Annotated in this window: 54 protein-coding genes, 1 tRNA gene and 1 pseudogene (2 of these 56 cut by a window edge); 27 read left to right on the top strand and 29 right to left on the bottom strand. The window is 67.9% G+C overall.

All coding sequences use genetic code 11. The features are described 5' to 3' along the window. Positions 1-389, top strand: partial view of a D-amino acid aminotransferase gene (locus CAL11_RS22470; RefSeq protein ID WP_086094320.1) — the final stretch only. The gene continues 472 nt to the left of window position 1, outside the view; the window shows 389 of its 861 coding nt (coding positions 473-861); its start codon lies beyond the left edge, outside the window; it ends in the stop codon at positions 387-389. A gap of 5 nt (positions 390-394) precedes the next feature. Here CAL11_RS22470 and CAL11_RS22465 read toward each other — a convergent pair whose 3' ends face one another. From CAL11_RS22465 to CAL11_RS22450, 4 genes are all read right to left on the bottom strand, one after another. Beyond that, complete coding sequence (locus CAL11_RS22465) at positions 395-961, bottom strand: hypothetical protein (RefSeq protein WP_033465354.1); 567 nt, start codon at positions 959-961, stop codon at positions 395-397. Between the two features lie 96 nt (positions 962-1,057). Next, on the bottom strand, positions 1,058-2,014 hold the full coding sequence (locus CAL11_RS22460) for a Bug family tripartite tricarboxylate transporter substrate binding protein (RefSeq protein WP_033465352.1): 957 nt from the start codon (positions 2,012-2,014) through the stop codon (positions 1,058-1,060). A gap of 44 nt (positions 2,015-2,058) precedes the next feature. Continuing rightward, positions 2,059-2,811 carry a 3-oxoacyl-ACP reductase gene (locus tag CAL11_RS22455; protein WP_068924628.1) on the bottom strand — a complete coding sequence of 251 codons (753 nt, stop codon included), beginning with the start codon at positions 2,809-2,811 and terminating at the stop codon, positions 2,059-2,061. Continuing rightward, positions 2,808-4,553, bottom strand: coding sequence for an acetolactate synthase catalytic subunit (locus CAL11_RS22450; RefSeq protein WP_033465349.1), 1,746 nt, complete (start codon positions 4,551-4,553; stop codon positions 2,808-2,810). Before CAL11_RS22450 ends, CAL11_RS22455 begins: the two co-directional genes overlap by 4 nt. Before the next feature lie 84 nt (positions 4,554-4,637). Here CAL11_RS22450 and CAL11_RS22445 point away from each other — a divergent pair. Further along, positions 4,638-5,371 (top strand): annotated as a pseudogene (locus CAL11_RS22445) (GntR family transcriptional regulator). 7 nt (positions 5,372-5,378) lie between these two features. On the opposite strand, the gene CAL11_RS22440 reads toward CAL11_RS22445, so the two are convergent. Then, positions 5,379-7,730: a cytochrome P450/oxidoreductase gene (locus CAL11_RS22440; RefSeq protein WP_086094319.1), complete on the bottom strand. Its 2,352-nt coding sequence runs from the start codon at positions 7,728-7,730 to the stop codon at positions 5,379-5,381. Between the two features lie 44 nt (positions 7,731-7,774). Further along, complete coding sequence (locus tag CAL11_RS22435) at positions 7,775-8,761, bottom strand: Bug family tripartite tricarboxylate transporter substrate binding protein (RefSeq protein ID WP_086094670.1); 987 nt, start codon at positions 8,759-8,761, stop codon at positions 7,775-7,777. Between the two features lie 129 nt (positions 8,762-8,890). On the opposite strand from CAL11_RS22435, the gene CAL11_RS22430 reads away from it, so the two are divergent. Next, positions 8,891-9,715 (top strand): IclR family transcriptional regulator, encoded by an 825-nt coding sequence (locus CAL11_RS22430; protein ID WP_033465344.1) that lies wholly within the window; start codon positions 8,891-8,893, stop codon positions 9,713-9,715. A 177-nt stretch (positions 9,716-9,892) separates the two neighbouring features. Then, entirely contained in the window at positions 9,893-10,912 is a 1,020-nt protein-coding gene (locus CAL11_RS22425; RefSeq protein ID WP_086094318.1) for an autotransporter outer membrane beta-barrel domain-containing protein, read from the top strand. 14 nt (positions 10,913-10,926) lie between these two features. On the opposite strand, the gene CAL11_RS22420 is transcribed toward CAL11_RS22425, so the two are convergent. The 11 genes from CAL11_RS22420 to CAL11_RS22370 form a co-directional block, all read right to left on the bottom strand. Continuing rightward, complete coding sequence (locus CAL11_RS22420) at positions 10,927-11,649, bottom strand: GntR family transcriptional regulator (protein WP_033465338.1); 723 nt, start codon at positions 11,647-11,649, stop codon at positions 10,927-10,929. Positions 11,650-11,794: 145 nt separating this feature from the next. Beyond that, positions 11,795-12,802, bottom strand: coding sequence for a zinc-binding dehydrogenase (locus CAL11_RS22415; protein WP_086094317.1), 1,008 nt, complete (start codon positions 12,800-12,802; stop codon positions 11,795-11,797). Positions 12,803-12,872: 70 nt separating this feature from the next. Further along, positions 12,873-14,393, bottom strand: a complete 1,521-nt coding sequence (locus tag CAL11_RS22410; RefSeq protein ID WP_167382564.1) for a class I adenylate-forming enzyme family protein — start codon at positions 14,391-14,393, stop codon at positions 12,873-12,875. Beyond that, positions 14,390-15,508 carry a M14 family metallopeptidase gene (locus CAL11_RS22405; protein ID WP_033465329.1) on the bottom strand — a complete coding sequence of 373 codons (1,119 nt, stop codon included), beginning with the start codon at positions 15,506-15,508 and terminating at the stop codon, positions 14,390-14,392. The genes CAL11_RS22410 and CAL11_RS22405 overlap by 4 nt, the downstream gene beginning before the upstream one ends. Beyond that, positions 15,505-16,287 carry an ABC transporter permease gene (locus CAL11_RS22400; protein ID WP_033465326.1) on the bottom strand — a complete coding sequence of 261 codons (783 nt, stop codon included), beginning with the start codon at positions 16,285-16,287 and terminating at the stop codon, positions 15,505-15,507. The genes CAL11_RS22405 and CAL11_RS22400 overlap by 4 nt, the downstream gene beginning before the upstream one ends. An 11-nt stretch (positions 16,288-16,298) precedes the next feature. Further along, positions 16,299-17,156: an ABC transporter ATP-binding protein gene (locus CAL11_RS22395; RefSeq protein ID WP_033465324.1), complete on the bottom strand. Its 858-nt coding sequence runs from the start codon at positions 17,154-17,156 to the stop codon at positions 16,299-16,301. Positions 17,157-17,174: 18 nt separating this feature from the next. Then, the gene (locus CAL11_RS22390) at positions 17,175-18,272 is read right to left on the bottom strand and encodes an ABC transporter substrate-binding protein (RefSeq protein ID WP_086094669.1); all 1,098 of its coding nucleotides are present in this window, start codon (positions 18,270-18,272) and stop codon (positions 17,175-17,177) included. A gap of 65 nt (positions 18,273-18,337) precedes the next feature. Continuing rightward, a complete protein-coding gene (locus CAL11_RS22385) occupies positions 18,338-19,264 on the bottom strand; it encodes a VOC family protein (RefSeq protein WP_086094316.1) in 927 nt (308 codons plus the stop codon). Between the two features lie 34 nt (positions 19,265-19,298). Further along, positions 19,299-20,993 (bottom strand): thiamine pyrophosphate-binding protein, encoded by a 1,695-nt coding sequence (locus CAL11_RS22380; RefSeq protein ID WP_086094315.1) that lies wholly within the window; start codon positions 20,991-20,993, stop codon positions 19,299-19,301. A gap of 199 nt (positions 20,994-21,192) precedes the next feature. After that, positions 21,193-22,128, bottom strand: coding sequence for a mechanosensitive ion channel family protein (locus tag CAL11_RS22375; protein WP_086094314.1), 936 nt, complete (start codon positions 22,126-22,128; stop codon positions 21,193-21,195). 105 nt (positions 22,129-22,233) lie between these two features. Continuing rightward, positions 22,234-23,145 (bottom strand): LysR substrate-binding domain-containing protein, encoded by a 912-nt coding sequence (locus tag CAL11_RS22370; protein WP_086094313.1) that lies wholly within the window; start codon positions 23,143-23,145, stop codon positions 22,234-22,236. A 117-nt stretch (positions 23,146-23,262) separates the two neighbouring features. Between CAL11_RS22370 and CAL11_RS22365 the strand changes: the two genes are divergently transcribed. Both CAL11_RS22365 and CAL11_RS22360 read left to right on the top strand, forming a co-directional pair. After that, complete coding sequence (locus tag CAL11_RS22365; protein WP_086094312.1) at positions 23,263-24,444, top strand: CaiB/BaiF CoA transferase family protein; 1,182 nt, start codon at positions 23,263-23,265, stop codon at positions 24,442-24,444. Then, positions 24,441-25,271, top strand: coding sequence for an HpcH/HpaI aldolase/citrate lyase family protein (locus CAL11_RS22360; protein WP_086094311.1), 831 nt, complete (start codon positions 24,441-24,443; stop codon positions 25,269-25,271). The genes CAL11_RS22365 and CAL11_RS22360 overlap by 4 nt, the downstream gene beginning before the upstream one ends. A 19-nt stretch (positions 25,272-25,290) precedes the next feature. On the opposite strand, the gene CAL11_RS22355 is transcribed toward CAL11_RS22360, so the two are convergent. The 6 genes from CAL11_RS22355 to CAL11_RS22330 form a co-directional block, all read right to left on the bottom strand. Continuing rightward, positions 25,291-26,016 carry a GntR family transcriptional regulator gene (locus CAL11_RS22355; protein WP_230590400.1) on the bottom strand — a complete coding sequence of 242 codons (726 nt, stop codon included), beginning with the start codon at positions 26,014-26,016 and terminating at the stop codon, positions 25,291-25,293. 67 nt (positions 26,017-26,083) lie between these two features. Next, positions 26,084-26,647 (bottom strand): fumarate hydratase C-terminal domain-containing protein, encoded by a 564-nt coding sequence (locus CAL11_RS22350; RefSeq protein ID WP_033465304.1) that lies wholly within the window; start codon positions 26,645-26,647, stop codon positions 26,084-26,086. A gap of 9 nt (positions 26,648-26,656) precedes the next feature. After that, complete coding sequence (locus CAL11_RS22345; protein ID WP_068924651.1) at positions 26,657-27,499, bottom strand: fumarate hydratase; 843 nt, start codon at positions 27,497-27,499, stop codon at positions 26,657-26,659. A 65-nt stretch (positions 27,500-27,564) separates the two neighbouring features. Further along, positions 27,565-28,539, bottom strand: coding sequence for a Bug family tripartite tricarboxylate transporter substrate binding protein (locus CAL11_RS22340; RefSeq protein ID WP_086094310.1), 975 nt, complete (start codon positions 28,537-28,539; stop codon positions 27,565-27,567). A gap of 162 nt (positions 28,540-28,701) precedes the next feature. Further along, positions 28,702-29,664 (bottom strand): tripartite tricarboxylate transporter substrate binding protein, encoded by a 963-nt coding sequence (locus tag CAL11_RS22335; protein ID WP_086094309.1) that lies wholly within the window; start codon positions 29,662-29,664, stop codon positions 28,702-28,704. Between the two features lie 50 nt (positions 29,665-29,714). Beyond that, complete coding sequence (locus CAL11_RS22330) at positions 29,715-31,604, bottom strand: metallophosphoesterase family protein (protein WP_086094308.1); 1,890 nt, start codon at positions 31,602-31,604, stop codon at positions 29,715-29,717. A gap of 83 nt (positions 31,605-31,687) precedes the next feature. Between CAL11_RS22330 and CAL11_RS22325 the strand changes: the two genes are divergently transcribed. Next, positions 31,688-32,497, top strand: coding sequence for an IclR family transcriptional regulator (locus tag CAL11_RS22325; RefSeq protein WP_086094307.1), 810 nt, complete (start codon positions 31,688-31,690; stop codon positions 32,495-32,497). Positions 32,498-32,534: 37 nt separating this feature from the next. On the opposite strand, the gene CAL11_RS22320 is transcribed toward CAL11_RS22325, so the two are convergent. The 3 genes from CAL11_RS22320 to CAL11_RS22310 form a co-directional block, all read right to left on the bottom strand. Beyond that, positions 32,535-33,173 carry a CoA transferase subunit B gene (locus CAL11_RS22320; RefSeq protein ID WP_086094306.1) on the bottom strand — a complete coding sequence of 213 codons (639 nt, stop codon included), beginning with the start codon at positions 33,171-33,173 and terminating at the stop codon, positions 32,535-32,537. Between the two features lie 13 nt (positions 33,174-33,186). Beyond that, positions 33,187-33,891: a CoA transferase subunit A gene (locus CAL11_RS22315; protein ID WP_033465283.1), complete on the bottom strand. Its 705-nt coding sequence runs from the start codon at positions 33,889-33,891 to the stop codon at positions 33,187-33,189. Between the two features lie 165 nt (positions 33,892-34,056). Continuing rightward, complete coding sequence (locus tag CAL11_RS22310) at positions 34,057-35,001, bottom strand: LysR family transcriptional regulator (protein ID WP_086094305.1); 945 nt, start codon at positions 34,999-35,001, stop codon at positions 34,057-34,059. A 153-nt stretch (positions 35,002-35,154) separates the two neighbouring features. Between CAL11_RS22310 and CAL11_RS22305 the strand changes: the two genes are divergently transcribed. From CAL11_RS22305 to CAL11_RS22245, 13 genes are all read left to right on the top strand, one after another. After that, a complete protein-coding gene (locus CAL11_RS22305; protein ID WP_086094668.1) occupies positions 35,155-35,970 on the top strand; it encodes an enoyl-CoA hydratase/isomerase family protein in 816 nt (271 codons plus the stop codon). A gap of 14 nt (positions 35,971-35,984) precedes the next feature. After that, entirely contained in the window at positions 35,985-36,875 is an 891-nt protein-coding gene (locus tag CAL11_RS22300) for an NAD(P)-dependent oxidoreductase (protein ID WP_086094304.1), read from the top strand. A 93-nt stretch (positions 36,876-36,968) separates the two neighbouring features. Then, positions 36,969-38,177 carry an ABC transporter substrate-binding protein gene (locus CAL11_RS22295; RefSeq protein ID WP_086094303.1) on the top strand — a complete coding sequence of 403 codons (1,209 nt, stop codon included), beginning with the start codon at positions 36,969-36,971 and terminating at the stop codon, positions 38,175-38,177. Positions 38,178-38,224: 47 nt separating this feature from the next. Beyond that, on the top strand, positions 38,225-39,088 hold the full coding sequence (locus tag CAL11_RS22290) for a branched-chain amino acid ABC transporter permease (protein WP_033465415.1): 864 nt from the start codon (positions 38,225-38,227) through the stop codon (positions 39,086-39,088). After that, positions 39,081-40,025: a branched-chain amino acid ABC transporter permease gene (locus tag CAL11_RS22285; protein WP_086094302.1), complete on the top strand. Its 945-nt coding sequence runs from the start codon at positions 39,081-39,083 to the stop codon at positions 40,023-40,025. Before CAL11_RS22290 ends, CAL11_RS22285 begins: the two co-directional genes overlap by 8 nt. Before the next feature lie 8 nt (positions 40,026-40,033). Beyond that, positions 40,034-40,768, top strand: a complete 735-nt coding sequence (locus CAL11_RS22280; RefSeq protein ID WP_086094301.1) for an ABC transporter ATP-binding protein — start codon at positions 40,034-40,036, stop codon at positions 40,766-40,768. Further along, entirely contained in the window at positions 40,758-41,480 is a 723-nt protein-coding gene (locus tag CAL11_RS22275) for an ABC transporter ATP-binding protein (RefSeq protein ID WP_086094300.1), read from the top strand. The genes CAL11_RS22280 and CAL11_RS22275 overlap by 11 nt, the downstream gene beginning before the upstream one ends. 48 nt (positions 41,481-41,528) lie before the next feature. Next, a complete protein-coding gene (locus CAL11_RS22270) occupies positions 41,529-42,290 on the top strand; it encodes an SDR family NAD(P)-dependent oxidoreductase (protein WP_086094667.1) in 762 nt (253 codons plus the stop codon). Positions 42,291-42,307: 17 nt separating this feature from the next. Further along, positions 42,308-42,598, top strand: coding sequence for a Dabb family protein (locus tag CAL11_RS22265; RefSeq protein ID WP_033465263.1), 291 nt, complete (start codon positions 42,308-42,310; stop codon positions 42,596-42,598). A gap of 97 nt (positions 42,599-42,695) precedes the next feature. After that, the gene (locus CAL11_RS22260; RefSeq protein ID WP_086094299.1) at positions 42,696-43,847 is read left to right on the top strand and encodes an NADH:flavin oxidoreductase/NADH oxidase; all 1,152 of its coding nucleotides are present in this window, start codon (positions 42,696-42,698) and stop codon (positions 43,845-43,847) included. 251 nt (positions 43,848-44,098) lie between these two features. Next, the gene (locus tag CAL11_RS22255) at positions 44,099-44,854 is read left to right on the top strand and encodes a YdcF family protein (protein ID WP_086094298.1); all 756 of its coding nucleotides are present in this window, start codon (positions 44,099-44,101) and stop codon (positions 44,852-44,854) included. A 335-nt stretch (positions 44,855-45,189) separates the two neighbouring features. Beyond that, positions 45,190-45,639 (top strand): tripartite tricarboxylate transporter TctB family protein, encoded by a 450-nt coding sequence (locus CAL11_RS22250; protein WP_068924670.1) that lies wholly within the window; start codon positions 45,190-45,192, stop codon positions 45,637-45,639. Between the two features lie 12 nt (positions 45,640-45,651). Next, entirely contained in the window at positions 45,652-47,169 is a 1,518-nt protein-coding gene (locus CAL11_RS22245; RefSeq protein ID WP_068924672.1) for a tripartite tricarboxylate transporter permease, read from the top strand. Between the two features lie 102 nt (positions 47,170-47,271). Here the strand turns inward: CAL11_RS22245 and CAL11_RS22240 are convergent, their stop codons facing one another. Both CAL11_RS22240 and CAL11_RS22235 read right to left on the bottom strand, forming a co-directional pair. Further along, positions 47,272-48,645 carry a sensor histidine kinase gene (locus tag CAL11_RS22240; RefSeq protein ID WP_086094297.1) on the bottom strand — a complete coding sequence of 458 codons (1,374 nt, stop codon included), beginning with the start codon at positions 48,643-48,645 and terminating at the stop codon, positions 47,272-47,274. After that, positions 48,642-49,355 carry a response regulator transcription factor gene (locus CAL11_RS22235; protein WP_068924676.1) on the bottom strand — a complete coding sequence of 238 codons (714 nt, stop codon included), beginning with the start codon at positions 49,353-49,355 and terminating at the stop codon, positions 48,642-48,644. The genes CAL11_RS22240 and CAL11_RS22235 overlap by 4 nt, the downstream gene beginning before the upstream one ends. Before the next feature lie 514 nt (positions 49,356-49,869). Between CAL11_RS22235 and CAL11_RS22230 the strand changes: the two genes are divergently transcribed. Further along, entirely contained in the window at positions 49,870-50,151 is a 282-nt protein-coding gene (locus CAL11_RS22230; protein ID WP_033465243.1) for a DUF1778 domain-containing protein, read from the top strand. Then, complete coding sequence (locus CAL11_RS22225) at positions 50,148-50,669, top strand: GNAT family N-acetyltransferase (protein WP_086094296.1); 522 nt, start codon at positions 50,148-50,150, stop codon at positions 50,667-50,669. The genes CAL11_RS22230 and CAL11_RS22225 overlap by 4 nt, the downstream gene beginning before the upstream one ends. A 101-nt stretch (positions 50,670-50,770) precedes the next feature. Here CAL11_RS22225 and CAL11_RS22220 read toward each other — a convergent pair. Next, positions 50,771-50,846: transfer RNA gene (locus CAL11_RS22220), tRNA-Phe, on the bottom strand. 254 nt (positions 50,847-51,100) lie between these two features. On the opposite strand from CAL11_RS22220, the gene hemA reads away from it, so the two are divergent. The 5 genes from hemA to CAL11_RS22195 form a co-directional block, all read left to right on the top strand. After that, on the top strand, positions 51,101-52,375 hold the full coding sequence (gene hemA / locus CAL11_RS22215; protein WP_086094295.1) for a glutamyl-tRNA reductase: 1,275 nt from the start codon (positions 51,101-51,103) through the stop codon (positions 52,373-52,375). An 86-nt stretch (positions 52,376-52,461) separates the two neighbouring features. Continuing rightward, the gene (prfA, locus tag CAL11_RS22210; protein WP_086094294.1) at positions 52,462-53,544 is read left to right on the top strand and encodes a peptide chain release factor 1; all 1,083 of its coding nucleotides are present in this window, start codon (positions 52,462-52,464) and stop codon (positions 53,542-53,544) included. A 10-nt stretch (positions 53,545-53,554) separates the two neighbouring features. Further along, on the top strand, positions 53,555-54,367 hold the full coding sequence (prmC, locus tag CAL11_RS22205) for a peptide chain release factor N(5)-glutamine methyltransferase (protein WP_086094293.1): 813 nt from the start codon (positions 53,555-53,557) through the stop codon (positions 54,365-54,367). Positions 54,368-54,403: 36 nt separating this feature from the next. Then, positions 54,404-54,730: a Grx4 family monothiol glutaredoxin gene (grxD, locus tag CAL11_RS22200; RefSeq protein ID WP_033465234.1), complete on the top strand. Its 327-nt coding sequence runs from the start codon at positions 54,404-54,406 to the stop codon at positions 54,728-54,730. A gap of 4 nt (positions 54,731-54,734) precedes the next feature. Next, positions 54,735-55,289 carry the 5' portion of a UbiX family flavin prenyltransferase gene (locus CAL11_RS22195; RefSeq protein WP_003807624.1) on the top strand. The gene runs 6 nt beyond the window's last position, so the window shows 555 of its 561 coding nt (coding positions 1-555); its start codon is at positions 54,735-54,737; the stop codon falls past the right edge of the window.

Here is a 55,289-nt window from a genome sequence, read left to right as displayed (position 1 = left end):
CCAAGCAGGCCGCGCAGGAGCGCGGCGCCTTCGAGGCGGTGATGGTGGATGCGCAGGGCGTGGTGACCGAAGGCTCGTCGTCGAGCGTGCTGCTGGTCAACGCGGCCGGCGAGATCGTGGTGCGTCCGCTGTCGCAGGACATCCTGCCCGGCTGTACGCGCGCGGCCGTACTGGAGCTGGCGCGCGAGCGCGACATGGCGATGGTCGAACGCCCGTTCACGCTGGACGAATGCCGCCAGGCGCGCGAAGTCATCCTGACTTCGGCGCTGCACTTCGTGCTGCCGGTCATCGCCGTCGACGGCGAGCCGGTGGCCGACGGACGGCCCGGGCCGGTGTGCGCCGCGCTGCGCGAGCTATACCTGCGCCATACCCTGGCCACGGCGCTCTGAGCGCGCTACGGTTCGCGTTGCACAGGCTTGAGCGGATCGAAATCCTGCCAGCGGTTGTCGCGCCACACGCCTTCGGCGTGCTCGACGTCATGGCCGTTGGCCGCGCGCAGCACCTGGCAGGCCAGGGTTTCGCGCGCGGGGTCGGTATGCAGCGCCAGCAGCAGGCCGGCCGGCCGCACTTCGGGGTGACTCTCGGGGGCGGCCTCGCCGCGCTTGCGCGCCAGGTGTCCGGTGACCCACAGCGCGCCGAACAGCGAGCCGATATAGGCGCCCACGCCGGCTGCCGCCAGCATGGCGATGGTAGATTCGTTCAGGCCGGCGACGATGAAGCCGCCGGCAATCGCGAAGGCCAGGCCGAACAGGGCGGCGCCGAGGATGGCGCCCATGTCGGCCCTGCCGGAGTCGGGGTCGGAGCGTCGGTCTCCGCCATAGGCGTAGCGGCTGTGCTCGCCGGCGCTGTTGACGTAGAAGACATGGACGTCCTGTTTGGTGAAGCCCTCCGAGAACAGCCGCTGGGCGGCGTTTTCGACGTCGGGAAACGTATCGAAGCGGGCGGCGACGATCAGTGACATGGCAATCTCCTTGCGCCCGCGCGCGCGGGCAGATTGACATGCCTTGATCGTAGCGCCGGCGCCCGGCGGGCGCCAGCGCCTGCCGCCGGCGGCCGGTCAGTTGATGCGCGGCAGATTGGCGTCGCGGATCATGCGGCCCATTTCTTCCTGGCCCTTCTTCAGCAGCTCGGCGTACTCGGCGCCCTTGAGCGCGGCGGGGTCCACCCCCAGTTTCTCGAACGAGTCGCGCGTGACGGGATCGGCCACCGCCGCCAGGGCCGCCTGCTGCAGCTTGGCCAGCACGTCGGCGGGCGTGCCGCGCGGCGTGGCCAGGCCGATCCAGGAGTCGATCTGTACCGGCCAGCCGCTTTCCTTGATGGTCGGCACCTCGGGCAGCTCGGGCCAGCGCATCGGGCTGGCCGAGGCGATCATGCGCAGCTTGCCGTCGCGGATGTGCGGGAGCACGTCGGAAGGGTTCTGCACGATCACGTCGACCTGACCGCCCAGCAACGCGGTCACGGTTTCGCTGCCGGACTTGTACGACACCTGCTCGAACTTGCCGCCGGTCAGGCGGCCCAGTTCCAGCAGCGCCAGGTTGTTGGGCGAGGAGGGCGCGCCGAAGAACACGCCGTTGGGTTTCTTCGCGGCCTCGACCAGATCCTGCAGCGTCTTGTACGGCGAGTCGGCGCGTACCGTGATGCCGTAGCGGTAGCGGCCCACGCCGGCGACGAAATCGAAATCGTCCATGGTGTAGGGCAGCTTCATCAGGTGCGGCATGATGGCTTGCGTGGAATACGTGACCACGCCGACCGTGTAGCCGTCGGGCGCCTGGCGGGCGACATAGCCCGGGCCGATGGTGCCCAGTGCGCCGGGCTTGTTCTCGACGATGACCGTCCTGCCCAGCGGCTTTTCCATGCCCTTGGCCAGGGCGCGCGAGGCCACGTCGGTATTGCCGCCGGCGCCGTAGTTCACCACCAGGCGCACTTCGTTCTTCGGGAAATCGGTCGCGGCCGCGCTGGCGGCCAGGCCCAGGCAGGCCAGGGTGCCGGCCAGATACTTGCTTATGTTTTTCATTGCTCCTCCTTGGGAAGTCCGTGTCGTGTTGGCTTGAACATGCCTCAGGGCATGTAGAAGCCGCCGTTGATGTCGATGATGGCGCCGTTGACGAAGCCGGCGTCCGGGCCGCACAGGAAGGCGATCGATGCGCCGACCTCCTCCGGCGTGCCCAGGCGGCGCACCGGGATCTGCTCGGCGTAGCGCTGGTTCACTTCGGGGCCGGCCTGTTGCGCCATTTCGGTGAGGATGCGGCCGGGCGCCACGCAATTGGCGGTGATGCCGTATGGGCCCATTTCCGAGGCGATGGCGCGGGTCAGGCCGATGACGCCCGCCTTGGAGGCCATGTAGCTGGGGCCCGCCACGATGGACCGGGCGCGCCCGGCCAGCGAGGCGACGTTGACGATGCGGCCATAGCCCTGGTCGCGCATGGCCGGCAGGAACAGCTGGCACAGGCGCATCACGCAGGTCAGGTTGATGCCGAGCACCTGCGCCCATTCCTCCTCGGTGACTTCGAGGATGCCCGACGAGCGGCCGTCGGGACGCTTGGGCGAGACGCCGGCATTGTTGACCAGGATGGACACCGGGCCCAGCTCGGCCGCGATGCGCGTCTGCAGCGCCTGCAGGGCGGGCAGATCCTGCACGTCGGCGCTGACGGCGGTCACGCGGTCGTGCCGCGCGCCGAACAGCGCCTGGGTATCGATGGCGCCGCGATCTATGGTGACGACATGGTTGCCCGCGGCCAGCAGGGCGCGCGCGCTGGCCAGGCCGATGCCGCGCCCGGCGCCGGTGACGACGGCGATGCGGGGCGCGCTCATGCCTGCACTCCGGCGTCGGGCGTGAAGAAGGTGATGGGCGGGAAGGCGTTTTCGTCGCAGATGACTTCGATCAGCGCCGAGCCCGAGGCGGCGCGGGCCTGCGCCAGCGCGTCGGCCAGCTGGGCCGGATCCTCGACGCGGATGCCGGTGCAGCCGCAGGCGCGCGCGATGGCGGTGTGGTCCACCGGCGCGAAGGCCACGGCCGAGGTATGGGCGCCGAACTTGACGTTCTCGGCGTGCTTCTGGAAGCCCAGGATGCCGTTGTTGATGACGATGACCGTGACCTTCACGCCCATGCGCGCGGCGGTCTCCAGCTCGGACCAGACGTGGCCGAAGCCGCCGTCGCCCACCAGGGCGTAGACCTCGGCCCGCGGATTGGCCAGCTTGGCGCCCATGGCCATGGGAAAGCCCCAGCCCAGCCCGGCCAGGCCGCGCGGCGTCAGAAAGCGCATGCCCGGGCGCAGCGCCGTCAGGAAATGCGTGATCCAGATCGACGAATAGCTGGCGTCGGCCGCGACGATGGCGTGCTCGTCGAGCTGTTGCTGCAATTCGTGCATGATGCGTTCGGGCCGGATCGGCGAGGCGTCCGACAGGCGCACCGCGGCCGAGTCTTCCAGGTGCTTTTCGCGGCCTTGCGCGATGGCCTGCTCGACGCCGGCACGGGCCTGGCGGCGCGCGCCCAGGTCGTGGCCGGCCAGGGCGGCGGCCAGGGCTTCCAGCGTCAGGCGCGCGTCGCCGACCAGGCGCAGCGCTTCATAGTTGCGGCCTACTTCCAGGCCATCCACGTCGATGTGGATGTACTGGGCATTCTTCGGATAGAGCTGCCAGGAGTCGGTGCCGTTCTGGTTGGTGCGATTGCCCACCAGCAGCACTACGTCGGCCTCGGCGATCAGGCGGCGCTGGAAGCGCGTGGGGCCGTTGGGGCCCATGTTGCTGCCGACCACGCCGATCGACAGCGGATGGCGTTCGTCGACCGCGCCCTTGCCCATGACCGTGGTGGCGACCGGCAGGTGGGCGGTTTCCTGCAGCGCCGCCATGGCGGCGCTGGCGTCGGAGATGTGCACGCCGCCGCCGGCGATGACGACCGGGCGCTGCGCCTGCGCCAGCAGGCTGGCGGCGCGGGCGATGGCCTGCGGCGCGGCCACGCTGCGGTCCAGCGGGAAGCGGCCCAGCGAATCGTTGCGCGGCAGGGCCGGCGCGGGCGCGGCGGCGGCCAGCAGGTCGGCCGGCAGCAGCAGGGCGACCGGGCCGGGGCGGCCGCTGCAGGCCGCGGCGAAGGCCTGGTCGACGTAGTCCTCGATGCGCGAGGCTTCGGTGACGCGGCGCACCCACTTGGTGACCGGCTGGAACAGCGCGATGTGGTCGAGTTCCTGGAACGCGTTGCGGTCGGTCTGGTCGCGGTTGACGTCCTGCACCAGGGCGATCACCGGCACCGACACTTTCATGGCTTCGGCCAGCGGGGCCACCAGCAGGGTGGCGGCCGGGCCGTTCTGGGCGGTCACGATGGCCGGCTTGCCGCTGACGCGCGCGTACGCGTCGGCCATGTAGCCCCCGGCGTTTTCGGTGCGGTAGGCGACCTGGCGCATGCCGGCCTGTTCGGCGGCCAGGTGCAGCATGCTGGGCAGGCTCTGCCCGAACAGGGTGTCCACGCCGTGGCGCGCCAGCGCGCGCACGATTGCGTGGGCCACGGTGCCGTCCAGCGTGAACCCCGGGGCGGAAAGGGGCTTGGGTAGGGTGCTCATGAGGCCTCGTCCTGAATCATGGCCGCACCATCGCGGCTATTTAGTAATTTATATTTTATAAAGTATAGCGGGTTGGCCGGGAATATGGCAACATCGGTCAACCGCCCCCTTTTTGCGCTGATCCACCTTCCATGAACATGCCGCTCGCGCCGATGGCGCGCGAAAACATTGCCGCTGTCATCTATCGCCAGCTCAAGCAGCTGCTGATGATGGGCGAGCTCAAGCCCGGCGAGGTCCTCACGCTGCGCACGCTGACCGAACGCCTGGGCGTGAGCCAGACGCCGGTGCGCGAAGCCTTGCTGCAACTGGTGTCCGAGCGCGCGCTGGCCATGTCGCGCGGCAAGTCCGTCAGCGTGCCCGCGCCCACGCGAGAGAAACTGCAGGAGCTGCGCGATATCCGCCTGACGCTGGAAGTGCTGGCCACCGAACGCGCCACGCCGCGCATTTCGGACGCCGAGATCAAGACGCTGGAGCGTCTGCACCGCGAAATGGTCCGCTACAAGAACAGCGAACAGCGCGAGGGCGTGCTCAAGACCAACTACGAGTTCCACTTCACGCTGTACAACGCGTCGGGCATGCCGGACCTGGTGGCCATCATCGAGGGATTGTGGGCGCAGACCGGCCCTTCGCTGACCTACCTGTACCAGAAGCCGTTCGCCCATCTGTACGACGAGCATCCGCACCTGCCGCTGATCGATGCGTTGCGCCGGCACGACGTGGAGGCGGCCGTCGCGGCGGTGCGCCGCGACGTGGCGGGCTACGGCGCCGCCCTGATGGAGCGCCTGCCCGCCGAAGCCGGCCAGACGGCCGGCGGCTAGGCGCTGCCTACAGCTCCAGCACGATGCGCTTGCCCTTGCCGGCGGCGCGCGAGCAGCAGCTCATCATCTTGCCGTTGGCCTCGCGTTCGGCGCGGGTCAGCACCACGTCGCGGTGATCGATCTCGCCGTCGAGCACGCGCACCTCGCACGAACCGCACAGGCCTTCCTCGCAGTCGCTCTGCACGTCGATGTTGGCCGCCCGCAGGGCGGTCAGCAGCGTCTGGTCGGCCGGCACCGTGATGACCAGGCCGGAGTCCTTCAGCTCGGCCTCGAACGCATGCTCCTTGTCCGGGTCCAGGGTACCCAGCGTCGAATGGAAATGCTCGACCCGCAGCGTGTCTTCGGGCCAGTGCGCGCAAGCCTGCTGCAACGCCTCCAGCATGCGCTCGGGGCCGCAGGCGTAGACCTGGACGCCGGCGGCGGGCCGGGCCAGCAGCGCGGCGAAGTCGTTGCGCCGTCCCTCGTCGCTGGCGTGCACGTGCAGCCGTTCGCCATGCAGCGCGGCCAGCTCGTCGAGCATGGCCATGCAGGCGCGCGAACGCCCGCTGTAGTGCAGTTCGTAATCGATGCCCAGTTCGCGGGCGCGGCGGGCCATGGCGCTGACCGGCGTGATCCCGATGCCGCCGGCGATGAAAATGGCGCGGCCGGCGGCCTCGTCGAGGCGGAAATGGTTGCGGGGCCCGCGGATGCGCAGGCGTTGCCCCGGCCGCGCCTCCTGGTGGATCCAGGCCGAGCCGCCGCGGCCCTCGGCTTCCTTCAGCACCGCGATGCGCAGCCGCGCGGCGTCGGCCGGGTCGCCGCACAGCGAGTACTGGCGCGACAGGCCGGTGTCGCCGCATTCCACGTCGATATGCGCGCCCGGCGCCCAGCGCGGCAGCGCCTTGCCGTCGGGCGAGGCCAGCGTCAGCATGACGATGTCCCGCGCCACCTGCTCGACCCGCTCCACCACCACCGGCCGGCTGATCGCGTGCGTGGACGGCTCGCCGATGCGCACCGGCTGTTGCTGCGCCAGCAGTTGCGGCTGGCGCCGCTCGGGATTGCGGCTCGGATCCCATTCCACCCACAGGTGCTCGGGGCCGCGGAACGAGGTGTTGGGGACGTAGGTGAACTGCTGCTGCGCCAGCTTCATGTGGGGCAGGCGGCGCGTGAATTCCTCGAGGAAAATCTGCATTTCCATGCGCGCCAGGTTCTTGCCCATGCACTGGTGCGAGCCGTAGCCGAAGGTGAGCTGGTCGCTGGCGTTGTCGCGGCGGATGTCGAACAGGTCGGCGTCGGCGAAATGGCGCTCGTCATGGTTGGCCGAGGACGAGACGATCAGCAGCTTGGCGCCGGCCGGGATCGGCACGCCGGCCACTTCGGTGTCGCGCGTGGCCAGGCGGCGCCAGGCGGCCACCGAGCCGTTGTGGCGCAGGCATTCCTCCACCGCGTTGGGGATGAGCGAGGGATCCTCGCAGATCTCGCGCCAGGCGTCGGGGTGCTGCAGCAGCAGCTTGAGCGCATTGGCCGAGGCGTTGGCGGTGGTTTCGTGGGCGGCCACGATGCCGGCCATCATCATTGAATGCAGGTACGAATCCGTCACCACGTCGGGAAACTCGCGCTGCTTGCGGATGCCGTACTGCATCCAGCCTGGCTGGTCCGGGTCCTGGCGCATCTTGTCGAGGATCTTGCCTGCCAGCTGCCAGAAGTTGCCCACCGCGTGGGCCACCGCCACCTGCTCCTCCGGCTTGGGCCGGCCCCAGGTGTTGACCGTGTGCGCGATCGAGTACTGGCGCAGCAGGTCCATGTCTTCTTCCGGCACGCCCAGGAAATGCAGCGCCACGGTCAGGGGCACTTCCCAGAGCATCTGGTCGACCAGGTCGGCGCGGCCGTCGTCGATGAAGCGGTCGACGTACTCGCGCGTCAGGCGCCGCACCATGGGTTCGTGATGCCTGAGCGCCTCCGGGGTGAAAGGCTCCATCAGCGCGCGGCGGCGCGGCATGTGGGCCGGCTCGTCCTCGTTGACCAGCGTGCGGTTCATCGCATAGCCGTACGACTCCAGCACGGCATTGGCCTGCGGCCCCGTGGGCGTGATCTTCTCCAGCGCGATCGACGGGCTGAAGGTGATGTTGTCGCGGAAGATGGCCTTGATGTCGTCGTAGCGGGTCACGACCCAGTAGCCCAGCCGGGGGCTGTAGAACACCGGCTCCTGCTCGCGCGCCCAGCGGACGTATTCGGGCGGATCCTGCTGGTAGCCATCGCCGAATGGATCGAACTCGGCCGCGCGGGCGCTGACGTGCGCAGGACAGCCGCCCGCGCGCGCCAGCGCGGCATGGTCGATCGGACAGCCCGTGGCGGGCGCGGGAGAGGAGGTCTGGGACATGGCGTCGTTCCGAAAAAAGAAAACAGGGACTGCGCGGCGGCGTATCAGTCCAGCTTGATGCCGAGATCGCGGATCAGCTTGTGCCAGCGCGTGCGCTCGGCCTGCAGCAGGTCGCGGTATTGCTCGGGCGTGTTGCCGACCGGCTCGATGCCGAAGTCCACCAGCTTCTGGCGCGTGGCCGGGTCGTTGATGGTGGCCACCAGCTGGCGGTTGAGCGTGTCGATCACGGGTGCGGGCGTGGCGGCCGGCACGACGATGCCCACCAGGGCGGCGGCCTCGACATTCTTGAAGCCCAGTTCGGCGAACGTGGGAACGTCGGGCAATTGCGCCAGGCGCGTGGGGTTGGCCACCGCCAGGGCGCGTACCTTGCCGCCGTGGATGAAGCCGGCGCCGGCGGCCAGGTCCACCATCATGGCCGGGATCTGTCCGCCCGCCACGTCGGCCAGGGCCGGCGCGGCGCCGCGATACGGCACGTGGACCAGGTTGGTGCCGGTCTCGACTTTCAGCAGTTCCATCGCCAGGTGATGCGGGCTGCCGGCGCCGGCCGAGGCGTAGTCCATGCCTTCCTTGCGCGCCCTGACCTCTTCGATGAAGCCCTTGACATCGGTGGCCTTCAGCCCGGGGCCGGCCACCAGGATCATCGGAAAGCGCCCCATCAGCGTGACGGGCGCCAGGTCCTTGACCGCGTCGTACGACAGCTTCTGGTACAGCGCCGGGTTGAACACCAGCGTGCCGTTGTCGGCCGACAGCATGGTGTAGCCGTCGGGCTGGGCCCGCGCCGTTTCCGAGGCGCCGATGGCGGTATTGCCGCCCGGTTTGTTGTCCACCACGACCGGTTGGCCCATGCGCGGCGCCAGGCCCTGGCTGACCGTGCGGGCGAGAAAGTCCGAGCCGCCGCCGGCCGCGTAGGGCACGACCCAGCGCACAGGCTTGGACGGATAGGTGTCGGCGGCCTGGGCGGTGGGCGCGGCCAGCAGCGGCAGGGCCGCAGCGGCCAGCGCCAGCGTCCGCTTGAGGGTGGAAATGGGCATGTTTGTCTCCGTGTCGTGGTATGTGCGGATGAATTGCGCGATGCGCAATTGCGTAAATCATATACGCATTGCGTAATCATGCAATGGGGGTTAACCTGTGCGGGTTCCGCAGCCTCCGAACTGTCTCCGATGCCCCAGGTTTCTCGTTCCGCCGATTCCACTCCCCCCGCGCGCCAGCGCGAGCGGCGCCAGCGCGTGCAGGCGGCCGAGACCGGCATGGCCGTGCTCACGGGGTTGGGCCGGCTGGGCGGGCGCGCCAGCCTGACGGCGCTGGCCGCGCAGGTGGCGGAAAGCCCGGCCAAGGTGCACCGCTACCTGGTCAGCCTGATGGAGGCCGGGCTGGTGGGGCAGGACGCCGCCACCCAGCAGTACTACCTGGGGCTGGAGTCCCTGCTGCTGGGGCTGTCGGCCATGCGCCAGGCCGATCCCATCCGCATGGCCGAGGCCTCGCTGGTGCGGCTGCGCGAAGCGCTGGAAGTCACCTGCTTCGTGGCGGTCATGGGCAACAAGGGGCCGACCATCGTGCGCATCGAGGAGCCGGGCCTGCCGGTCACGGTCAACGTGCGCGCGGGTTCGGTGCTGTCGATGCTGTGGTCGGCCACCGGCCGCGTGCTGCTGGCCACGCTGGACGAAAGCGCCGTGCGCGCCCTGGCGCGGGCCGAGCTGCAGGCCGCCGATGCCGAACAGCGCGCCCAGCTGGATCCCGATGATCCGATCGGCGCCTTGCAACGCTCGGTGCGCGCGGCCGGCTGCGCGGCGGTGCGCGACACGAATCTGCGCGGCATCAGCGCGGTGGCCGCGCCGCTTTACAACTACACCGGCCGGCCCTGCGCGGTATTGACGGCGCTGGGCGCCAGCGGCGGCTTCGATCCGTCGCCCGACGGCGCGGTGGCGCGCGCGTTGCGCGACGAGGCGCGCACGGTCAGCACCCTGCTGGGCTACACCGGCCAGTAGGCCGCGGGCGCCGCCGCCATCGCGGCGTCATCAACCCGGCCTGATTATTTATCTATACTTACGCGCTTGCGCGCCGCGGCATGCGGATCACCGGCCTTGCTCGAGGCTGGCGTGGCGCGTCATCACATGGCCTGGCGATCGTGCACGCGCCGGGGTAGTCCTGGAAGCGTCGCCAAGATGTCGTTGCACCCCGTAGTCTGTCTTGACCGGTCCCGGCGGGGCCCCGGTGTTTTTCCCTCCCATTCGATGCCTGCCGCCGTGCGCCGCGGCGTGTCCGCGCTGCTGGGCGTGGCGGGAACCCTGGCGCTTGCCGCCCCGGCCTGGACGCAGGCGCGCCAGGAAGCCGACGGCGGCGCCCACCCCGCCTGGATGGCCGCCGCCAGCAATTGGCAGGTGCTCGAAGGCGGCTCCGGCGCGGCGCGCGTCAAGCAGCGCACCAGCGGCGTGTACGCGGGCGGCGAGCACGCGCTGGGCGCCGGCATGCGCCTGGGCGGCGTGCTGGGCCTGACGCGCAGCACGGCGCGCGTCGACGACCTGGACGCCAAGGGGCACGTGAACAGCTACAACCTGGCCTTGTACGGCGCCCGCACCGTGCCCGCCGGCGCGGGCGACTTCAACGCCGTGGCGGGCGCGGGCTATACCTGGCACGACATGGACACCAGGCGCCATTTCCATTGGGCCGGCACGTCGCAGACCCTGACGGCGGATACCCATGGCAGCACCGTCCAGGTTTTCGGCGAACTGGGTTATCGCTGGCGCGCGTCGGCGCGGGTGCAGATCGAGCCGTTCGCGGCGCTGGCCTGGCGTGACGTGCGTACGCGCGCCTTTGTCGAGTCCGGCGGCTGGGCGGCGATCAGCGCGGGACCCAGCCGGCTGACGCAGACCACGACGACCCTGGGTTTGCGCGGCGAGGCCGGCTACATGCTGGGGCCGGCGCCGGGCAAGCTGCGCTTGGCCCTGGGCTGGCGCCGCGCTTTCGGCGATGTCGATCCGCAGGCCACGCTGGTGCTCGATGGCGGCAATGCCCTGGCGGCCACCGGCGCGCCCATCGCGCGCGACGCGGCGCTGGCCGGCCTGGGCGCCGAGCTGGCGCTGTCGCGCTCGGCCGCGATCGGGCTGGCCTATATCGGCCAGTATGGCGGCGGCAACCGCGAGCACACGGGTGCGCTCAGCCTGCGCTGGCTGTTCGGCGCCTGAAGGGCGGCGCGGCCTCAGGCGCCCGACGAGGTTTCGTCGTCGTCGAGGTAGATGCGCGCCAGGCCTTGCGCGATGGATTCCTTGATCTGCTCGGTGCGCTTGGCGATGTGGCTGCGCAGGTTCTGCTGCGCGGTGGCGATGTCGCCGGCGCGCAGCGCGGCGAGGATCGCGGCGTGTTCGGCCTGGGTCTTGTCGCGGCCGATGCGTTCCATGTTGATCCAGCGGATGAAGCGGATGCGTTCGTTGACGTTGTCCAGGATCCGCTGCAGCTCATGGTTGCCGGACATCTCGGCCAGCATGCGGTGGAACGTCTCGTCGAGGCTGACGAGTTCGGTGACCGGCAGGTCGGGCGACTTGGCGCGGCTTTCGGCCAGGAAGGCCTCCAGCGCATCGAGCCGCTGCGGACTGGCGCGCCCGGCGGCCAGTTGCAGGCATGCCACTTCCAGCACTTCGCGGGTTTCGTACAGGTCGATCATTTCCTTGAGGTTGAGCGGGCGGCGCACATAGCCGCGCCCGGCCTCGGCCAGGAACCCGTCGCGCGCCAGGAAATGCAGCGCTTCCCTGACGGGGGTGCGACTGACGCCCAGGCGTTCGGCCAGGGCCACCTCGTTGAGGCGTTCGCCGGGCTTGATTTCATAGGAGATCACCATCTCGCGCAGCTTCTCCAGCACTTGCGAGAACGCGCGCCGGCCTTTTTCGGCCGGTTCACCGGTTGTTTTGTTCATTGTTGTCGTCATGGGCAGCACGCGCCTGCGCCGGCGCGCATCGCGGTGGCGGACCCGGCCTCGATCAGTGAGGGCAAGTGGATCGTCATTGTAATTACTCCTGGCCGGACGCCGGGCGGACCCCGCGGCTGGCGCCGCGCGGCCCGCCGCTCCAGGGTCAGGGCGTGACCACGACCTTGCCCATGACTTCGCGGTCCTCGATCAGGCGCAACGCCTCGCCGGCATCCTGCAGGCTCAGCACGCGGTCGATCGGCACCTGCATCTTGCCCGACTTCACCAGGCCGAGCAGGGCGTCCAGGTCTTCGCGCATCCAGCCGTTGGAGCCGCGGATGTTCAGCTCGAAGGTCCAGATGAAGCGCAGGTCGGTCTGCGGATCGTAGCCGGCGGTCGCGCCGCAGGTCAGCAGGCGGCCGCCGCGCCGCAGGCAGCGCATCGACTTGACCCAGGTGTCGCCGCCGGTGAAGTTGACCGCCACGTCGACGCCGCCGTCGAACTTGCGACGGTGCGGCTTGCCGTAGAGTTCATAGATCGCCTTGGCGAAATCGGTGTCGGCGTAGTTGATGACATGGTCGGCGCCCAGTTCGCGCAGCCGCTGCATCTTGGCTTCGCTGCTCGCGCAGGCGATCACCTGCGCGCCGGCGATCTTTGCCAGCATCACGCATCCCACGCCCACGCCGCCGCTGGCGCCCAGCACCAGCACCTTCTCGCCGGCCTGCACCTGGCCGATGGTGTTCATCATCCGATAGGCCGTGCCGAAAGCCACCGGCAGCGCGGCGGCCTGCTCATAGCTGACTCCGTCCGGAATGCGGATCAGCTGGTGCTCGCGCGCCTTGCACAGTTCGGCCAGGCCGCCGTGCACGGTCTCGCCCATCAGGCCGCCCTCGGCCCGGTTGATCGGGTCGACCAGCACGCGGTCGCCGGCTTTCCAGCCCTGCACGCCCGGGCCTACCTCGACGATCTCGCCGGCCACGTCCAGCCCCATGATGACCGGAAAGTTCAACTTGATACCTGGCATCCCCCGCCGGGTGAATACATCGTGATAGTTGATCGACGTTGCCTTGACGCGCAGGATCACGTCGCCTTCGCCCGCCTTCGGATCGGGAAACGCGGTGTCGTATTGCAGGACTTCCGGGCCGCCGTGACCGTGAATGACAACTGCCTTCATGGATTTTCCTCACTCTGGTTGAGATGGGTGGGTGGGTTTGCTCATCGGCGCAGGGCGTTGCCGCCCCGCGTCAAAGGGGGGGCGCCGCAATCAGTTCGGCCGCCAGCAGGGCCGCCGCCCTGCGGTTGACCTTGCCAGTGCTGCTGATCGGCATTTCATCGACGAAGCGGACCGCGCGCGGGTGCTGGTAGGCCGGGCCGTGGGCCAGCGCGTAGTCCCTGACCTCCTGTTCGGACAGCGTCGCGTCGGGGCGCGGCACCACCAGCGCGACCGGCTTCATGCCCTTGAGCGGGTCGGCCAGCGGGACGATGCACGCCTGCACGATGGCGGGATGGCGCTCCAGCATCTTCTCGACTTCGCCCGGGTAGATGTTTTCGCCGCCGCACACGAACATATCGTCGGCGCGGCCGATGAAGTAATGGAAGCCGTGTTCGTCGCGCCGCATCACGTCGCCGGTGATGTAGAAGCCGTCTGGCGTCATGGCCGCGGCCGTCTGGTCGGGCAGCCCGTGGTAGCCCAGCATCAGCGCCGGCGAGCGGACCTGCAGCACGCCGGTGGCGGCATCGAGGTCGTCGCCGTCGGCCAGCCGCAGCTGCACCGCCGGATGCGGATAACCGACCGACAGCACGGGTTGCGCCAGCCCCTGCGGATGCGGGCCGAACACCAGCGCGCCGGTCTCGGTCGCGCCGTAGCCGTTGCCGAACGCCGCGCGCGGGAACATGGCGCGCGCGCTGTCGGCGATGCGCTGCGTCAGCGGTTCCGAGCCCAGGCGCACCATCGTCACGCTGGCCAGGTCGGCGCCAGCCAGCGCGCCGGTCTCGCGCGCCAGCAGCGCGATCATGGTCGGGATGGCGGTCAGCCAGGTGCAGCGGTAGCGCTCGATCGCGTCCAGGTAGCCGGCCGGCGAGAACTGCGGCATCAGCACCAGCCGGCCCTGGCCGGCCAGCGCCAGCTTGATCGTGTTGAGCGCGTTCATGTGGTAGAGCGGGGCGGCCACCAGGAAGCAGTGGCGTGCGTAGTCGGTGCTGGCCGTGCGCTGGCGCACCGTCCACAGATAGCCGGCGTGCGATATCTTCACGCCCTTGGGGCGGCCGGTCGAACCCGAGGTGTAGAGAAACAGCGCAGGCTGGTCGGCGGCGGGCCGCGCCGCCTCGAAAGGGCCGGGGTCGAGGAACCGCGCATAGCCGCCGGCGCCGCTGGCGCCGAACTCGACGCTTGGCAAGGCGACGGTGTAGGCGTCGCGGCGCGGGCCATCGCAAAAGACCAGCGCGGCGCCGCTGTCGCGCAGGATGAAGTCTACGCTGTCCGGCGGCAGCCGGTAGTTCACCGGCACGGCGATCAGGCCGGCGCGCATGATGCCCAGGTACGCGGCCAGGAACTCCATGCGGTTGGCCGACAGGATCGCCGCCCGCGCCCCGGCCGGCAGGCCGCGCGCGCGCAGGCCGCGCGCCACGCCGTCGGCCTGCGCATCGAGCTCGGCATAGGTATATTCGCGCGGCCCGGATTCGCCGCCCAGGTCGACAAGGGCAATGGCGGCGGGATTGCGCGCGGGCGAAAACAGCGCGCCCAGATTGGCCGTGGCGGCCGTCATGCCTCGCTCCAGGCCGCCAGGCCCGCCACCGCCTGACGCGTGATTTCCTGCGCATGGCGCAGCGTGCCCTCGCGCCATACCTGGTCGTACGGGCAGAACGAATCCAGCAGGTCGGCGCGCAGCATTGCGTAGCGCTCGCTGGCGGGGTCGGCCTTGAATTTCAGCCACAGGTCCAGCCGCAGCAGCCGGCGCATGTGCCAGCCGCGCGTGCCGAACTCGATGACCGCGCCGCACATGGGCACGTCGCCCAGCAAGGCCTGCACGCCGTGGAACAGCAACCCCTGGTAGTTGGGACGCGCCTTGCCGTGCGGGCGCTGGCCGACGATGCGGTCGCGGCCCCACCAGCGCGCGGCCAGCTCGTGCAGCGGCCCGCCTTCCTCGTTGAAGCACAGGAAGAACGGTTCGCCGTATCCGCCGATGCCGGTGTGCCAGTCGATCAGGGCGACCTTGCGCGCGCCGGCCAGGTGGTCGCGCACGATGCGCTCCAGCGTCAGGTTGGACCATTCGCGCGCCGCGCCGCCGTAGTTCAGGCCGTCCGGATGCGAATACTGGCCGCGCGCCAGGGTGTCGTACAGGCGGTCTTCGCCATGGCGGGCCGTGAAGTCCTCCATGGCCTGCTGGGCGGCCGCCACCTCGGCGCTGCTCCAGTCCTCGCGCAGCAGCTGCGGATGCAGGATGGCGTAATCCGGGTTGGCGGGGTGCGGCTGGTCGTGGTCGATGAAGTTGCGGTTCAGGTCGACGTTGTTCTCGGTGGTGCGGCTCAGGTGCGCGAACCCCCATGGGTTGATGGCGTGCACCATGATGACCGCCACATCGGGGTCCAGCGACGCGGGGCCGTCGCCCAGCATCCAGCCGATCTGCGCGGCCGAGCCGAAAAAGCCCTCCAGCCCGTGGGTGCCGCTGATCACCAGCAGCCGGCGCGGCGCGTCGGCGCGGCCAAAGCGCGCGACATCGGTATGCAGGGCCCGGCCGTCCGGTCCGGTTTCGCCTTCGTGCAGGTACTGCGTCAGGGGCGCGCCGGCCGCGGCCGCCGCGGCGCGGAACTTGTCGCGCGCCCGCTGGTAATCGAGCGCATAGCACTGGTGGAATTCCATGGCGTTTCCCTTGCTCCTCATTCCGGCTGTACCGTGGCGGTGGTCGATTGCTCCCAGAACACCAGCTTGCGGTGCAGGAACCGGATCAGGTTGGTGCCGGTCAAGCCGATCACCACCAGGCTGAACAGGCAGGCGAACATCGTGGCCACGTCCATGTTGACCGAGGCGGACTGGATCAGGTAGCCCAGCCCCTGGCTGGACGAAATGAACTCCGAGACCACCGCGCCGATCAGGCTCAGCACCACCGAGATCTGCAGCCCGGCAAAGATGTGCCCCGAGGCGGCCGGCAGCTTGACGTGGAAGAACACGTGGCTGCGCGAGGCCTTGAAGGCCTTCATCAGGTCCAGCATGGCGGGATTGGCCTGCCGGATGCCGACCACGGTATTGATGAACATCGGGAAGAAACTCATCAGCGCCACCATCACCACCTTGGACGCCATGCCGAAGCCGAACCACACCAGCAGCAGCGGCGCGATGGCCACCTTCGGGGTCGACTGCAGGGCAATGATGTACGGGTAGATGAACTGCTCGAAGGTCTCGGATTCGGCCAGCACGGTGCCCACCACCAGCGCCATGCCGCAGCCGATCAGGTAGCCGTACACGGTGCTTTGCAGCGTGAACAGGAAGTGCGGCCAGTATTGGCCTTCGACATAGCCGATCCGGAGCGCGTTGAGCACGGCCTCGGGCGTGGGCAGCAGGTAGTTCGGCACCGCGAAAATCCGGATGCTGGCGAACCACAGGATCACCAGTACCACCCCGGTGATCAGGGGATACAGGAAGGATTTGACGGACTTGGACATGCGCGCCTCGGCTAATCGAATTGCACCAACTGGTCGAACAGCTCCCGCAGCTCGCCGCACAGGCGGGTGAACTCGGGGTCGGTCAGCGTGGCCAGCGTGCGCGGGCGCGGCAGGTTCACCGTCACCTCGCGGATGATGCGGCCCGGCCGCGCCGACATCACCACGATGCGGTCCGACAGGAACACCGCTTCGGCGATGCTGTGCGTGATGAACAGGGCGGACTTGCGCGTGGCCATCCAGATGCGCTGCAGCTCGATGCTCATGCGGTCGCGCGTCATGGTGTCCAGGGCCGAGAACGGTTCGTCCATCAGCAGCAGCGCCGGGTCGTGGATCAGGCCGCGCGCGATGCCCACGCGCTGCTGCATGCCGCCCGACAGCTCGCTGGGATAGTTGCTGGCGAATTTCTCCAGTCCGACCAGGCGCAGCAGCTCCATCGCCTTGGCGCGGCCTTCGGCCACGTTCATGCCCAGGGCCCGGATCGGCACCAGCACGTTGTCCAGCACCGTCTTCCAGGGCAGCAGCGTGGGCTGCTGGAAGACGATGCCGACGTCGCCGCGCGGGTCGTCGATGGGCGTGCCGTTGAGCAGCGCCTTGCCGCCGGAGGGCTTGAGCAGACCGCTGAACACCTTGATGAGCGTCGACTTGCCGCAGCCGGACGGGCCCAGCACCGACACGAACTCGCCCGCGCCCAGCTGCAGCGACAGATTGTCGACGGCCGTGATGGGGCCCTTGCTGGTGCGGTAGACCACGCTCAGGTTGTTGGCCGTCAGCAGCGCGTCGCCGCCGCCGGCGACGGCGGCGAGGGGAGCCGCGGCGGCCCGCGACGCCGGCCGCCCGCCCTCGACCAGGGATAGGTTCAGGGAAGTCATGTGCGTTCCAGCCTGCGTCTACTTGAGCTGTTTGGCGGCGGACACCACGGCCGCGGCGTCGAAGTCGTTGATGTCCTTGACGAACTGGTTGGTATAGAGCGGCTTGACGTCCACGTCCTTGGTGCTCAGCTGGCCGCCTTCGTGCAGGACATCGACATAGTCCTGCCACGATTGCTCGGTGTAGTAGCCCATTTGCGCCGGACCTTTCTCGGGCAGCATGGTGGCCAGGCGCACCTTCAGGATCTGCACCGCGTCGGCCAGCTTCTTTTCTTCCGTGCCGTCGGCCGGCTTGGTGGCCGGATACAGTTTCCAGAAGTTCTGCACGCAGGCCTGCGGATTGGCGTTGCACGCCACCACGCCCTTGGCGGCCGCGCGCGCGAAGGCCACCACCAGTTCGGGCCGCTCGCGCAGCGTGTCCTGGTGGGCGATCCAGCCGCTGGAGAACAGTTCGCGGTAGCTCTGGTCCATCGGCAGGCGGCGCAGGTCGGCGCCCATCTGCTCCATTTGCACGTGGAAGGTATCGAACAAGTTCAGCGCCTGCACCTTGTCGTCGGCCAGCGCGCGAAAGGCCGTCGCGCCCACGCCCACCGGCACGAACTCGTAGTCGCGCTGCAGTTCCAGGCCCAGCTTCTTCATCATCGCCTTGGTGACCGCCAGGTTGCCCCACGACATGGCGCCCACGCCGATTTTCTTGCCCTTGAGGTCCGCCAGCGAGCGGGCCGGGCTGTTCTTGGTGACGACCACCTCGAACGGCGACAGGTAGATGCCGTTGTAGAACATCTTCACCGGCAGGGCGTCGCGGCCGGGCTGGCGCGAGATGACCAGGGGGTCGGGCGTGATCCAGCCGAAGGTGATGTGTTTCTGCGTGACCTGCGGCAGCATGACCGCCGCGCCCTGGAAGAACGTGGCCTGCACGTCCAGGCCGGCTTCCTTGAAGTAGCCCATGCCGATGGCCATCAGCGTTGGCGCGTTGGACAGGGAGATGTTGGTGCCATAGGCGAAGGTGACTTTCTCCGCCGCGTTGGCCGCGCCGCCCGCGGTGGCCAGGGCCATGGCGGCCGCGCCGGCCAGGATGCCCCGTCGGGCGTGGCGCTTCAGGTCTTCGATACCGATCATGCTGCTGCTCCTGTTGTTGAGTTCGTGCAACGGGTTATATCGGTGCTGCTGGATGGCTTGCTGTTTCAGGGTTCTCCAGGCGCGCCGGCAAAGGCCGCCTCGGCGTCGGCGCAGAAAATGACGGCCGCGCCGCCCGCGTCGCCGGCGGCCACGGTCAGTTGCCCGCCGGCGCGACGGTAGGCGACCTGGTTGTGGTCCAGCACCGCGGCGGTGCGTGACAGATCGTCCACTTCGACGGCCAGCGCCGCCGGAAACGGCAGGGCCGGCGCCGGGCTGCCGGGCAGGCGCGCCGCCAGCGCGGCGGCGTCGACCAGGCCCAGCCTGCCCGAACGCAGCCTGAACCAGGCCTGGCCGCCGCGCCGTTCGCCCGGCACGCCGAGGTAGCGCGCATAGCGCGCCGCCGCGGCGTCCACGTCTTCGACCGCCACGATGGCCGCAGCCAGCGCGCGCGCGCCATTCGGGTGGTTCATGTAGCGCGCCTGCCAGAGCAGTTCCGGCGTTTCGTGGCGCAAGGTCAGGATGAGCCCTTCCGGCATGGCCTGGCGCGGCGTGCGCACCTGGCTGAAGCGGGCCAGGCACGGTCCGTCGGCGGCGTCGATATAGCGTTGCAGCACGCCGGGTTCGGCCGCGAAGCCGGCCTCGCGCAGCGCGGCGATGCGTTGTTCGGGGTCCGGCGTGTCGAACGCCACGATATGCATGCCGGCATAGCGCGCCAGCCCTTCCGGAATGCCGCGCAGGTCCAGCGTCGGGTCGACCACCGCGACCAGCTCGATATAGCCGCGCCCGAGCATGGCGCAGCGATTGGCGATGCCGGCCTTGACCACTTCGCGCGTGACGGCGTGCGTGCCGGAATGCTGTGACAGCGGCGTCAGCGTGAAGCCCAGCCGCTGGTACATGGCGGCCGCCGTGTCCATGTCGTGCGCATACAGCCCGACATGGTCCAGGCCGGCCGGCGCCGCGCCCATCGGTTTGCCCGGTTCTGTTCTGGTCATGTGCCCGCCCGTGTCGTGTCCGAGGCAGCGGGCTTCAGCCCATCCACTGGCTGACCGGGGCCGCCGCTTCCTGCAGCGGCTGGACGATGATGTCGACCAGCGCCGGGCCGCCGTACTCGATGGCGGCCTTGAGCACGCCGTCCAGTTCGCGCGGGTCCTCGACGCGCCACGCCTTGACGCCGTAGGCCTCGGCCACGCGGGCATGGTCGGTGCGGTCGAAGTCGACCGAGAAGTAGCGCTCCTGGTAGCCGGCCTTCTGGCTGGCCTTGATCCAGCCGTAGACCGAGTTCGACAGCACGATCATCAGCAGCGGCACCTTGCGGCGCACGATGGTTTCCATTTCGCCCACGGTGAAGCCGAAGCTGCCGTCGCCCATGACCGATACGACCTTGGCCGACGGACGGCCGATGGCCGCGCCCATGCCCGCGGCCATCGAGAAGCCCAGCGCGCCGTGGGCGCGGTTGGTGATGAAGTGGCGGCCCGGCTTGGAGGCTTCGAAATAGGCGGAGAAGTAAGGGCAGGGCGTGCCCGGGTCGGCCACCACCACCGATTCGGCCGGCAGCAGGCGATTCAGCGCGTCGACCACGCGCTCGGGCCGGATGGGAGCATCCAGCGAGGCGGCCAGCGGCTGCAGGGCCGCCAGCTTGGCGCCCTTCGCCTTGGCCGCCACGGCCTTGCCGTCGACCGCGTCCTTGGGGCGGGCGTCGATGCGCGCGTGCACTTCGCGGTTGAGCGCCTGCAGGGCCAGCAGCGCGTCGCCCACCATCGCCACGTCGGTGCGGTAGTTGGCTGCGATCACCATCGGGTCCGAGTCGATGTGCAGGATGGGCACCTCGCGGCTGGGGAAGCGCCAGTGTTCCGTGGAGGTGGAGCCGGCGCGGCAGCCGATCAGCAGCACCACGTCGGCATCGGCCAGCACCGCGCGGGTGGCCAGGATGCCGCCGTTGGAGCCCACCACGCCGGCGTTCAGCGGGTGCGTGTCGGCCAGGCTGCCCTGGCCGCTGACGGTGGTGCAGACCGGCGCGTTCAGGGTCGCGGCCAGTTCCTCCAGGGCCGCGCAGGCGCCCGAGATGACCACGCCGCCGCCGCACAGGATGACCGGCGCGCGCGCGCCCACCAGGCGGGCGGCGGCCTGCTCGATGGCCGCGGGGTCGGGGGCGAAGCGCATCGCCGGAAAGCGGTCGTGCCCGGGCTGGGCCCAGACGTCGGCGGGATCGACCTCGTGCTTCTGCACGTCGTACGGCAGGCACAGGTGCGCCGTGCCGGGGCGGCCGGTCGTCATGGCGCGGAAGGCCGCGCGCACCGCGCCGGGAATCTGGTCGGCACGGTCGATGGTGGTGTTCCACTTGGTCAGGGGACGATAGAGCGCCTCCTGGTCCAGCTCGGTCAGCGGGTACTTGCCGCGCGAGCCCACCGAGACGTCGGAAGTAATCCCCAGCACGGCCACCGACGACTCGTTGGCCTCGACCAGGCCCGGCAACAGGTAGGTGGCGCCGCCGCCGCTGGGGCCCTCGCACACGCCCACCTTGCCCGTGACCCGCGCGTAGGCGTCGGCCATGTAGGCGGCGCTGCGTTCGTCGCGCGTCAGGATGTGCTCCATGCCGTGGTCCAGCCGTTGCAGCGCGTCGTAGAACGGCAGGCTGGTGTCGCCGCACAGCCCGAAAATGTGCTTGACCCCATTCAGTTGGAGCATGCGCACCATGGCTTCGGCGCCGTTGAGTTGTGTCATGGATCTGTCCTTGGTGAGGGGGAGGTATGGGGTGGATATAAATGTATACATGACTATATACATCAATGGATATCGGCATCGCAACGCTTTTCCGGGTTTGCGGCATGAGGGATTTCACGGGGTGGCGCGGGCGGCGGACACGCGCCAGCGCCCGCCCCGTCAGGTCAACGGGGCGGGCCGGCTATACGGCGGAAAAGGGTCAGGCGCCCGGGGTGTCGGGCGTGTCGGGCTGGCGCAGCACGATGGCTTGCGGCCGGGGCGCCGCGGCGACGGGCAGCGCCAGGCCCTGGCTGCGGATCGCGTTGTCGATGGCCACCAGGATGGCGTCGCGGCAGTCGGTGCTGTCCGAGAACTGGGGAACCCAGTACTTGATCTTGTAGGTCACGCCTTCGGCGGTGTACGCGGTGGCGCGCACCCGCGGCTTCTGCCCGGGCGCCAGGCTTTCGGCCGGCGAGGTGGACAGCGCCGCGTCGTACAGCAACTGCTTGCCGTCCAAAATCGAAATGTCGTGGCTCAGGACGATTTCCAGCTCGCCCTGGTATTGCTTGCGGGGGGCGCTGTAATTGGTCAGCATCTGCCGCGAGATCTGGCTGTTGGGCAGGATCATGTAGGTATCGTTGGGCGTCAGGATGCGCGTGGTGCGCCAGCCGATTTCCGTGACGCGGCCCCGTATGGTGGCGTCAAAGCCTACCCAGTCGCCGATCCGGTAGGGGGCCTCCACGCCGATGGCGATGCCCGACAGGACGTCGGCCAGCACGTTGCGGATGGCAAAGCCCAGGATGGCGATGATCAGGCCCGAGCTGGCCAGGATGCCGCCGGCCGACTGGCCCAGGAATACGCCGATGGTGGCCACCGTCGCGATCGCGAACAGGGTGGCCGAGACCAGCTCGCGCAACAGGCGCGGGGTCTTGCGCTTTTTCCTGGCCTTGCGCGTGAGCGCGGCGGCGGCCATGCGCGCCAGCAGCCAGGCGAAGGCGTAGAACGCGGCCGCCGCGCTGAAACGCCGGAACGACTCGGGGTTCGATCCCGGCAGATAGCGTTGGAACAGGTACGCGTGGAACACATAGACCACGACCGACAGGGTGCACAGCACGGTCGGCCACAGCAGCCACGCGATTCTCGAACCGGGTATCAAGGTAATCCTCTTCTTGTGCGATGGGCCGCGCGGGCGCGACCGGCAATACTGCCCGGCGCCATGTCCGGGCGCTGCCGATTGTAGAGCCCCCGGGCCGTCCGCGCGCTAGCCCAGGGTGCCGTCCTCGCCCAGGCGCTCGGCCACGATGTCGCGCAGTATGGCCTCGACAGCCTGGGCAGCCGGCGTGCGCGGCCCCGAACGCGGCCAGCACAGCGACAGCGTGCGGCGGATTTCCGGCGTAATGCGCCAGCAGGGCGTGCGCAATCCGGTGGCGGCCAGCACCGAGGCCGGCAGGATAGTACAGGCCAGGCCTTCCTGCGCCGCGCCCAGCAGGCAGGGCAGCGAATCGAGTTCGGCCACCACGTCCAGCGCGATGCCGGCCTGGGCGAACGAGCGCTCGATCAGCAGCCGCAGCCCCTGCGCGCCGCTGGGCAGGGCCAGCGGCAGGCCGTCGAGCGCCTGCAGCGGGACGCTGTCCTGCCCGTCGGGCGCCAGGCTGGCGCCGCCTTGCCCGATCAGGTACAGCGTTTCCTGCGCCAGGGGTTCGAGCTCGACGATGCGGCTGTCGGCGTCGCGAAACAGGATGGCGAAGTCGAGCCGCCAGTTGGCCAGCAGCTCGCCGATGTAGCCGCTCATGCTTTCGAACAGCTGCAGGCGGACGTCGGGGTGGCGGGCGCGTACCGCGCGCAGCAAGGGCATGGCCACCAGCGCCGCCACGGTGGTGGGCAGGCCGATGGCGACGGTGCCCGACACCATGGCGCCGGCGGTGCGCACCTCGTCGCGGGTGGCCTCGAGCTGCTTGAGAATGGCGCGGGCATGGCGATACAGCGCCGAGCCGGCGTCGGTGGGCGCCACACCCTTCGAACTGCGCAGCAGCAGCGGCACCTCCAGCTCGGCTTCCAGCGCCGCCAATTGCTGGCTCAGGGCGGGCTGGGCCACGCGCACCTGTTCGGCGGCCTTGGTCAGGCTGCCGCAGTCCACGATGGCGACGAAATAGCGTAGTGCTCGAATGTCCATGGTCTTTGTTCCGGTTGCGCCGTGGCGGGCGATAGGCTTTTCTTATGGCCGTATGCGCAAACCGTATTTCCTCCCCGGGCCGCCCAGCCGGTAGATTGTGGCATCTGAACCAGGAGTATGGCTATGACACTTCCCCTGCGCGGCTTGACCGTCGTATCGCTCGAACAGGCCATCGCGGCGCCGTTCGCCACCCGCCAGCTGGCCGATCTCGGCGCGCGCGTGATCAAGATCGAGCGCCCGGGGGTGGGCGACTTCGCGCGCGCCTACGACGGCCGCGTCAACGGCCTGTCTTCGCATTTCGTCTGGACCAACCGCTCCAAGGAGAGCCTGACGCTGGACGTCAAGCACCCCGAGGCAGCCCCCGTGCTCGATGCGCTGCTGGCCGGCGCGGACGTGCTGGTGCAGAACCTGGCGCCGGGCGCCAGCGCGCGGCTGGGGTTGGACTACGCCACGCTGGCCGAACGGCATCCGCGCCTGATCGTGTGCGACATCTCGGGCTACGGCGACAGCGGGCCGTACCGCGACCGCAAGGCCTACGACCTGCTGGTGCAGAGCGAGGCCGGCTTCCTCAGTGTGACCGGCAGCGCCGACGAACCGGCCAAGGCCGGCTGTTCGATCTCGGATATCGCGGCCGGCATGTACGCCTATTCGAACATCCTCGCGGCCCTGATCGAGCGCGGCATCACCGGCAAGGGCAAGCGCATCGACCTGTCCATGCTGGAAGCCACCGCCGAATGGATGGGCTTTCCGCTTTACTACAGCTACGACGGCGCGCCGCCGCCGCCGCGCAGCGGCGCGGCCCATGCCACCATTTATCCGTACGGGCCGTTCCCGGCGGGCGACGGCCGGACGGTCATGCTGGGGCTGCAGAACGAGCGCGAGTGGGCCGCGTTCTGCGCCACCGTGCTGCGTCAGCCCGGGCTGGCCACCGATGCGCGCTTTGCCAGCAACGCCTTGCGCAATGAGCATCGCGAGGCGCTGCGCGCGCTGATCGTCGAATGCTTCGCAGCGCTGGACTCGGCCACGCTCATCGAGCGGCTGGACGAGGCCCGCATCGCCAACGCGCGCGTCAACACCATGCACGATCTCTGGCAGCACCCCCAGTTGCGCGCGCGCGAGCGCTGGCGCGACGTCGACACGCCGGCCGGCCCCATACCCGCGCTGCTGCCGCCGGGGCAGGAAGCAGGCTCGCGCATGGATCCGATCCCCGCCGTCGGGCAGCACACCGATTCGATACTGGCCGGGCTGGGCTTTGGCGCCGACCGGATCGCCGCGCTGCGCGAGGCGAAAGCCGTATGAGCGGGCCGGCCCAGACTTACCTGTTCGTGCCGGGCAGCCGTCCCGAGCGGATCGCCAAGGCCATCGACGCCGGCCCCGATGCGGTGATCGTCGACCTGGAGGACGCCGTGGCGCCGGCCGACAAGCCGGCCGCGCTCGACAGCCTGCGCGCCGGATGGGACGGCCATGCGGCGCGCGCCCAGGCGCGGGGCGTGGCCCTGCTGGTGCGCGTCAACGCGGCCGATACGCCCTGGCACGACGCCGACCTGGCCGCCTGCCGGGAGCTCGGCGTGGCGCATGTGGTGGTTCCCAAGGCGGCCGGCGCCGATGCGCTGGCGCACGTGCGGGCAGCGGTGCCCGGGGCCTCGCTGTATCCGCTGATCGAAAGCGCCGAGGGCTACGCGCATCTGCCGGCCGTGGCGGGCGCCGCGGGCGTGGCGCGCCTGATGTTCGGATCGGTGGACTTGATGCTGGACCTGGGCATCGGCGACGACGACCAGCCCCTGCACTACTTCCGCAGCCGCCTGGTGCTGGCCTCGCGGCTGGCCGGGTTGCCCGCGCCGATCGACGGCGTCTGCGTGGACCTGCGCGACCCCGAGGCGCTTGCCGCCCAAGTGCTGCGCGCGCGGCAATTCGGTTTCGGCGCCAAGCTGCTTATCCACCCCAGCCAGATCGCGCCGGTGCGGCGGGGCTTCGCGCCGTCCGAGGCGCAGCGGGCCTGGGCGCAGCGCGTGGTGGACGCGGCGGCCGCGGCCGACGGGGCCGCGGTGGCGGTCGATGGCAAGATGGTGGACCGTCCCGTCCTCATGCAGGCGCAGGCGATCCTGGCCTGTCCGCCGCCCGCCTGAACCTGGGGGGGCGGCCGCTTCAGTGCGAGTCCGAGCGGTGCATCCAGAACGTGAAGCGGAACTTGTGCGCCGAATAGGTATTGACGGTAATCAGGAAGGGCGTGTTGGCGCGGTCCACATAGAGCCGGGTGATTTCCAGGCCCGGGGTGCCGGGCGCCACGCCCAGCCGGCTTGCCATTTCGCCGTCGATGGCGGTGGCGCCGATGCTTTGCTTGATGTCGGCCACCGCGATGCCGGCCTCGTTCTCGATGATGCGGCACAGCAGGCCCGAGCCGTTCGGAATCTTGCCGACGATGCGCTGCCCCACGTCGGGCAGCATATAGGCGTCGTTCCAGCATAGCGGGGTATGGGCCGCGTCCTTCTCGACGCGCAGCATGCGCACGCGCAGCCAGGTCGTGCCGGGCTTGCATTCGAGCGCCTGGGCCAGCGCCTCGTCGGCCACCACCGGGCTGACCTCCAGGATCTGGCGTTCGGTGTGGCTGGCGTAATTGACCAGGTCCTCGATGGTGTGGACCGACTTGGTGTACTGGTTGTTGGTGGTGCGCGAACACACTACCGTGCCGGACCGGCGCTTGCGCGTCACCAGGCCCAGCCCTTCGACGATATCGAGCGCGGCGCGCACCGTGCTGCGGCTGCTCTGGAATTGGGCGGCCAGCGCCAGCTCGTTGGGAAGCTGGTCGCCGATTTCGTATTGGCCCTCGGTGATGCGTTTGACCAGGGTATTGGCGAGTTCTGTATAGCGCAAAGCAGGTTCCGGGAAGGCTGGGGCAGGCGGGCCGGGCCGCGGGCGCCAACCGCCCCGGGCCGTCACCTCAAGCGTTGAGCAGCTGCCTGTATTTTTTTACCTCTTCATCATACATGTCGCGACCATGAGCGTCATTGGTCACCAGCAGCGGGAAATTCTCGATCTCCAGCCGCTGCACGGCCTCGGTCTTGAGGTCCTCGTAGCACACCAGCGTGGCCGACTTGATGCATGAGAACAGCGTGGCGGAAATCCCGCCGATGGCCGAGAAGCAGACGGCCACGTTCTTGCGGCACGATTCGCGGATGGCCGGGCCGCGGTTGCCCTTGCCGATGGCGGCCTTGACCCCGTGGTCGAACAGGACCGTGGCGTACGGGTCCATGCGGTAGGCCGAGGTCGGCGCCACCACGCCGATGACGTGCCCGGGCTTGGTCGGGCCCGGGCCGCCGTAGAACACCACGTGGCCGGTCAGGTCCACCGGCAGCGGCTCGCCGCGCGCCAGGGTATCGATGAAGCGCTTGTGCGCGGCGTCGCGCGCCATATAGATGACACCGGACAGAAAGACCTCGTCGCCCGCCCGCAGCTGGCGGATCGCGTCGTCGGTGAGCGGCGTGCTGAGATAGTGCGTCGTCATGGGTTCCCCTCAGATCACCGCCGTCTGGCGACGGCCGGCGTGGCACTGGATGTTGACCGCCACCGGCAGCGCCGTGATGTGGCAGGCGTAGGTTTCGACCGCCACCCACAGGGCCGTCGTCATGCCGCCGTATCCCTGCGGGCCGATGCCCGTCTTGTTGATGGCTTCCAGCAGCTCGGCTTCGAGCTGGGCGATGTGCGGCTCGGGATGGTGCTGGCCGATGTCGCGCAGGATGGCCTGCTTGGCGATCGCCGTGACCTTGTCGAAGCTGCCGCCTATGCCCACCCCTACGGTCAACGGCGGGCAGGCGGCGCCGCCGGCCGCCTCGATGGCCGCCAGCACGAATTGCTTCACGCCCGCTACGCCCTCGCCGGGCAGCAGGAATTTCATCGTGCTCCAGTTTTCGCTGCCGCCGCCCTTGGGCACCACGGTGAAGCGAATCTCGGCGCCAGGCACGATCTCGGTATGCACCACCGCTGGCGTGTTGTCATTGCTGTTGACGCGCAGCAAGGGGTCGCTGACCACCGATTTGCGCATGAATCCCTCGGCGTAGCCCTTGCGCACGCCGGCCTGCACGGCCTGTCCGTAATCGCCGCCCACGATGTGCACATCCTGGCCCACGTCGGCGTAGACGATCGTCAGGCCGGTGTCGTGGCAGTACGAAACCTGGTTCTCGCGCGCGATCCGGTCGTTGTCGATCAGCTTGAGCAGCACCGACTTGCCCAGCGGCGACACCTCCCGCTCGGCGGCCTGGTGGAAGCTGCGGACCAGGTCGTCCGGCAGCAGGTGGCAGGCGTCGATGCACAGGCGAGCGACGGTATCGGTAATTTCATTGACGTGAATCTCACGCATTTTGCATCCTTGCTTCTTGAAAATGGTTCAACCGGGCGCCGCGCCGGCCTTGCCGGCGGCGGCGCTCAATACCCCTCTACCGCGACGTGGGCGTCCGCCACGATCCCCTTCCAGCGCGCCACCTGGTCATGCAGGTAGGCGTCGAACTGCTCCGGCGTGCGGGCCTGCGGCGCGGTCAGCGCCTGGGCCTGCATTTTTTCCACGAACTCGGGCGTGCGCACGGCCTGCAGCAATTGCCTGTTGAGCGTGTCCACGACCTCCTTGGGGGTGCCCTGGGGCGCCACCAGGCCGAAGAACGCCACCGTCGACAGGTTCTGGAACCCCGCCTCGGCCAGCGTGGGCACGTCCGGCAGGTAGGCCGAGCGCTGGTCGTCCACCACGGCCAGCGCCTTCAGCTGGCCTGCCTTGATGTTGCCGTAGATCGCCGGCAGCGAATCGGACGTGGCCGCCAGCATGCCGCTCATCACCTTCAGCTTGGATTCGGCGCTGCCCTTGAAGGGCGCGTGCGTCATCGGGAAGTCCAGCTTCTGCTTGAGCAATTCCATGGTCAGGTGCTGGGTCGAACCCAGGCCGGCCGACCCGTAGAACAGCTCCCCGGCCTTGGCCGCCTGCACCAGGCCGGCCAGCGAGGTCACGCCCAGGTCGTTGGACACGGCGATGATCTGCGGCGTGGACGCCAGCTCGGCCACGGCGGTGAAGTCGCGCACCGGGTCGTAATGGGTGGTCTTGGGGTACAGCGCCGGCGCGATGGCGTAGGGCCCCGTGCTGGTCAGCAGCAGGGTATGGCCGTCCGCCTTGGCCTTGGCCACGAACGCGGTGCCGATGCGCCCGCCGCCGCCGGGCTTGTTCTCGACGATGAAGGCCTGGCCGAGGCGGCTGGCCAGTTCCTTGCTGATGAGGCGGGCAATGATGTCGCCGGTCTGGCCCGCGGCGAACGGCACCACGATGGTGACGGCGGAGCTGGGGTACGAGGCGTGCGCGGCGCCGCCCGTACAGAGCGCGACGCTGGCGGCCACGGCGGCCAGGGCTTGCTTGAACATGTCTGTCTCCGGCTGTGGTTGTTATTAGTGCATACATTTAAATGGTACGGACCAATAGGCCGGATTCTAGGTAGCCTCGCTGGGGCGGTCAAGCAGAAAAAAGGGGGCTGGAGTGCGCCGGGCGACGGAGTCGCGCCGGCGCCGCGGCGGGCGGTCGAGCGCCTATTTGCCGGCCACCGCCGCGGCCGGCGCCCAGCGCTGGTAGTCGCGGGCCACCGTCCTGGCATAGCTGGCGCCGTCTTCGTAACGCACGGCCTGGCCATACTTCTGCTGGAACGACTCGATCACTTCCGGGTCGGTCAGCACGGTCTGGAGCGCCTGGGCCAGTTTCTCCCGGGCCTCGTCCGGGATGCCGGCTGGCGCGGCCAGGGAGAAATAGGACTCCTGCGCGTAGTCGACCAGACCGGTTTCGCGCAGCGCGGGGACGTCGGGCAGCGCGCTCCAGCGGCTCGGGCCGGACGACACCAGCATGCGCAGCTTGCCGGCCCGCACCTGCGGCAGCGTCGCGTTCGCCGAGGCATTGACCACGTCGATCTGGCCGCCGATCAGGGCGGTGACGCTTTCGTTGTCGCCCTTGTAGGGGATGAACTGCCATTGCATGCCCAGGTCGCGGCCCAGGCGGTTCATCACCAGTTCGTTGGTGGTGCCGGCTCCCAGCGTGCCGAATGTCAGCTTGCCGGGGTTGGCCTTGCCGTAGTCGACCAGTTCCTTGAAGGTCTTCCACGGCGCGTCGGCGCGCACGAAGACGCCGTAATCGTACGGCCCCACCACGGCGAGATGGCTGAAGTCCTTCAAGGGGTCGTAGGGCACGGCCTGCTGGTGCGGAATGATGGTCAGGGTCGGGTAGTTGACCGTGCCCAGGGTGTAGCCATCCGGCTTGGCGCGCGCGATATTCGACACGCCGACGATGCCGCCCGCGCCGGGCTTGTTGACGACCACCACCGATTGTCCGATCTGCTTCTCCAGCCGCATCGCGATGTCGCGCGCGACCGCGTCGGTGGTGCTGCCGGGCGGGAATTGCACAATCATCTGCAAGGGCGTCTCGGGCCACTGCGCGGCGGCGGAGGCCGCCACCGCCAGCGTGGCGGCCAGGGCGGCAAGGGTATGGGCCAGGGGTTTCATCATGGTTTTTCCTCAAGGGGCGGCTGCGCGACGGCAGCACGGGCCGGATTGCGTCAGAACGAAATGTCCCGGCCGATCCGTACATCCAGGGTCTGGTCGCCGAGCGCGATGCGCACGGTGGATTGGGCGGGCTCGCGCGTAATGGCGTCGATGCGCACCGGGTGGCCGCGCAGGCGTTCGGACAGGCGGCGCAGCACCGCGGCGGCCGGCCGCGGGTTGTTGCGCCGGTCCACCAGCCCGTTGCGGGCGAAGTAGCCGCGGTCGATATCCATGAAGGTGTCCAGGGTCATGGGCACGTCGGGATAGGCCGCCTTGGCGATGGCAGCCTCGGCCACTCGCGCCGCCTGGGCCTGGTCGTCGGCGTTGACCACGGCGGACTTGCGGTTGGCCAGGTTGATGTGCAGCGCGATGGCCACGCCATGGCCGGCCGCCTGCGCCACGGCCTGCCGTACGGACTCCAGCACCGGCTCGTCGCCGGCGATGCGCACCACCACGCCCGGCGCTGCCGGGTCGGGCCGTTCGGGGCGAAAGCGCGCCAGGTGGTCCAGCTCGTCCAGCGCGATGCCGCTGGTCATGTTGTGGTCGTACTGGCCTTGCGAGTGGCTCGACGGCGGCTGCATGACCGGCGCGACGTACAGGCGGATGCCGTGTCGCGCGAACTGGCTGGCGGCATGCGCGTCGATCGCGCTGTCCGGGCCTATCCATTCATAGCCCTCGAGGGCCGGGCCGAGCGAGGCCAGCCGCTGCAGCAGTTGCGCGTCGGGCGCCGCGGCGCCGAATACCAGGCAGCGGTGGCCCAGCTCGCCCAGCAGCCTGACCCGCTCGAACGCCAGGTCGTCCGCGATGTCGTGGATCGGCAGGCGCACGCCGCGCATGCCGGCATCCCACAGGTTCAGGATGTAATAGTCGTTGCGCACGCGCTTGCGCACGAAGGCGTCCAGCGGCGGGTTGTAGGGCAGGGCCTCGACGCGGGCCCAATCGTGGCGGAAGTCGGCGCCAACCGTGCCGGCCGCGTGCTCGCGCACGTCGCCTTCCACCTGCAGGGCGATCTCCGCGCCCTGGGCCGGGTCGGTCGAACCATACGTGCGCACGAAGCGCGCGATATGCCCATGCTCATGGATATCGACCACGAAGAAACCGAACTTGCCCAGGTCGTTGCGGCCCAACTCCTCGCCGGGTTCGACGCGGAACAGTTCGGCGTAGTCCTGGCGGAAATTGGTGGACGACGGCAGCGCATAGGACCACATGCCCGCATGGCGGTTCAGGAAGAACGTATGCACGTGGCCGGCGAACAAGGCCTCAACGCCGGCGCTGGCGGTAAGCTCCAGCAGGCGCCGGCGCGGACCGTGGTCGATATTGTCGTAATGGTTCTCCTCGTCCGGCGCCGTGACGAACGGGGGGTAGTGCGTGAACAGGAACAGCCGCCGGCCGGCCGCCTTCTCCTCGGCGAGCCGGCTTTGCAGGAACTGCCATTGCGCCTGTTCCTGCGGCAGGCCCGAGCCCAGCAGGCAGGCGTTGATGATGATGAAACAGACATTGCCTTCGGTGAAGGCCTGCCACTGCGCGCCGAAGTGCTGTTCGTACTTCTCGCAGCTGCCGGCCGAAATGCAGGCGGCCGGATTGCCGGGCAGGTGCTTGTCGCCGATATCGTGGTTGCCGGGGGCGATATAGAACGGTGCCCGCAGTCCCCGGTACAGCGTGGTGGCGTAATCCGCCGCGCCGTCATAGTCGGCCGAATGCGGCAGCGGATGCACCACGTCGCCCACGTGGACGGTGAAGGCCGGCGCGATCCGGTTGATGGCGGCCACCACCACTTCATTGCGGGGGTTGGCCAGGTGGTTGGTCTGCCACGGCGAGGTGTTGCCCGCGTTCGCGGGGTTCAGGTGGGAATCCGCGACAACCGCGAAGCGCAACAGGCGGCGGCCGCTGGTGAAGTTGCTCATGTTGATTAAATTCAATATAATGGAATTGATGAATAACTATTTGAGTGTCGTTTTATATTCTGAGCTTGGAGAGGATGTCAATCATGGCTAACCTGCCGTTCGACCTGGTTCCGCGCGCCGAGCTCGAGCACGAACCGCGCTTCGCCTCGACGCTCGCCAACGGGCTGGACATCCTGCGCTGCTTCTCGGCCGCGCAGCCCACCCTGGGCAACAAGGAAATCGCCGAGGCGCTGGGGCTGTCGCGCCCCACCGTGGCGCGCCTGACCTTCACCCTGGTCACGCTGGGCTATCTGCGCCGCGACGACGCCAGCAAGCGCTATTCGCTGGCGCCCGGCGTGCTGTCCCTGATCTATCCGCTGCTGGTGCAGCTGACCGTGCGGCGCGTGGCCGAGCACGACCTGGCGGCGCTGTCCGAGAAAGCGGGGGGGCCGGTTTCCATCGGTACGCGCGACAGGCTGCAGGTGGTGTACGTGGACACCATCCACGATCGCGGCAACAACGGCGCCAAGCCGGATATCGGCTCGTCGCGCCCCTTGCTGCATACCGCCATGGGCCGCGCGCTGCTCTATACCTTCGATGCCGCCGAACGCGAGCTGCTGCTGCCGCTGCTACTGGAACAGGAGCCGCACCAGGCCGAGGCCGCGCGGGCCGCGCTGGATGGGGCTTTCGCGCAGATCGCGCGCATGGGGTTTTGCACCAGCTATGGCAGCTGGCGGCCGGAGCTGGCGGGCCTGGCTGCGCCGTTGCGCTATCGCGCCGGCAACCTGCCGTTCGCCATCAATCTGACGCTGCCTATCGATGCGGTCAAGGATGGCCGGGCCGAGCAGGAGTTCGGCCCGTACCTGGCGCAGCTGGCGCAAAGCATAGACAGGCGCCTGGGCGTCGACGTGTGACGCCGGGGGGGGGCGCGCAGGGCGCGCGCCCGTTGCTTCAGCGGCAGGCGAAGGCCAGCCGCGGCTCGGTTTTCTCCTGCACCATCTCGGCCGATACGCCCGGCGCCAGTTCGGTGACCACCAGCCCGTTCGCGGCAACGTCCATGACGGCCAGGTCGGTAATGATCTGGTGCACCACGCGCTTGCCGGTAAGCGGCAGCGAGCATTGCTCGAGAATCTTCAGGCCGCCGTCGCGGGTGGTGTGCTCCATGAGCACGATCACGCGCCGCACGCCGCCCACCAGGTCCATGGCGCCGCCCATGCCCTTGACCATCTTGCCCGGAATCATCCAGTTGGCCAGGTCGCCGGACGCGCTGACCTGCATGGCGCCCAGTATGGTCAGGTCCATGTGCCCGCCGCGTATCATGGCGAACGACATGGAGGACGAGCAGATCGACGCGCCCGGGACGGTCGTGATGGTCTGCTTGGCGGCGTCGATCAGGTCGGCGTCGATTTCGTCCTCGTACGGCGGCGGGCCGATGCCGATCAACCCGTTCTCCGATTGCAGCCAGACCTGCATGCCTTGCGGCACATACTGCACCACCTTGGTCGGCAAGCCGATGCCCAGGTTGACGTAGTCGCCGTCGCGCAGCTCGCGCGCGGCGCGCGCGGCCATTTGTTCGTGTGTCCAAGCCATGTCCGGGTGCTCCTTATTCACCGCGCGTACGGAAACTCTTGCGTTCGATGCGCTTTTCCGGGTTCGGCACCACGATGATGCGGTCCACGAAAATGCCCGGCAGGTGCACCGCGTCGGGATCCATGTCGCCCGCCTGAACCAGCTCCTCGACTTCGGCGATGGTGACGCCGCCCGCCATCGCGACCTCGGGGTTGAAGTTGCGCGCGGTGCGCGAGAAGACGAGGTTGCCCGACGTATCGGCCCGCTGCGCCTTCACCAGCGAGACATCGGCCTTGAGGGCCTGCTCCATGACGTAGGTGTCGCCGCCGAAGTCGCGCGTTTCCTTGTTCTCCTCGACCACGGTGCCCACGCCGGTGCGGGTGAAGAAGGCCGCGATGCCCGCGCCGCCGGCGCGCAGGCGCTCGACCAGCGTGCCCTGCGGATTGAATTCCAGTTCCAGCTCGCCATTGAGGTACTGGCGCTCGAATTCCTTGTTCTCGCCCACGTACGAGGCGATCATGCGCTTGATCTGGCGCGTCTGCAGCAGCAGCCCCAGGCCGAAATCGTCCACGCCCGCGTTATTGCTGATGCAGGTCAGGTTGGCCACGCCGCTGTCGCGCAGGCCCTCGATCAGCGCGGAGGGGATGCCGCACAGGCCAAAGCCGCCCACGGCGATGGTCTGGCCGTCCTTGATTACGCCGCTCAATGCCGCGGCCGCGTCTTCGAAAATCTTGGTCATTTTCCAGCCGAAGTTCCAGGGTTGAATGTCGTCGGTTCGAGGGCTCAATACTATTGAAGCCACCGTGGCGGAACAACGGATCTGGCGCACGCTTATTGTGCATCTGTGCACAGCGAGGGCGTGCCCGGGCCGGGCTGGCGCGGTATGGCGAGGGGGCCTGCCCGTTCAGGTCGGGGGATGGAACAGGTCCGGATGCTGCGTCATCAGCTGGCGGATGAAATTCCACACCGACTGGTAGCGCTTGATGCGCAGCAGATCCTCGGGCGCGGCGATCCACAGGCTGCGGGTAATGAGCGGCCGGCCGGGGAACACCTCCACCAGGTCGGCCTGGCCGGTATTCGCCACGTACGGCGTGAGCAGCACCAGCCCCATGCCGGAGACGGCCGCCGCCCGCTGCGCCAGCACGCTGGTGGTGGTGAAGCTGCGCCGCGGTTGCGGCACGAGCTCCTCGAGCACGCGATAGCGTTCGCTGACCGAGCCGTCATGGATGTAGTCCACGAACTCGTGCTGCGCCACGTCGCTCAGCTGGCGGATGGGCGGGTGGGACTTCTTGTATCCGGCCGAGCAATAGAGGAAGTAGTGGATCTGCGCCAGCTTGGCCACCTTGTAGCGCCCCATGGCTGGCGGCTCCAGCGTCACGAGTATCTCGACCTCGCGGGTGACCAGGCTGGGAAACTGGGGTTGCGCCATCAATTCGACATTCAGGCCGGGGTGCGTCTGGCGCAGCCGCGCCAGGCTGGGCGCCAGCACGTTGATGCCGAACGCTTCGGGGGTTCCGACGCGCACCGTGCCTTCGATGAAGTCCGCCAGCCCCAGGCTTTCCTCGACGGCCGCCAGCAGGGCGCTTTCCATCTTCTCGGCATGCGTGATCAGCGCGTTGCCCGCGTCGGTAAGGGAATACCCGCTGCGCCGCCGGTCGAACAGCACCACTTTCAGCTTGGCTTCGAGCCGGTCGATGCGGCGCGACACCGTGGAGTGCTCGATGCCCAGCCGCTCGCCCGCCAGGGAGATGGTGCCCAGGCGCGCGACGGTAAGAAAGACCTTGAGGTCGCTCCATTCGGGGTATTTGTCCATGCGTGAATTGTGCATCAATGCACAGTAAGGGTGCAATGGTTACCTTTGATATCGCCCATGCGGAACGCACAATGACGGCTCGAAATCGGCCCGCTTGTCGCAGGTTTTTCGACATGCCGGAGCCGCTGCCGCGACCCTGCGTCGTCGTGCCCGCGGGTTTGCCTGGCGGGGCCTCTTCTGGAGTTGGAAGTGACTGGAACCGAGCGCTATCAGAACTATCAGGTGATCGAATTCGACCGTCCCGCGCCGCGCGTGCTGCGCCTGACGCTGAACCGGCCCGAACGCATGAACGCACTGGATTCGCGCGGGCATGCGGAGCTGGCCGACGTATGGCGCGACATCGATGCGGATCCCGATGTCAGCGCCGTGGTGCTGCGCGGGGCCGGGCGCGCCTTTTCGGCGGGCGGCGATTTCAGCATGCTCGAGGAAATGAACGAGGACTTCAAGGTCCGGGCGCGCGTGTGGCGCGAGGCGCGCGATCTGGTCTACAACATCGTGAACTGTTCCAAGCCCATCGTCTCGGCCATCCGCGGCCCGGCGGTCGGCGCGGGCCTGGTCGCGGCCTTGCTGGCCGATATTCCGGTCGCGGCGAAGTCGGCCCGCATCGTCGACGGCCACACCAAGCTGGGCGTGGCCGCCGGCGACCATGCCGCCATCATCTGGCCGCTGCTGTGCGGCATGGCCAAGGCCAAGTACCACTTGATGCTGTGCGAACCGCTCAATGGCGAGCAGGCCGAGGCGCTGGGCCTGGTGTCCCTGTGCGTCGAGGATGACGCCCTGGACGACAAGGCGCTGGAGATCGCGCAACGGCTGGCGGCCGGCGCGCCGGCCGCGTTGCGCTGGACCAAGTACGCCTTGAACAACTGGCTGCGCCAGGCGGGCCCGATCTTCGATACCTCGCTGGCGCTCGAATTCATGGGCTTTGGCAGCCCGGAAGCGAAGGAGGGCGTCAGCGCCCTGATGGAGAAGCGCGCACCGGCGTTCGACCAGGACATCGCGATCTAGGGCGCCGACCGATCATGACACCAATCAAGACCGTGGCCTTCATCGGCGTTGGCAACATGGGCGCGCCCATGGCGCGTTGCGCGCGGCGCGCCGGCTTCGAACTGATCGTGTGCGACCGCAACCCGGATGTGCTTGCCGCGTTCGCCCGGGAGGGCGCCCGGGTGACGGCGTCGGTCTCGGACTGCGCGGTCGCCGACGCGGTCGTGGTGCTGCTGGCCAACGACGCCCAGATCATGGAAACCATGCTCGGCGAGCAGGGCCTGGCCGCAGCCGTGCCGGCGGGACACCGGCCGCTCGTCTGCATGATGAGCACCACCCTGCCCGACACGCTGCGCGCGCTCGAGGCGCCGCTGGCGGCCGCGGGCGCGCGCCTGATCGACGCGCCGGTCAGCGGGGGCATCGTCGGCGCCGAGGCCGGCACGCTCACCATCATGATGGGCGGCGAGGTGGCCGACGTCGAGGCGGTGCGGCCGTTGATGCAGGCCATGGGCGAGCGCCTCTTTCATTGCGGCGCGCTGGGCTCGGCCGAAGTCGTCAAGGTCATCAACAACATGCTGTGCGTGGCCAATATGTTCCTGACGGCCGAAGCCATCGAACTGGCCGAAAGCCACGGCGTGTCGTTCGAAAGCCTGGCGCCGATCCTGTCGGTCAGTACGGGCCTGAATTTCCTGACGGCCGATGCGTCCACCGCACGCGCGCAGTATGGCGCATGGGCGCGTTCCGAGCAGGCCTATGCGGCCATACACCGGATCGTCGGCAAGGACCTGCACCTGGCCCTGAAGCTGGCGCGGCAGGCCAGCCTCGACCTGGGCCTGCTTGCCAGCGTTTCGCAGTACGTGGACGCGGACGATCCGCAGGCCATGGCCCGCTGGATGCGCGGCGGGCGCGCGGCGAGGGCGGCATAAGGCGACACGCCATTGCCCGCCCCGCGGCGGTATGCCGGGCAGCCGGCAAGAGCCGGTGCAAACCGGCAACAACACCTACAACAAGGAGATACCATGAAGCAACTCAAACACGCGCTCGCGGCCGCTTCCCTGTCCGCGTTCGCCATGGCGGCGGGCAGTGCCCACGCGCAGGAATCCAAGACCCTCATTCTTGGCGTGTCGGCGCCGATGTCGGGCGCGGCGGCCACCTGGGGGCTGGGCCAGGAATGGACCGCCAAACAGGCAGCCAAGGAAATCAACGACGCCGGCGGCGTCAAGATCGGCGGCACCACCTATAAGTTCGAAGTGCGCGCCTACGACAACAAGTACAACGCCGCCGAAGGCACCAAGGTGGCGCAGAACATCGTCAATCGCGACAAGTCGCGCTATGTCGTTGGCAGCATCGGCACCGCGCCCATCCTGGCCCTGCAATCGCTGACCGAGCGCAACCACGTCATCCTGTTCACCTCTGCCTGGGGCAAGACGGTCAAGGGCCCGCAGAAGCCCTACACGCTGACGCAATCCAACACACCGTTCGAGATCCTCGCGCCACTCTACGACTACGTGAAGGCCAAGCATCCCGCCATCAAGACGGTGGCCATGCTCAATCCGAACGACGCCACCGGCAAGGAAACCGAACCCGTGGCGCAGAAGGCCTGGGAAAAACTCGGCGTCAAGGTCGTGTCCGTCAACTGGTACGAGCGCGGCACCACGCAATTCCAGCCCATCGCCCAGAAGCTGGCGGCGGTCAAGCCGGACGTGGTCGACCTGGGCGTGACGCCGCCGGCCGACGCGGGCGTGGTGTTCCGCGAGCTCAGCGTGCTGGGCTGGGACGGCGTCAAGGTCCAGCCGGTGGGCACGGGCGCGGCTCAGCTGGTCGAGATCGGCGGCAAGGCGGCCAATGGCGTGTACATGGGCTTTTCCGGCGACTACGAAGGCGCGCAGGCCACGGCCAAGCAGCGCGAGCTCAACGAAGGCATGAAGAAGGCCATCGGCGAGTCGCTCAATCCGTTGCAGCTGGCGCCCTACGACTCGGTCTACGCGCTCAAGGCCGGCATGGAGGCCGCCAACAGCATCGAACCCGCGGACATCGTCAAGGCCCTGCCCACGATCGTATTCGAGACCTCGTACGGCAAGACGGCGTTCGGCGGGGCGCAGACCTATGGCTCGCCCCAGCAGATGCTGATCCCGATCATGATCACCCAGATCCAGGACGGCAAGCTGGTCGAGGTCGAGCGGGTCGTGCCGCAAGAGCTGCAGCAACGCCTGGCGAAGTCGAACTGAATCGGCGGGGCCGGCACTGGAGGAGGGTGGAGAAGTTGGACGTCTACATGCAATTGACCATGAACAGTCTGCAGATCGCCGCGGCGTACATACTGTTCTCGTTGGGCCTGACGCTGATCTTCGGCGTCATGCGGATCGTGAACTTCGCGCACGGCGAGTTCTTCACCCTGCCTCTGCTGGTCATGGGCGTGCTGGTGCCGCTGCTGGTCGGCGCCCAGCTGCCGCTCATCGTGTCCTACGCGCTGAGCGGCGTGCTGGGCATCGCGGCGACCCTGCTGCTGGGCGGGCTCATCTACAAGTTCGCCCTCAAGCGCTTCCAGCGCGACATGACCGGCTCGTTCGTGGTGTCGGTCGGCCTCTCGCTGCTGCTGCAAGGAGTATTCCTGGAGACCTTCGGCGGCGTGCCCGCCAAGCTGCCCACGCTGGTCGAGGGCACGGTGAACATCCTGGGCGCGTTCGTCACCGTCCAGCGCCTCATCATCACCGGCTGCGCGCTGCTGGTGGCCGTGTTCATGTGCTGGGCGATCGTCTCCAGCCGGCTGGGCAAGGCCTTGCGCGCGGTGGCCGAGGACCACGAGGCCGCCATGCTCCAGGGCATTCCCTATCGCCGCATCGCGCTGGCCGGGTTCCTCATCGCGACCTTGCTCGCGGCGATCGCCGCGGTCCTGCTGTCGCCGGTCACGGTATCGAGCCCGATCATCGGCAACGATTACCTCATCCGCGGCTTCATCGCCATCGTGATCGGCGGCCTGGGCAGCATTCCCGGCGCCATCCTGGGCAGCGTCCTGATCGCGGTCATCGAGAGCCTGGGCGGGTACTACTTCGACCCCACCTGGGCCACCATCACGATGTTCGCCCTGACCATGTTTGTATTGCTCGTTCGTCCGAAGGGGATCCTGGGAAATGGCTAAACCGTTCTTCACGCCGGCCGCCGCCGCCATCGGCCTGGTGGCGCTGGCCGGCAGTCTGCTCCAGGGCGGCGGCCTGGCCGCCAGCCTGGTCCTGTGGCTGGCGATCAATGTGCTGATCACCGCCAGCTTCCGGTTCGTCACGCTCATCGGCGAACTCAACTTCGCGGTCGCCGGCTTCGTGGGCCTGGGGGCCTACATGGCCGGGGTGGCCGCGGTCCAGCTCGAATGGCCGTTCCTGCTGACCCTGGCGGCCAGCGCCGTGTTCGCCGGCCTGGTGAGCCTGGTGTTCGGCTACGTGACCCTGCGCGCCAAGGGGCCGTACTTCATGCTGATCAGCTTCGCCTTCACCGAAGTGATCCGCATGATCTACACCAAGACCGAGGCCGTGGGCGGCAGCTCCGGCATGATCGGCATCTTCGCGCCCGCCTACCTGGAGCCGTACTACCCGGCCTTCGTCATCGCCGTCGTGCTGGCCTTGCTGTGGATGCTCTGGCGCCTGGAGAAATCCGATTTCGGCAAAGTGCTGGTGGCCATCCGCAACAACGACGCCATCGTCGAGACCGTGGGCATCAACGTGCACCTGACCAAGGTGCTGTGCTTGGGCGTGTCGTCCCTGGTGGCCGGGATCGCCGGCGCCTTGCTGGCCTATGCCAACAACGTGATCAGCCCGGGCGACTTCGGTTTCCTGCTGGCCGTCTACGCGCTGGCGTACCTGAAGGTGGGCGGCGAGTCGCACATCCTGGGCGCGGTGGTCGGCGCGATCGTGCTGACCCTGCTGGGGCAGTTCGCGCTCAGCTTCGGACCCTACGAGCACATCTTCTACGGCGCGGCGATCGTCATCTCGGTGCTCCTGATGCCGGGCGGCCTGATCGGCCTGGGCCGGTACTTCAACAAGCGGCCGTCCAAGCTGGGCGCGGCGGCCAAGTCGCAGGCATAGGTGGCGCCATGGATGCTCAAGTTCTATTGAAAGTCGATGGCATGACGCGCCGCTTCGGCGGGCTGGTGGCCGTCAAGGATCTCAGCTTCGAGGTTCGCGAGGGCGAGATCCTGGGCCTGATCGGGCCCAACGGCGCCGGCAAGAGCACCACGTTCAACGTGGTCAGCGGGTACTACAGGCCCACCGGCGGGCGGCTCGCGTTCAAGGGGCGGGACATCACCGGCCAGGGGCCGGCGCGGATCTCGCGCCAGGGCCTGGTGCGCACCTTCCAGCACGACAGCCTGCTGCGCGAGATGACGGTGTACGACAACATCGTCGTCGGCACCTTCGCGATGCTGCGCCAGCAGTCCGAGCGCGACGCGCGGGTGCGCGAGACGGCCGCGCTCATGGGGCTGACCGAGGTGCTGGACGAAGTTGCCGGCAACCTGCCGCACGGCCTGCAGCGCCTGGTCAGCATCGCCATCGCCTTCGCGGCGCGCCCCAGCCTGCTGTGCCTGGACGAACCGTTGACCGGCCTGAACCAGACCGAGGTGATGGCGGTGCTGGCCATTTTCCGCCGCATGCGCGAGGAGCACGGCATCTCCATCCTGCTGGTCGAGCACAACATGAAGGCCGTCATGGATATCTGCGATCGCATCGTCGTGCTCGACTACGGCGTATTCCTCGCCACGGGGACGCCGCAGGAGATCCAGACCAACCCGGACGTGATCTCGGCCTACCTGGGGAAACGGCATGAAAAATAACGACTATGCGCTCGACGTCGAGGGGCTGTCGGTCAAGTACGGCATCGTGCCGGCGGTCAACGCCGCCAGCTTCGCGGTGCGCAAGGGCAGCATCGCCACGATCGTCGGCTCCAACGGCGCGGGAAAATCGACCATCATGAAGGCGCTGACCGGCCTGGTCGCGCCCGCCGCCGGCCGCGTGCGGCTCTACGGCGAAGACATCACCGGCCTGGCGCCCGACGCCCTGGTCGAACGCGGCCTGGTGCTGGTGCCGGAAGGCCGCCGCCTGTTCAAGGGCATGACGGTCGGCGAGAACCTCGAGATGGGCGCCTACCGCCAGAAGGACAAGCGCGCCATCCGGCACGGGATCGAGGGCGTGCTGGCGCGCTTTCCGGCGCTCAAGAGCCGCCTGGGCTCGCTTGCCGGCAGCCTGAGCGGCGGCCAGCAGCAGATGGTGGCGGTGGGACGGGCCATGATGGCCAGGCCCCGCCTGCTCCTGCTCGACGAACCCACCATCGGGCTGGCGCCGGCCATTGTCGACACCATCGCGCAGATTATCCAGGACATCGCCGCCGAGGGGGTGGACGTGATGCTGGTGGAGCAGAACGCCGAGATGGCGCTGGAGATCGCCACCCATGCCTTCATTCTTGAGCGCGGCGAGATCCAGCTGGAAGGCCCGGCCGCCGAGCTGGCCAGCAGCGAGGCCGTGCGCAAGGCCTACCTGGGAATCTGAGCGCCCGCCGTCATCCGGCGGCCTGAACCTTTATCGCGAGGGATGGACATGAATCGTCTGGAAGGGAAAGTCGTTTTCATCACGGGCGGCGGCGCCGGCATCGGCCGCGCCAGCGCGCTGTTGTTCGCCCGCGAGGGCGCCCAGGTCGTCGTCGCCGAGCGCGACGCGGACGCCGGCCGGCAGACCGTCGAACTGATCGCCGGGCAGGGCGGGCCGCGCGCCCTGTTCGTGCCGACCGATGTCACCGAGGCCGACAGCGTCGAGCAGGCGGTCGCGCGCACGCTGGCCGACTATGGTCGCTTCGACGTGCTCTACAACAACGCCGGCGGCTCCACCGTGCGGGACTCCCGCGTCACCGATACGCCGGTCGAGGAGTTCTGGGCCAAGATGAAGCTGGACCTGTTCGGCACCTGGCTGGGCTGCCGCTACGGCATCCAGGCGATGATCGACGCGGGCAATGGCGGATCGGTCATCAACAGCACGTCGATCTTTGCCTTGATCGGCACCCATGGCAAGGACGCCTACACCGCCGCCAAGGGCGCGGTAAGCGCGTTGACGCGCTCGATGGCGGTCGAGTACGCCCGGTATCGGATACGCGTGAACGCCGTGGCGCCCGGCGCGACGGCGACCGAGCGGGTGCTCAGGCTGCTCCAGGAGGATGGCGTCACGTCCAAATCGCTGGACGGCCAGCTGTTCGGGCTGGTGCAGCCCGAGGACATCGCCCATGCGGCGCTGTATCTCGCCAGCGATGAATCGAAGTCGACCACCGGCCATATCCTGGCGGTCGACGGCGGACTCACCATTTCCTGACCGGCCCCGCGGACAATATGTTTCGTCACATCGTCATGCTCGGCTTCAAGCAGCCGTTGACCACGCAGGATCACGACTACATGGTGCAGGCGTGCGCGGCGATACAGCGCGAGCTGCCCGGCGTGATCGATCTGCGGTTCGTCGTCAATGAGGCCGACCGCGGCCTCGCGTACACCCACGCCTTCGTGGGCGATTTCGTCGACGCAGGCGCGCACGAGCACTACCAGCGCGCCGCCATCCATGTCCCGCTCAAGCAGCGGGTCATGGCGCTGAGCAGCCACCTGGTCGTGCTCGATTGCCAACTCTGATGCCTGGCCGCGTTCGGCCTACACTTCCTGAGTCATCGTCACCATCGAAGGCGGCATGACTTCGAACCAATCCATCGCCTGAAAGGGACTGCAAGGCATGAACCAGGAAGCCGAGAACACCAAGCTGTTTGCCCCGTTGTCCTTGCGCGGCGTCGTGCTGCCCAACCGGGTGCTCATTTCGCCCATGAGCCAGTACTCCGCCGTCGACGGCGTAGTGCAGGATTGGCACCGCTACCACGTCGCCGGCATGGCGCGCGGCTACCCGGGCAGCGTGATGCTGGAAGTGGCGGCGGTAACGCGCGATGGGCGCGGCACGCCGGGCGACCTGGGCATCTGGAACGACGAGCAGATTGCCGGGCTGGCCGAGCTGGCGCGCATCATCGAGGCCCATGGCGTCGTGCCTGCCATCCAGATCGGCCATGCCGGCCGCAAGGCCAGCATGCAGCGGCCCTGGGAAGGCGGCCAGCCGCTGGCGCTGGATTCGCCCGACCAGGCCTGGCAGACCGTGGGCGCCTCGGCGCTGCCCATCCAGGATGGCTGGCCGGCGCCCCGGCAACTGGCGCCGCACGAACTGGCGAGCCTGGTCGACAGTTTCCGGGCCGCCGCGGCGCGGGCCGTGCAAGCCGGCTACCGCTTCGTCGAGGTCCATGCCGCGCATGGCTATCTGCTGCACGGCTTTCTGTCGCCGATCTCCAACCAGCGCGAAGACCAGTACGGCGGCTCGCTCGAAAACCGCATGCGCTTCCCGCTCGAAGTCGTCGCCGCCGTGCGCGCGGCGCTGCCGGACGAGGTGCCGCTGTCGGTGCGCATCTCGGCCGTGGATGGCATGGAGCACGGCTGGCAACTGGCCGACAGCATCGTATTCGCCCGCGAACTGAAGGCCCTGGGCGTGGACCTGGTCGATTGCTCCTCGGGCGGCATCCAGGGCTCGGCCACCGCCGGCAAGGGGCCGCAGGCCGTCAGGCGCGGCCCCGGCTTCCAGGTGCCGTTCGCCCACGCCGTCAGGCAACAGGCCGGCATCGCCACGATCGCCGTGGGCCTGATCGTCGAGCCGGCGCAGGCCGAGGCCATCCTCGAACGGGAGCAGGCCGACCTCATCGCCATCGGGCGCGAAGCCCTGCAAAACCCCAATTGGCCCTTGCACGCGCGCCAGGCCCTGGGCGCCGACCGCGACTACAGCGCCTGGCCGGCGCAATACGGCTGGTGGCTGCAGCGCCGGCCCAAGGTGGCCTGGGAAGAGGGCAGGTAGCCGAGACGGCAATGGTCCTTGCGGCCGGGCCGGTCGCGCTGATCCGGCGTGAGGGATGGCGGACCGGCCTGCACCAGGCGTGCCGCTGCGATCTCGGAATGTCGCCGCCAGGCTCAGGAAACCTCCTCGCCCGCCTCCTTCGATACCGCACGGTATATCGGCCGGCGCCATCCTACCAGCGGGGGCTGGCGTTGCGCCGCCGCATATCGTAGGGTTTCGGTCTGTCGCCTCGTTCAATGGAAGGGGTTCGGATGACGGTCCTGCTACTCATCGTATTGGTCTTGCTTGCCGCCGGTCTCGCCTGGCGCCAATGGCGTCGCGCCAGCAGAATGCTCTACGGCCTGTCGCTGGTGCTGTTCCTCGCGCTTGGTTGCGGTCCCATCGCCGCATGGCTGCTGGATGGCCTGCAATCGGACTACCAGGCAAAGCCGCCCATCGCATGGGGCCAGCGCAACGCCATCGTGCTGTTGGGCGCCGGCACGGAACAAGTCGCGGGCAGGATCGAGCCCGGCATTTTCTCCTATGCGCGCATCGTCGAGGCCGCGCGGCGCTACCACGATTGCAGGAAGGCAGCGGCACAGTGCAAGCTGATCGTGAGCGGTGGCGACGCCGCGTACCACGGCGACGCCGAAGCCAACGTCTACCGCGATCCGCTGGTTGCGCTGGGCGTGGATGCCGCCGATGTGCTGCCCGAGCCCGGCAGCATGAACACCTGGCAGAACGCCCAGTTCACCAGCGCCGTATTGCGGCGCTACGAAGCCGACCGCGTCGTGCTGGTGTCCTCGGGCATTCACCTCAGGCGCAGCGCGCTTTACTTCGCGCATTTCGGCGTTGCGGCCACGCCGGTGCGCGCCGATTACCTGCACGCGCGGCGGTCCGTGGTCCCGCTTTCGTACAACTTCGCCGTCGCGGATTTCGCGCTGCACGAATACCTGGGCATCGTGCGCTACCACGTCTACAACCTGCTGGGCTGGAATCCCGCGAGGACGCAACCCGGCCAGGCCTAGTGGCAGCATGCGCGTGGCGCATGCTGCCACGCGTCGGTATTCATTCACATCGGCCCTGCATCCAACGCGGGATGCCGATCGGCGTGGCTTCGCGTTGGCGCCGGCGCGCAGCGCATTCCGGTGTGGTCAAGGCAATGGCCCGCAGGATCACGCCGCATATCCAGCCCTCGGAATGCGCGGAGATTGGTGGCCGCGCATATGCAAGGCCTGGACATTACCAAAATGTCAGGAAAAGGTAACTTGACGCACGAGAGCCGCCTCAAGGACCATCTGCGGTCCCAGCTCTGCGCGTCCAGCCCGGAGCTGTATTCGACAATATCCAAGGAGACAATTGCATGCGTAGAGTCGACTACCGGGACTTGATCGGTGGCGGACTGGTCACGCTTGCCGGGGCCGCGGCGATGTACCACTCATTGACCGCATTCTCTGTCGGCACGGCTGCCCGCATGGGCCCTGGCTACTTTCCCGCCCTCGTAGGCGGCCTGTTGATGCTGTGCGGGATCATGATACTGATCCCCGCGCTGATGCGCGCCGGACCCATGCCCGTCCTCGAGATCAGGCCGCTGTTCTGGATCAGCCTTTCGGTGCTCGCCTTCGCGTTGCTGGTGCTTCCGTTCGGCCTGGTGCCCGCGATCATCGCGCAGAGCGTGCTCGCCGGCATCTCGGATTGCAAACTGTCCTGGAAGAATGCGCTGCTGCTCGCCGGGGGGCTTGCCGTCGGCGCGACCCTGATCTTCAAGGTAGGCCTGGGAGTCATCCTCCCGGCCTTCGCCTGGCCCTGGTAAGAGAAGATAGAGATGGAACTGTTTGACAACATCATGCTCGGTCTGTCGACCGCGCTCGCCTGGAACAATCTTCTCTGGTGCATCATCGGTGTTTCGCTCGGCACGTTGATCGGCGTGATCCCGGGCGTCGGGACTCTGGCGACGATGTCGCTGCTGTTTCCGATCACCTACGTCCTCGAACCCACCGCCGCGCTGATCATGCTGGCCGGCATCTGGTATGGCAGCACCTACGGCGGATCGACCGCCTCCATCCTGTTGAACCTTCCGGGAACGCCGGCCAACGCGGTGACGTGCCTGGATGGCTTTCCGATGGCCAAGCAGGGGCGGGGCGGTGTCGCGCTGCTGATGACGACAGTTGCCTCCTTCTATGGCGCCAGCGTCGGCATTGTCATGATGATGCTGTTCTCTCCGCTCGTCGCCGAGATCGCGTTCAAGTTCGGTCCCGCCGAGTACTTTTCGATCATGGCGCTTGGCCTGGTGGCGGCCTCCGTGGTGTCGTCCGGCTCCGCGATCAAGGGCATCACCATGGTCGTTGGCGGCGTGATGCTGGGCCTGGTCGGCACCGATGTCAACTCCGGCGTGGCGCGCTTCGATTTCGGATTTCCCGAACTCCAGGATGGCGTGCAGATCGTCGCGCTGGCCATGGGCCTGTTTGGCGTCACCGAGATCATCGCCAGCATCAACCATGTCAAGGCGGCCGATCGCAAGATCGACGTCTCGATGAAGGCCATGCTGCCGACCCGGGACGAGATCAAGCGTTCCTGGGGGCCGATGGCCCGCGGATCGGGCCTGGGATCGTTCTTCGGCGTGCTGCCCGGCGTGGGGCCCACCGTCGCGGCCTTCATGGCCTATGCGGTGGAAAAGCGGACCTCCAAGACGCCCGAGCGCTTCGGCCGCGGCGCGATCGAGGGCATCATGGGACCCGAGTCGGCCAACAACGCGTCGGACCAGGCATCCTTCATTCCGACGATGACGCTCGGGATTCCCGGCAGCGTGACGATGGCCTTGATCATTGGCGCGCTGATGATCCACGGTATCCAGCCCGGCCCGCAGATGCTGACCGAGCAGCCCGAGATGTTCTGGGGCCTGGTGATGAGCTTCTGGATCGGCAACATCGTCCTGGTGATCCTGAACGTGCCGATGATCGGCCTGTGGGTCCGCGTGTTGACGATTCCCTATCACGTCCTCTACCCGGCGATCGTGATGTTCATCTGCATCGGCACCTATGCGGTCAACAACAACGTCTTCGACGTCTACGCGGTTCTGGTGTTCGGCATCGCCGGCTACGTACTGCGGGTGCTCGGCTTCGAGCCCGCCCCGCTGCTGCTCGGCTACGTATTGGGCCCGATGCTGGAGGAGAACTTCCGGCGCGCCATGCTGCTCTCGCGGGGCAGCCTGCAGACCTTCATCGAGCGTCCGATCAGCATGTGGGTATTGCTCCTGACGGCGGTACTGCTGGTGTGGGGCATATGGGGCAGCCTGCGCCAGCGGCCTGCCGCGAGGCTGGCGCAATCCGCGGAATCGGCCTGATCCACGCCGGGAGGGCGCGATGAACGGCTGCCCGCAGCCGTTCATCGCGCCTTGCGCCGGGCTCGCATCCCGACGCGACGGCCGTGCGCGTATGCGCGAACCCTAGGGCTTGAACTTCGGATCGAGCGGCAGCGATACGACTATCCGCAATCCTGGCCGCGCATCCGCAAAATCAAGCGTGCCGAGGTGCAGGCCGACGATGCTTTTCACGCTGGTCAAACCCAGGCCATGGCCCTCCGAAGAGGGATCCGAGCGATAAAAATGCTTTCCCAGATGCTCGTATTCGGCGGGGTCGAGCCCGGCCCCATCGTCGGTGATGGTAACGAGCGCGGTGTGGCCCCGCCTGGCCACGTCGACCACGACGCGGCTGGCGGCGAATTTCACCGCATTGTCGATCAGGTTGGCCAGTGCGCTGGCAAGCAGGTTCGCGTCGCCATGCAGCGTAACGTTATCCAGCTTCGTGCGCAGCAGCGAAACGCCTTTCTCCTCCGCCAAGGTCTCGTACATTTCCATCACGTCCGCGACGATGACGTCAAGCTCGCAAGGCTTGAAGGAACGGCGCTGTATGCCGGCTTCCATCTCGGCAATCTGCAGGAGCTTTTCCAGCAGGACATTGAGGCGTTCGATGCTTTCGATGGCATGCTGGTTGGCCTCCAGCACTTCCGTCATGGACACGCCCGGCCGCTGCGCCGCTCGCAGCGCGCCGATGATGCGCGTCAACGGCGTTCGAAGGTTGTGCGCAATGGTATCGGATATGTGCCTGGCGCTTTTCATCAAAAGCTCGATCCGGTCCAGCATCGCGTTGACATCGCGGTTGAGCAAGGTGAACTCGTCTTCGCCTGTGGGCGCCGAGATGCGCTTGGAGAGCTGGCCCGCGCCAATCAGCTGCGTCGTCTGCCGGATATGGCTGACACGGTGCGCCAGCTCTCTCCTGAATATGTACGTCCCCAGCAGCACCAGCAGTACGGCCAGCAGAATTGCCGTGGCCGTCGCTTGCCCGATCAACGAGGTGATATCGCCTATCTCGCTCGAGTCATGCCCCACCACCAATGTTTCTCCGCCGGCCAGGGGCAGGACCTTCAAGTGTCCGTGCGTAGGCATGCCATCGTGGATGACGTCGGCCTCGTAGACGTCCGGACGCGTCGAGTTGAGTGGCAGGGACTCATCCAGGTTCCCGGCAATCTTCCTGCCGTGCTCATCGAGAAGCAGGTAGATCTCCCGGTCGGCATCGATCCGATCCGAAAGCGTCAGCTCGATCGCCGCTACAAGCGCATTGCGGCCGCCTTCTTCATATGCCACCTCCAGGCGTTGCGCGGTCGATGTTATTTGCCGCGTATATTCGGTACGCAAAGCGCCTATGAATTGAGTGTAGATGAATGCGCTCAATATCAAGGTGGTAAGAATCGCCAGCAATCCATAATTCAGCGTCAGGCGAAAGGATATCGAGTTCCACAGGCGCCTAGGAAAACAGGTCATTCTTTGCCAGGTTCCATGTTGTCGGAGCCCTGCTTGTCGGAAAGGGTATAGCCGGCGCCGCGTATGGTGTGGATCAGCGGTGTTGCGCAGGCGGCGTCTATCTTGCGGCGCAGCCGGCTGACCTGGACATCGATCACGTTCGACTGGGGGTCGAAGCTGTAGCCCCAGATTGTTTCGAGCAACATCGTTCGCGTCACGATCCGGTGAGCATGAAGCATGAGATAAACCAGCAAGCGGAACTCTTGCGGCTGCAGGGATATCGGCACTCCGGCGCGTTGCACCTTCTGCGTGGCGATATTGACCGACAGATCCGCGATCCGCAGTTCCTTGACGTCCGGATCGGGACGCGTACGCCGGACCAGGGCGTCCAGCCTGGCCACCAGCTCGGAAAAGGAGAACGGCTTGACCAGGTAGTCGTCGCCGCCGGCTCTCAAGCCGTCGACCCGGTCGTCAACGGCCGACAGCGCGCTGAGCACCAGGACTGGCGTTTTCTTGCCCAGCGCTCGCAGCGTGGACAGTATTGAAAGGCCGTCCACATTGTTGGGCAGCATCCGATCGAGGATGATGATGTCCCATTGGTCCTTCATGGCATTATCCAGGCCGCTCGCCCCATCCCCGCTGACGGTGACCATGTGCCCCAGCTCCCTCAGGCCATTGGCAAGATAGCGGGCGTTGGCTTGGTCATCCTCAATAAGCAGGCACTGCCACATATGCGTTTCCAGGTGAGATAAACGGGGAGCGGGCGCCCCCTCGGCGCCAGGCGGAATCACGTCCCGGGCTTCCTGCCCTTGCCATGCCGCCATCGAAGCCGACGACCGTATCATCCCATGCAAGCCGGCTCAAGACGGCAGCGCCGCGACGATCATGTTTGCACGCCTGGCCAGGACAGGCCTGGACGGCGCAGGTGCGCGGCAGCGTGGCCTCTCGTGCGGTGCCTGCCGGCCGCTTCATGAACAAACGGTAATGAAAATGTAATGTTCCCGGGCCGGTTTGGCCTGGCTGGGTTGTGTCCGGCTGACGGTACGCGCACGGTTCCAGGCAACCCATGCTGTGCAAATCAAGAGCCCCAATGAAGAAGTCTCCGCCCATTTCGCCAAACGCCGCGCCGCCGCCCTGCGCAAGGCCGAGGGCTAGGTGTGAAGGTCGAGCGGTCAGCGTGTGCGATGGCCTTTTTTTGTACTCCATTCGGAAGTACAATAACACCTAATTCCCGAGGGCTTCCCTATGTCCAGTACAGCTGAAGTAAAAGATGAACGGCTCCAGGTGCGTCTGAACGCTGAGGCCAAGACCGTGCTTCAACGCGCGGCCAGCTACCGTCATAAAACGGTGAGCCAGTTCGTGCTGACCACTGCGTTGGCCGAAGCCGAAAAGGTCATTCGCGAGAATGAAGCCGTATCCCTGTCGGCCGCAGACTGGAAGGTGTTTTATGACGCCTTGAGTGCCCCCCCTGCGCCCAACGCCGCGCTGCGCAAGGCGTTTGCCAAGTATCAAAAGGCTGCTGGATGACGGCCGTGCCATTGGCATGGCTGGTTTCGGCGTTTGATGGCAAGGCGCATGACCGTACTGCGTTCTCGTGCGGTTTTCCCGAGCTTGACCGCTATCTTCGAGAACACGCCTCACAGGACATCAAGCGAGATATTGCCCGTGTCTTTGTGGCTGTGCGGCCCGCAACCACTACGGTCTGCGGTTATTACAGTCTGAGCGCCACCAGCTTCCAGCGTGATGAGCTGCCAGCGGAGCAGGCCAGGAAGCTGCCGCGCTATCCCGTTCCCGCTGTCCTGCTTGGTCGCTTGGCTGTTGATCGCGATGCACAGGGATCGGGCTTGGGCGAATTCCTGTTGATGGATGCCATGCACCGCACGCTGCTCGCTACGCAGGTGATGGCCGTCTACGCCATGGTTGTGGATGCGAAAGACGCTTCTGCTGCCAAGTTCTATCGCAAATACGGGTTTATTGCCTTTCCGAACAACGCACAGAGGTTGTTCCTGCCTATGGAGACGATACGCCAGTTGCAGGAGTCTTAACTCGTCATGCAGGAGCGCGGAGATCTTCGGCTAAAGTCAGGCTGCCCAAGCCCCGACGCACAAATGAAAATGCCCAGCGCAAGCGCTGGGCATCGAATTCTTGGTGGCCTGGGGCGGAATCGAACCACCGACACAAGGATTTTCAATCCTCTGCTCTACCGACTGAGCTACCAGGCCAACGAAGTCCGCAACTATACACAATTTTTCGAGTCCGTGCACGCGCGGCGCCCACTTGTGTGAAAAATGCCGCGCACTTGCGCAGCGATTGCGCAAAAGGGCGCGCCCGGGATGCCGTGGCGGAGCCGCCGCGGCCGGCGCGCCGGCCGCAGGGGTATAGGGGGCCGGGCGGGGGGGACGGGGTATAATCCTTGGCGGTCGCTGTTACAAAATTAGCAGCTTTGCGCCGGGCGTTCGCCCCCCCCCAGCCTTTCATGTCAGTCGCCGTTCTTGCCTTCGGTCTGAATCACACCTCCGCGCCGGTCTCGGTGCGCGAGCGCGTTTCCATGCCCGTGGACTTGGTCAAGCCCGCGCTGGAAGGCCTGCGCGCGACGTTTGGCGGCGCGGTGCGCGAGGCGGCGATCCTGTCGACCTGTAATCGCACCGAACTCTACTGCGCGGCCGAGGGCCAGGTGGCCGAGCATCTGCCGGCCTGGCTGGCCGAGCACAACCGGCTGGAAGCCGCGGCCTTGCGCCCGCACCTGTACCGCCACCAGCACGACGACGCGGTGCGCCATGCGTTCCGCGTGGCCAGCGGCCTGGATTCCATGGTGCTGGGCGAGCCGCAGATCCTGGGCCAGATGAAGGACGCGGTGCGCGCGGCCAACGAGGCCGGCGCGCTGGGCACGCTGCTGCATCAATTGTTCCAGCGCACTTTCTCGGTGGCCAAGGAAGTGCGTTCGCAAACCGCCATCGGCGCGCATTCGGTGTCGATGGCCGCCGCCGCGGTGCGGCTGGCCGAGCGCGTGTTCGGTCAGCTGGAAGACGCGCGCACGCTGTTCATCGGCGCCGGCGAGATGATCGAACTGTGCGCCACGCACTTCGCGGCCCAGCGTCCGCGCAGCATGGTGGTGGCCAATCGCACCATCGAGCGCGCCGAGACCCTGGCGGGCCGCTTCTCGGCCCAGACCATGAAGCTGGCCGACCTGACCGAACGGCTGGCCGAGTTCGACGTCATCGTTTCCTGTACGGCCAGTTCCCTGCCCATCCTGGGGCTGGGCATGGTCGAGCGCGCCACGCGCCAGCGCCGGCATCGCCCCATGGTGATGATCGACCTGGCGGTGCCGCGCGACATCGAGCCCGAGGTGGGGCGCCTGGACGACGTGTATCTGTATTCGGTGGACGACCTGGGCCGGCTGGTGCAAAGCGGCACCGACGCGCGCCGCGCGGCGGTGGTGCAGGCCGAGGCCATCATCGAGACGCGCGTGCAGGGCTTCATGCACTGGATGCAGTCGCGCGAAGTCGTGCCCGTGATCCGCGACCTGCACCAGGCCGCCGACGACGTGCGGGCCGCCGAGCTCGAACGCGCGCGCCGCATGCTGGCGCGCGGCGAGTCGCCCGAGGCGGTGCTGGAGCAATTGGCGCACGGGCTGACGCAGAAGTATCTGCATGGCCCGCTGGCCGCGCTCAACCGCAGCGAGGGCGACGAGCGCCGCCAGCTGCTGGCCTGGATGCCGCGCCTGTTTCCCGGCCGCGATTCCCGCCGTTAGCTGCGCGCGCCAGACCCCGCCCTTCGCGGCGGGCGTTCGTGCGCCGGGCGTCCGCTTGTGTCCATTTTTCCTGATACCGAACGCCCATGAAACCGTCCATGCGCAGCCGACTCGAGCAGTTGGCCCACCGTCTCATCGAAGTCGACGCCTTGCTGGCCGAGCCGGAAACGGCGGCCGACATGGACCGCTTTCGCAAGCTGTCGCGCGAGCGCGCCGAGCTGGAGCCAGTCGTGGAGGCATTCAATGCATTCCTGGGCGTCGAGGCCGATGTGGCCACCGCGCAGGAGATGCTGTCCGATCCCGACATGAAGGCCATGGCCGAGGACGAGATCAAGACCGGCCGTGCGCGCATCGAGGAGATGGAGGCGGCGCTGCAGTTGCTGCTGCTGCCGCGCGATCCCGACGATGGGCGCAGCCTGTTCCTGGAAATCCGCGCCGGCACGGGCGGCGACGAAAGCGCGCTGTTCTCCGGGGATCTGCTGCGCATGTATAGCCGCTATGCGGAAGCGCGCGGTTGGCGCGTGGAGATCATGTCGGAAAGCGAGTCGGAGCTAGGCGGCTACAAGGAAGTGATCGCGCGTATCGACGGCGACGGCGCCTACGGCCGGCTGAAGTTCGAGTCCGGCGCGCACCGCGTGCAGCGCGTGCCGGCCACCGAGGCGCAGGGCCGCATCCATACGTCGGCCTGCACGGTGGCGGTGATGCCCGAGGCCGACGCGATGTCCGACATCGTGATCAACCCCAACGACCTGCGTATCGATACATTCCGCGCCAGCGGGGCGGGCGGACAGCACATCAACAAGACCGATTCGGCGGTGCGCATCACGCACGTGCCGACCGGCCTGGTGGTGGAGTGCCAGGACGACCGCTCGCAGCACCGCAACAAGGACAAGGCCATGCAGGTGCTGGCCGCGCGCCTGAAGGACAAGGAAATGCGCGAGCGCCAGAGCAAGGAAGCCGCCGAACGCAAGAGCCTGATCGGCTCGGGCGACCGCTCCGAGCGCATCCGCACCTATAACTATCCGCAGGGCCGCGTGACCGACCATCGCATCAACCTGACGCTGTACAAGCTGCAGCAGATCATGGAAGGCGACCTGGACGAGCTGACCGGCGCGCTGCTGGCCGAGCACCAGGCCGAGCAACTGGCGGCGCTGGGCAACGATCTGTGACGCACGGGCGATGACCTTGCTCAAGGACCTGCTGGCCGATCCCGGCCTGCCCCGCCTGGAGGCGCGCATGCTCGCCGAGCACGTGCTGGGCCGTTCGCGCGCCTGGCTGCTGGCGCACGATACCGACCCGGTCGAGCCCGCGCACGAGGCGGCCTGGCGGCGGCTGGCGGCGCGCCGCATGGCGGGCGAGCCCATGGCCTATCTGCTGGGCGGACGCGAGTTCATGGGGCACTGGTTCGCGCTGACGCCGGATGTGCTGATTCCGCGCCCGGATACCGAACTGCTGGTCGAGACGGCGCTGCAGTGGCTGCAGGGCCGCGCCGCGCCCCGCGTGCTGGACCTGGGCACCGGCAGCGGCGCCATCGCCGTGTCGGTGGCGTTGGGCTGCCCGCAGGCCGAGGTGACGGCCACCGACCTGAGCGCGGCCGCCCTGGCGGTGGCCGAGGGCAATGCGCGGCGGCTGGGCGCGCGGGTGCGCTGCCTGGGGGGCGACTGGTACGAGGCCTTGCCGGCGCGGGAGCGCTACGACCTGATCGTCTCCAATCCCCCCTATATCGCGCGCGAGGACGCGCATCTGGCGCAGGGCGACCTGCGCTTCGAGCCGCGCGGCGCGCTGACCGACGAAAACGACGGCCTGGCGGCGCTGGCCCGCATCGCCGGCGGGGCGCCCGGGCGCCTTGCGCCCGGCGGCGCCATCTGGATGGAACATGGCTGGGACCAGGCCGAGGCGGCGCGGGCGCTGCTGCGCCAGGCCGGGCTGCGCGAGGTGCACAGCCGGCGCGATCTGGCCGGGATCGAGCGGATTTCCGGCGGATACCTATAATTGAGCTGTTGAGCTACTTCCCTTTGCGAGCCCCCTATGAGCGACGTGCAAGAATTCATCCGCGAAACCGTGACGCAGCACCCCGTGGTGCTGTTCATGAAGGGCACCGCCCAGTTTCCGCAATGCGGCTTTTCGGGCCGCGCGATCCAGATCCTGAAAGGCTGCGGCGTCAAGAAGCTGGTGACCGTCAATGTGCTGGAAGACGACGAAGTCCGCCAGGGCATCAAGACGTTTTCCAACTGGCCGACGATTCCGCAGCTGTACGTTGGCGGCGAGTTCGTCGGCGGTTCGGACATCATGTCCGAGATGAACGAAAGCGGCGAGCTCAAGCAGCTGCTCGATGACTCCGGCGCGACGGCCTGAGTCCATGCGGCGGCTGGTCGTCGGCATCACGGGCGCCACCGGCGCCATCTACGCCGTGCGCCTGCTGCAGGCGCTGCGCGGCGTGTCCGACGTCGAGTCGCACTTGATCGTGTCGGCCTCGGGCGTGCTCAATATCAAGCACGAACTGGATGTGGGCCGGCACGATGTCCAGGCGCTGGCCGACCACGTCCACAGCGTGCGCGATGTCGGCGCCACGCTGGCCAGCGGCGCGTTCCAGACCGCCGGCATGGTGATCGTGCCATGTTCGATGCGCACGCTGGCGGCCGTGGCGCACGGCCTGTCCGATAACCTCATCACCCGCGCCGCCGACGTCACGCTCAAGGAGCGCCGCCGGCTGGTCATGATGGTGCGCGAAACGCCGTTCAACCTGGCTCACCTGCGCAACATGACCGCCGTCACCGAAATGGGCGGCATCATCTTCCCGCCGCTGCCCGCGTTCTACCACCGCCCGGCCTCCATCGAAGAGATGGTCGACCACACCGTGGCGCGCGTGCTCGAACTGTTCGACATCGAAGTGCCGGGCCCGCACTGGGCCGGC

Source organism: Bordetella genomosp. 6 (assembly GCF_002119705.1).
Lineage (GTDB): Bacteria > Pseudomonadota > Gammaproteobacteria > Burkholderiales > Burkholderiaceae_B > Bordetella > Bordetella bronchiseptica_F.
The sequence above is the reverse complement of the archived record's forward strand: the minus strand, read 5'-3'. Positions and strand labels throughout refer to the sequence as shown.

Bases quoted from the DNA above. Each gene is read 5' to 3' on its own strand.
- CAL11_RS22290 (WP_033465415.1), top strand. From the start codon at position 38,225: ATGCAATTGACCATGAACAGTCTGCAGATCGCCGCGGCGTACATACTG.
- CAL11_RS22275 (WP_086094300.1), top strand. From the start codon at position 40,758: ATGAAAAATAACGACTATGCGCTCGACGTCGAGGGGCTGTCGGTCAAG.
- CAL11_RS22390 (WP_086094669.1), bottom strand. From the start codon at position 18,272: ATGATCGGTATCGAAGACCTGAAGCGCCACGCCCGACGGGGCATCCTG.
- CAL11_RS22370 (WP_086094313.1), bottom strand. From the start codon at position 23,145: ATGGACATTCGAGCACTACGCTATTTCGTCGCCATCGTGGACTGCGGC.
- CAL11_RS22405 (WP_033465329.1), bottom strand. From the start codon at position 15,508: ATGAGGAGCAAGGGAAACGCCATGGAATTCCACCAGTGCTATGCGCTC.
- CAL11_RS22315 (WP_033465283.1), bottom strand. From the start codon at position 33,891: ATGACCAAGATTTTCGAAGACGCGGCCGCGGCATTGAGCGGCGTAATC.
- CAL11_RS22395 (WP_033465324.1), bottom strand. From the start codon at position 17,156: ATGACTTCCCTGAACCTATCCCTGGTCGAGGGCGGGCGGCCGGCGTCG.
- CAL11_RS22425 (WP_086094318.1), top strand. From the start codon at position 9,893: ATGTCGTTGCACCCCGTAGTCTGTCTTGACCGGTCCCGGCGGGGCCCC.
- CAL11_RS22340 (WP_086094310.1), bottom strand. From the start codon at position 28,539: ATGTTCAAGCAAGCCCTGGCCGCCGTGGCCGCCAGCGTCGCGCTCTGT.
- CAL11_RS22265 (WP_033465263.1), top strand. From the start codon at position 42,308: ATGTTTCGTCACATCGTCATGCTCGGCTTCAAGCAGCCGTTGACCACG.
- grxD (WP_033465234.1), top strand. From the start codon at position 54,404: ATGAGCGACGTGCAAGAATTCATCCGCGAAACCGTGACGCAGCACCCC.
- prmC (WP_086094293.1), top strand. From the start codon at position 53,555: ATGACCTTGCTCAAGGACCTGCTGGCCGATCCCGGCCTGCCCCGCCTG.
- CAL11_RS22285 (WP_086094302.1), top strand. From the start codon at position 39,081: ATGGCTAAACCGTTCTTCACGCCGGCCGCCGCCGCCATCGGCCTGGTG.
- CAL11_RS22465 (WP_033465354.1), bottom strand. From the start codon at position 961: ATGTCACTGATCGTCGCCGCCCGCTTCGATACGTTTCCCGACGTCGAA.
- CAL11_RS22400 (WP_033465326.1), bottom strand. From the start codon at position 16,287: ATGTCCAAGTCCGTCAAATCCTTCCTGTATCCCCTGATCACCGGGGTG.
- CAL11_RS22225 (WP_086094296.1), top strand. From the start codon at position 50,148: ATGACGGCCGTGCCATTGGCATGGCTGGTTTCGGCGTTTGATGGCAAG.
- CAL11_RS22300 (WP_086094304.1), top strand. From the start codon at position 35,985: ATGACACCAATCAAGACCGTGGCCTTCATCGGCGTTGGCAACATGGGC.
- CAL11_RS22325 (WP_086094307.1), top strand. From the start codon at position 31,688: ATGGCTAACCTGCCGTTCGACCTGGTTCCGCGCGCCGAGCTCGAGCAC.
- CAL11_RS22440 (WP_086094319.1), bottom strand. From the start codon at position 7,730: ATGTCCCAGACCTCCTCTCCCGCGCCCGCCACGGGCTGTCCGATCGAC.
- CAL11_RS22235 (WP_068924676.1), bottom strand. From the start codon at position 49,355: ATGTGGCAGTGCCTGCTTATTGAGGATGACCAAGCCAACGCCCGCTAT.
- CAL11_RS22230 (WP_033465243.1), top strand. From the start codon at position 49,870: ATGTCCAGTACAGCTGAAGTAAAAGATGAACGGCTCCAGGTGCGTCTG.
- CAL11_RS22460 (WP_033465352.1), bottom strand. From the start codon at position 2,014: ATGAAAAACATAAGCAAGTATCTGGCCGGCACCCTGGCCTGCCTGGGC.
- CAL11_RS22450 (WP_033465349.1), bottom strand. From the start codon at position 4,553: ATGAGCACCCTACCCAAGCCCCTTTCCGCCCCGGGGTTCACGCTGGAC.
- prfA (WP_086094294.1), top strand. From the start codon at position 52,462: ATGAAACCGTCCATGCGCAGCCGACTCGAGCAGTTGGCCCACCGTCTC.
- CAL11_RS22320 (WP_086094306.1), bottom strand. From the start codon at position 33,173: ATGGCTTGGACACACGAACAAATGGCCGCGCGCGCCGCGCGCGAGCTG.
- CAL11_RS22240 (WP_086094297.1), bottom strand. From the start codon at position 48,645: ATGACCTGTTTTCCTAGGCGCCTGTGGAACTCGATATCCTTTCGCCTG.
- CAL11_RS22360 (WP_086094311.1), top strand. From the start codon at position 24,441: ATGAGCGGGCCGGCCCAGACTTACCTGTTCGTGCCGGGCAGCCGTCCC.
- CAL11_RS22385 (WP_086094316.1), bottom strand. From the start codon at position 19,264: ATGACCAGAACAGAACCGGGCAAACCGATGGGCGCGGCGCCGGCCGGC.
- CAL11_RS22255 (WP_086094298.1), top strand. From the start codon at position 44,099: ATGACGGTCCTGCTACTCATCGTATTGGTCTTGCTTGCCGCCGGTCTC.
- CAL11_RS22280 (WP_086094301.1), top strand. From the start codon at position 40,034: ATGGATGCTCAAGTTCTATTGAAAGTCGATGGCATGACGCGCCGCTTC.
- CAL11_RS22295 (WP_086094303.1), top strand. From the start codon at position 36,969: ATGAAGCAACTCAAACACGCGCTCGCGGCCGCTTCCCTGTCCGCGTTC.
- CAL11_RS22335 (WP_086094309.1), bottom strand. From the start codon at position 29,664: ATGATGAAACCCCTGGCCCATACCCTTGCCGCCCTGGCCGCCACGCTG.
- CAL11_RS22435 (WP_086094670.1), bottom strand. From the start codon at position 8,761: ATGCCCATTTCCACCCTCAAGCGGACGCTGGCGCTGGCCGCTGCGGCC.
- CAL11_RS22380 (WP_086094315.1), bottom strand. From the start codon at position 20,993: ATGACACAACTCAACGGCGCCGAAGCCATGGTGCGCATGCTCCAACTG.
- CAL11_RS22365 (WP_086094312.1), top strand. From the start codon at position 23,263: ATGGCTATGACACTTCCCCTGCGCGGCTTGACCGTCGTATCGCTCGAA.
- CAL11_RS22330 (WP_086094308.1), bottom strand. From the start codon at position 31,604: ATGAGCAACTTCACCAGCGGCCGCCGCCTGTTGCGCTTCGCGGTTGTC.
- CAL11_RS22250 (WP_068924670.1), top strand. From the start codon at position 45,190: ATGCGTAGAGTCGACTACCGGGACTTGATCGGTGGCGGACTGGTCACG.
- CAL11_RS22350 (WP_033465304.1), bottom strand. From the start codon at position 26,647: ATGACGACGCACTATCTCAGCACGCCGCTCACCGACGACGCGATCCGC.
- CAL11_RS22345 (WP_068924651.1), bottom strand. From the start codon at position 27,499: ATGCGTGAGATTCACGTCAATGAAATTACCGATACCGTCGCTCGCCTG.
- CAL11_RS22420 (WP_033465338.1), bottom strand. From the start codon at position 11,649: ATGACGACAACAATGAACAAAACAACCGGTGAACCGGCCGAAAAAGGC.
- CAL11_RS22260 (WP_086094299.1), top strand. From the start codon at position 42,696: ATGAACCAGGAAGCCGAGAACACCAAGCTGTTTGCCCCGTTGTCCTTG.
- hemA (WP_086094295.1), top strand. From the start codon at position 51,101: ATGTCAGTCGCCGTTCTTGCCTTCGGTCTGAATCACACCTCCGCGCCG.
- CAL11_RS22270 (WP_086094667.1), top strand. From the start codon at position 41,529: ATGAATCGTCTGGAAGGGAAAGTCGTTTTCATCACGGGCGGCGGCGCC.
- CAL11_RS22430 (WP_033465344.1), top strand. From the start codon at position 8,891: ATGCCCCAGGTTTCTCGTTCCGCCGATTCCACTCCCCCCGCGCGCCAG.
- CAL11_RS22410 (WP_167382564.1), bottom strand. From the start codon at position 14,393: ATGACGGCCGCCACGGCCAATCTGGGCGCGCTGTTTTCGCCCGCGCGC.
- CAL11_RS22415 (WP_086094317.1), bottom strand. From the start codon at position 12,802: ATGAAGGCAGTTGTCATTCACGGTCACGGCGGCCCGGAAGTCCTGCAA.
- CAL11_RS22245 (WP_068924672.1), top strand. From the start codon at position 45,652: ATGGAACTGTTTGACAACATCATGCTCGGTCTGTCGACCGCGCTCGCC.
- CAL11_RS22455 (WP_068924628.1), bottom strand. From the start codon at position 2,811: ATGAGCGCGCCCCGCATCGCCGTCGTCACCGGCGCCGGGCGCGGCATC.